Source organism: Parabacteroides caeci, from assembly GCF_023656795.1.
Taxonomy (GTDB): domain Bacteria; phylum Bacteroidota; class Bacteroidia; order Bacteroidales; family Tannerellaceae; genus Parabacteroides; species Parabacteroides segnis.
On the sequence record NZ_JAMOKT010000046.1, the window covers coordinates 1 to 57671 of the forward strand.

The following is a 57671-nucleotide window of genomic DNA, read 5'->3' on the forward strand; positions in this document are numbered from 1 at the left end:
AAAGTAAGAGCTACCAAAGGGCTGTTGGTACACTCCTTTGGAAAATTGGCAATTGCTCTACTTTCTTATGTTAATTTTTAATCTTTGAATCAGGTCGCCAACTCCTGATTCGCATTATTAATTTATAGATAAAAGTTATCTCTATTGTTGCCGGGTTCGGTTGTTTGTTAAACTTAAACCCTCTATATTTGTGAGCATAGTAAAACAAACAGTGTGAGAATATCGATATTGACAATCCGTGGGTTAGTGCAAGGCGTTGGCTTTCGTCCTTTTATCTATCGTATAGCAAATGAGCTGAAGATAAAAGGAGAGGTCGGTAACCGGAATAACGGAGTGTCGATCCGTGCGATCCTGACTCCGGAGCAGCGGGAACTTTTTATTTCCCGGATCAGAAATGAGCATCCGGCAGTTGCTTCGATCCATAGTGTTCAATGGGAAGAAGCCGACGTTACAGATACGGATTATCCGGATTTTATGATTGCACCCAGCCGTTCCGATTCGGAGGAGGTGACGCAGGTGGCGCCCGATATCGCTGTTTGTCCCGAATGCCTTTCCGACCGGATGAGGCAGCCGCATCGCTTGCGTTATCCTTTTATCAACTGTACGCATTGCGGCCCCCGTTTCTCCATCATCCGCGATTTACCTTACGACCGGAAGCAGACCACGATGGCCGCCTTTGCCATGTGTCCCGACTGCCGGAGGGAATACACGACGGTAGGCGACCGCCGTTTCCATGCACAGCCTGTGGCCTGCAATCATTGCGGGCCTTTCTATTATGCCATATATAATAATGTAAAGATAAAGGAGTATGATAAGTTGCTGGACCTGTCCGTCCGCCTGCTTCGTGAAGGCGAAGTGATAGCAGCGAAAGGTATTGGCGGCTATCACCTGATATGTGATGCCCTGAACGGGGAAGCGGTGGCACGTTTGCGGGCGATAAAGCAGCGCGACAGCAAGCCTTTTGCCGTTATGTTCCGCGATATGGAACATTTGCGGCATTATGCGGAGGCGGGCCCGGTCGAAGAAGACTGTCTGTCTTCCTGGCGTCGCCCGATTGTCTTGCTGAAACAAAAGAAAGCACTGGCGGACGATATAAACCGCGGCATGCGGACCTTGGGCTGTATGTTGCCTTATATGCCGTTGCATGAGGACTGGTTTGCCGCCCTCGACACACCGGCCCTGGTGATGACAAGCGGCAACCTGAGCGATTACCCTATCGCCATAACTCCGGACGAAGCCGCGGAGCAGTTGTCCGGAAAAGTCGCTCTCCTGCTTCACCATAACAGGGATATTCATAACCGGGTGGACGATTCAGTCCTTCAGGTTTGCGGCGGGCAACCTTGCCTGGTGCGCCGTTCGCGCGGCTATGTACCGGAACCTTTCTTTGCCGACATTCCCGTGGAAGGTATCCTGGCTTTCGGTGCGGAGAAAGTAAATACGTTTGCCCTGGGAAAAGGGGATACCATTCTGCAAAGCCAGTATATCGGTGACCTGAAGAACTGGGAGACATTCAGCTTCTACACGGAATCGCTGGACCGCTTCCGGCATCTTTTTCGTTTTACCCCTTCTGTACTGGCTTGCGACATGCATCCTGATTATCTCTCATCGCAGGAGGCGGAGCGCGTTGCCGCACGTACCGGATTGCCTCTGCTGAGAATACAACATCATCATGCCCATGCGGCAGCCTGCATGCTGGAATATGGCTTGCATGAGAAAGTGGTTGCCATCGTCCTGGACGGGACGGGGCTGGGTGACGACGGAAAGGTCTGGGGAGGCGAATTCTTCCTCTGCGACCGCAAAGAGTACCGCCGTCTCTCGCATTTTGAATATGTCCCGCTGCCCGGTGGCGATAAGGCGGCTGTGGAACCCTGGCGGATGGCTGTCGCTTATCTGTGGCATTATTGGGGAGATTCCGCCCGTTTCCCGGAAGGCTTTTCCGAACGGGTGGGTGCGGATAAAATCCGCCTGCTGATGACGATGATGGAGAGAGGCGTCAATACGCCCTATACCTCGGGTGCCGGCCGGCTATTTGATGCCGTCGCCTCCCTCTTGGGGTTGTGCGATGTGTCGACCCATCAGGCCGAGGCTCCTGTAAAACTGGAGCAGGCAGCCGGCAGTGAACTGTCGGCGCGTTATCCGGTTATAATAAAGGAAGGTGTTATATCCTTCCGCCCCTTGTTTGAGGGACTGTTGAACGATTGGGCTTCCGGAGTCTCCGTCGGTGACCTGGCTGCCCGGTTCCATAATACGATGGCTTTCCTGCTGCTCGACGAGGCCGCACGCCATCTGCAACAGACCGGAGCGACCCGTGTGGTTATCTCCGGCGGCTGTTTTCAAAATAAAAGGTTGACGGAACAGTTGCAACGTTTATTTGCCGCAAAAGGCATCCCGTTGTATGTCCCGGGCCGTATACCATGTAATGACGGGGGAGTTGCCGTCGGCCAGCTGGCCATTGCCGCTTCCCGGAATAAAAAAGACTGATTATGCACGAAATGTCTATTGCACAGAGTATCGTAGAACTGGCCGAAGAACAGGCACGCAGCCGTCATTCGGAAGCCGTCGAGGAACTGGAACTGGAAATCGGCCGTCTGGCGGGTGTGGAATTGCATACGCTTGATTTCGCACTGGAAAGTGCTGTGAAAGGTTCCCTGCTCGAACATGCTTCGATTGTCCGCCATATCATTGACGGCGAGGGCATGTGTACCGGTTGCGGGCAGACTTTCCCGATGGAGACTCTGTTCACACCTTGCCCGGCATGCGGTTCCTATTGTGTTAAAATCATTAAAGGAAAAGAACTTCGTGTAAAATCTATTGTTATTAAATAATAAATACAAAACGCTTATGTGTGGAACTTGCGGGTGTGGAGAACACCATCATCATCACGAACACGACCATCATCATGAACATGGCCATGAACATCATCATCACCATCACGATGAGGATAAGGTAATAACTCTTGAACAGGATATACTCCGGCGGAACAATCTGCTGGCGGAGCGCAACCGCGGTTATTTTGAGGCAAAGGAAATCTTCTGCCTGAACCTGATGAGTTCGCCCGGTTCCGGAAAGACTACGTTGCTGGAGGAAACCGTGCGCCGCCTGAAAGGCAAGCTCCCTTTGTATGTCATTGAGGGAGACCAGCAGACTTCTAATGATGCCGACCGCATTGCCGCACTGGATATCCCCGTTTTCCAGGTCAACACCGGGACCGGTTGCCATCTGGAAGCTGATATGGTGAATCACGCAGTCAAACATCTGGCGCCGGCCGATCATTCGATACTTTTCATAGAGAACGTCGGCAACCTTGTTTGTCCTGCCATGTTCGACTTGGGAGAAGCAAAGAAAGTAGTTATCGTTAGCACGACCGAAGGTGACGATAAGCCGTTGAAATACCCGCACATCTTTGCAGAAGCCGATGTTTGCGTAATCAATAAGACAGACCTGGCACCCTATCTGAATACCGATATAGAGACCTTGAAGAGTAATGCTTTAAAGGTGAATCATCATTTGCAGGTGTTTGAAGTGTCGGCAACGAAAGGGGACGGCATGGATGCCTGGTGCGACTGGTTGTGCTCAGAATGTGCAAAATGTAAATAAATAACCCCTGTTTCGATGGATAAATGGATAAAAAAGCTATATTTGTTCCAGTTCATTGAATCAAAATAATCAAAATGTTATGATTAACCGAGAATTAATCGACCCGAAGAGCATAGTCGTAGTAGGCGGCTCGAATAATGTACACAAGCCGGGCGGGCGTTTGGTACGAAATCTCCTTGATGGCAAATATAAAGGAGAACTGTATGTCGTGAATGCCAGGGAAGACGACGTGCAAGGTCTGAAATCGTATCATTCCGTGCAGGATATTCCGGATACGGAAATGGCTATCATATCGATTCCCGGTTCTTCGTGTCCCGAAGCAGTTGATATCCTGGCTAAACAGAAGAATGTAAAAGCATTTATCGTGGTTTCCGCCGGCTTTGGCGAAGAGACCCACGAGGGGGCTGTACTCGAAAATCAGATGCTGGATAGTGTGAACGAAGCAGGTGCTTCCATGATTGGCCCGAACTGTATCGGACTGATGAATATGAATTTTCATGGAGTATTTACACAGCCTATCCCCGAATTTCATCCTGACGGAGTCGACTTCGTCTCCAGTTCCGGCGGTACGGCGCTTTTCATCATTGAATCGGCATTGACAAAAGGATTGCGTTTCTCCTCTGTATGGTCGGTTGGCAACTCCAAGCAGATTGGGGTAGAGGAAGTGATTGAGTATATGGACCGTAACTTTGATCCTGTACTCGATTCCAAAATCAAGATGCTTTATATCGAACAGATTAAAAATCCCGATAAATTATTGTATCATGCCGCTTCGCTGATTCGTAAAGGCTGTCATATCGCAGCCATCAAAGCAGGAAGCACCGAATCGGGCAAGCGTGCCGCTTCCTCGCATACCGGTGCGATTGCCAGTTCGGATTCGGCTGTGGAGGCTCTGTTCCGTAAAGCCGGTATCGTACGCTGTTTCAGCCGTGAAGAGCTAACGACAGTTGCCTGTATTTTCACCCTGAAAGAAGTAAAAGGAAAAAACTGTGCAATCATTACACACGCCGGAGGCCCTGCTGTCATGTTGGCGGATGCTCTTTCCAAAGGCCGTCTGAACGTCCCCAATCTGGAAGGTCCGATAGCGACCGAGTTGAAATCCAAGTTATATCCCGGAGCAGCCGTTAGTAATCCGATTGATATTATCGGAACGGGAACACCGGAGCATCTGGCTACGGCAATAGACTTCTGTGAGAATAAGTTTGAGGAAGTCGATTTGATGATGGTTATTTTCGGAAGTCCCGGTCTGGTGAAACTATATGATACATACGAAGTGCTTCATAAAAAAATGGAAGAGTGTAAGAAACCAATCTTCCCGGTATTGCCTTCTATCGTAACTGCCGGCCCGGAAGTGCGCAGCTTTGTGAAAAAGGGGCATGTGAATTTCTCGGACGAGGTGACTTTGGGTACGGCTCTTTCCCGTGTGATCAATACGCCGAAGCCGATGAGTACCGATATACAATTATATGGTGTCAATGTGCCCGAAGTGCGTCGTATCATCGACCAGTTGCCATCCAACGGTTATCTGGCTCCCGAACAGGTTCGTACGCTGCTGGGTGCTGCCAATATCCCATTGATGGAAGAGTTTACATCGACCGACAAAGACGAGTTGATTACTTTTGCCAAACGTGTAAAATTCCCTGTTGTAGCGAAGGTGGTCGGTCCTGTACATAAAAGTGATATTGGCGGTGTTGCCCTGAATATCCGCAGTGAGGAGCACTTGTTGTTTGAGTTTGAACGTATGATGCGCCTGCCGGATGTGACGGCAATTATGGTACAGCCTATGCTGAAAGGGCAGGAGTTGTTCCTCGGGGCGAAGTATGAGGAAGGCTTCGGTCATGTAATCCTTTGCGGTCTGGGAGGTATTTTTGTTGAGGTACTGAAAGATGTTTCTTACGGTCTGGCTCCGTTATCCTATGACGAGACCTTTTCAATGATTCGTTCTTTACGCGGTTACCCGATTATTAAAGGTACACGCGGGCAGAAAGGTATCGACGAGCAACAATATGCAGACATTATAGTCCGTCTTTCAACTTTGCTTCGTTTTGCTTCTGAAATAAAAGAAATGGATATTAACCCGCTGGTTGCAACCGACCGGGGATTATTTGCGGTAGACGCCCGTATCCGGATAGAAAAATAATATCTCTGACAGATATTAATAAAAAGGGGAATTGAAACGTAAGCCTGTCGATTTGTTTCAATTCCCCTTCGTTTATTTGTACTATTCAGCCTGTTTTCTTCCTCTTCTTTTTCGTCCGGGAAGTGACGGCGGAATATTATCTCTGACAAATTTTTTAAAGCTACTGAGCGATACCTGGTAATACTCGGCCAGTTCGGCGTACGTAGCATTTTCTTCGTTGAGTTCCTTTTCTATCTGTTCTTTCTGCGCAAGTAGGTGGTCCATTTTGGGAGTACCTTTCGGGCGTCCGAGGGTTGTACCCCGGCTTCTGGTAATTTCCAGCGATTCTTTTGTCCGTGTCGAGATTAGTTTGCTTTCAATTTCCGAGACGAGCCCAAAAGTAAATGCTAACGTTTTGCTGTCGACATTGTTTTCAAAAGTATACCCTTCTTTGAGACAGTAAAGAGTGATCTTTTTTTCAATACATAATAATATCAAATGCATAATTTCCATCAACCTCCGGCTCAGGCGTGTGACATCGGCTACAATTAATGTATCGCCGGCCTCCATATTTTTTATAATATCTTCAAGCCTGTTCTTATGTCGTGAGGATGTTGTTCGTGTATCTTTATGCCATTTGTCTATAGTCATGTTATTGTTCGCGGCAAACTGTTCAATCGCATTTTTTTGATTGTCACTTTGTTGCTTGTTTGAATATGTTCGTGTATAGGCAATTATCATACTATTTTTAATGTTGATACGTTTATATTATAACATATTGGCTAGCAATATGTTCATGTCTGCTTGTCCTTCTTTCTGCTGTTTCACCTCCTTTCCTTTAAATCTTGTAATTAAACAGATGCGAAAATAATCAATTAAAAAAGAACACGAAATATTTGGTGGATAAAAATAAATACTTACCTTTGCACCGCAATCGACAATAAAGGGGTTGCAAAACGGGGTGTAGCGCAGTCCGGTTAGCGCACCTGCTTTGGGAGCAGGGGGTCCCAGGTTCGAATCCTGGTACCCCGACAAGAAAGAGAATCAACAAAATAGTTGGTTCTCTTTTTATTTTTTATCTATATGATATATTATCCAAACTTTTCTTTCCTGGTTAGTTTTTTACAAATAAACTGTCATACTCTCATTTTTCTTTTATATTGATTGAATCTCAATGTGTATATCTATGATAGTTGTTTGAAATAACTATCATGGCAACTGTCATAATCCTCATTTAACTATCATATCTTCCTGTTTATCGAAAATATAAGGTGCCTGAATGTATTGTCGGTGAGCTATTTTACATTATATATGCTTCTTTTTTTAGTGATGTTATAGCTTTTTTTGCGAAGAATAAGTGGATTATTTCTCTGAGACCCCTATTTGAGTGCCTTTTACACCCGGGTTTGAACTGTGCTGAGACCCGGGTGTAAAGGGAAAACAGACCCGGGTCTCAGCGTAAATGGGTCGTTATGTTGTTGAAAATAAACAATATACTGCATGATAAAATATAGGTGTGTTTATGATAGTATGATGGTTGTGTCGATCCGTATCATCTAAACTATCATACGATGCATGGCTTTGAATATCAATTGATGAGGTTTGTGTTATGATAGTATGACAGTTGTTTTGTGTTGAGCAATTACAAGTATCATTAGTTAGGTTATCCTGTTTTTCTTTTAATTTCAATGAAAATATTATAGTTAATGAATATAGTATTATCTTTGCAGACCGGCTGCGCGTAGAGTACAATAGTATTTTACAGGTACATTGTATGTATACTTTTGATTCATGGAATTAAAACAAATAAATCTTTAAAAAGATGTATAGAACAAGAACATGTGGAAACTTGCGCCTGGCAGACGAAGGTCTGGTGGTTACTTTAGCCGGATGGGTGCAGAGAACTCGTAAGATGGGCGGTATGACGTTTGTCGATCTTCGTGACCGTTATGGTATAACCCAGCTGGTATTCAACCAGGAAGTAGATGCTGATCTTTGTGAAAAAGCAAACAAACTGGGCCGTGAGTATGTGATTCAGGTAACAGGAACTGTCAGAGAACGTTCCAGCAAGAACAAAAATATTCCGACAGGGGATATTGAACTGATTGTTTCGGAACTGAATGTGCTGAATGCAGCAGCAACTCCTCCTTTCACGATCGAAGATGAAACGGATGGTGGAGACGACCTGCGTATGAAATACCGTTACCTGGACTTGCGTCGTAATGCCGTTCGTAAGAATCTGGAACTACGCCACCGCATGGCTTTCGAAGTTCGTAACTATCTGGATAAACAGGGATTCCTGGAAGTGGAAACTCCGGTGTTGGTAAATTCAACTCCTGAAGGTGCCCGCGACTTCGTTGTTCCTTCACGTATGAATCCGGGACAGTTCTATGCATTACCGCAGTCACCGCAGACCTTGAAGCAGTTGCTGATGGTTTCCGGTTTCGACCGTTATTTCCAGATCGTGAAATGTTTCCGCGACGAAGACCTGCGTGCCGACCGTCAACCGGAATTTACACAGATCGACTGCGAAATGAGTTTCGTTGAGCAGGAAGATGTACTGAATATCTTTGAAGGTATGGCAAAGCACCTGTTCAAGGTAATCCGTGGCATCGAAATTAAAGAGCCGTTCCAGCGCATGACCTGGCACGATGCAATGAAATATTATGGTAGCGACAAACCCGACCTGCGTTTCGGCATGAAGTTTGTCGAATTGATGGATATTATGAAAGGTCATGGTTTCTCTGTATTCGATGATGCTGCTTATGTTGGCGGTATCTGTGCAGAAGGGGCAGCAACTTATACACGTAAACAACTGGATGCGCTGACTGAATTCGTTAAACGTCCGCAGGTAGGAGCGAAGGGTATGGTATATGCCCGCGTAGAAGCCGATGGCAGCGTGAAGTCGAGCGTAGACAAATTCTATACACAGGAAACATTGCAACAGATGAAGGAAGCCTTCGGTGCAAAACCGGGCGACCTGATCCTGATCCTTTCAGGCGATAATGCGATGAAGACCCGCAAACAGCTTTGCGAATTGCGTCTTGAAGTGGCAAGTCAGTTGGGATTGCGCGATAAGAACAAGTTTGCTTGCCTGTGGGTGGTTGACTTCCCTCTGTTCGAGTGGAGCGAAGAAGATCAGCGTTTCTATGCTATGCACCATCCGTTCACCTCTCCGAAGCCGGAAGATATTCCGTTGCTGGATAGCGATACGGGTGCCGTACGTGCTAATGCTTACGATATGGTTATCAATGGTGTTGAAGTGGGTGGAGGTTCTATCCGTATCCATGACAGCAAATTGCAGGATAAGATGTTCCAGTTGTTGGGATTCACCGAAGAAAGAGCACAGTCTCAGTTCGGCTTCCTGATGAATGCTTTCAAGTATGGCGCACCCCCTCACGGAGGTCTGGCTTATGGTCTGGACCGTTGGGTGTCTTTATTTGCCGGTCTCGATTCAATCCGCGACTGTATCGCTTTCCCGAAAAACAATTCAGGCCGCGATGTCATGCTCGATGCTCCGTCTGTAATCGACGACGTGCAGCTGGATGAATTGTGTCTGAAGATAAATAATGAGCAAATATGAAAATGTGCCAATGTGCCAATGAAGAAGGTAACCTCATAATTGGCACATTGGCATTTTGGCAAATTGATAAATTATTGTTATGATACGGATAAAGGATGTTCTGAAAGAATTGGAGCAATACGCTCCGTTGCCATTGCAGGAAAGCTTTGATAATGCAGGTGTACAGGTAGGTGATGTGAGCCAGCTTGCCACCGGTGCGCTTCTTTGCCTGGACGTTACCGAGGAGGTGGTCGACGAGGCGATAGAAACGGGGTGTAACCTGATTATTTCACATCATCCTTTAGCCTTTAAAGCATTCAAGTCGTTGACCGGTTCCACTTATATCGAGCGGTGTATGATAAAGGCATGCAAATATGATCTGGTGATCTATGCAGCCCATACCAATCTCGATAATGCTGCCGGAGGCGTTAACTTCCGTTTGGCGGAACTGATCGGACTGGAAAATGTACGTGTGCTGAGTCCTCAGAAGGGAGCCTTGCTGAAACTGGTTACTTTCGTGCCCGAGGTGTATGCGGAGTTGGTACGGACTACCTTGTTCAATGCCGGTGCCGGTACTGTTGGTGCTTACGATTCATGTAGTTTCAATCTGGCAGGTAAGGGAACTTTCCGTGCCGGAGAGGGTACAAATCCGTTTTGTGGTGAAGTGGGAGAGTTGCATGTGGAGCGCGAAATCCGCATCGAAACGATATTACCCGCTTTTCGTAAATCGACGATTACACGCGCCCTGCTTTCGGTTCATCCGTACGAAGAACCAGTGTTCGATTTCTATCCTTTGAATAATACCTGGGACCAGGTTGGTTCGGGGGTAGTGGGAGAGTTGCCCGAAGAAGAGGACGAGTTGGTTTTTCTGCAACGGATAAAAGACCTCTTTCAGGTCGGTTGCGTGAAGCATTCGGCCTTTACAGGCAAGCCGATACGTGAAGTTGCCTTGTGTGGCGGCAGTGGTGCATTCCTGATAAAAGATGCGATAGCCTACGGTGCGGACGTGTTCATTACAGGTGAGGCCAAATACAATGACTTTTATGATGTAGAGGATCGTATTCTGCTGGCTGTAATAGGTCATTATGAATCCGAAGTATGTACAAAAGACATCTTTTATAACATAATATCGAAAAAATTCCCTACCTTTGCCGTACATTTTTCGAATGTTAATTCAAACCCGGTAAAATATTTATAGAATGGCTACAGATAAACAATCAGCTGAAAAAGAGTATACAGTTGAAGAAAAGCTTTCTACGCTTTATCAACTTCAGACGATGATGACTGAAATTGATAAGATCAAAACGCTTCGTGGAGAGCTTCCCCTGGAAGTTCAGGACCTGGAAGATGAGATTGCAGGATTGGAAACCCGTCTTCAGAACTATCAGTCGGAGATCCAGGATTATGAGAGTGCTGTTGTTGAACAGAAACACAGAATTACAGAATCTACCGGACTGATCGAGAGATATAAATCGCAACTGGATAACGTGCGCAACAACCGCGAATTTGATAACCTGTCAAAGGAAATCGAATTCCAGGGACTTGAAATCGAATTTTCTGAAAAGAAGATCCGCGAATTCGGCGAAGCGATTAACCATAAGAAAGAAGAGATTGCCCAGCTTTCCGAAAGACTGGACGGCCGTAAGGCTGACCTGGTTCAGAAAAAAAGCGAACTGGAAGAAATCATTTCTGAAACAAAGCAGGAAGAAGAAAGACTGCGCGAAAAGGCTAAAAAACTGGAAACAACAATCGAACCCCGTTTGCTGACTGCATTCAAGCGTATCCGTAAAGGTGCCCGTAACGGTTTGGCTGTCGTTTATATCCAGCGTGATGCCTGCGGTGGTTGCTTCAACAAGATTCCGCCTCAGAAACAGATGGATATCAAGTTGCGTAAGAAAGTGATCGTTTGCGAATATTGCGGACGTATCATGATCGACCCGGAACTGGCAGGTATAGAAGATTAAAATTACATCTATAATTTTTAAGGCACGGATTACACGGATTAACACGGTTCTTATTTGATTAGACTGTGGAATCTGTGTAATCTGTGCCTGATTTTTTTTGTACCAATGAGAAATATTGTCCGTGCATACATAGAGAAACAACAGTTGCTGTCCGGTGACGGGCCTGTGCTGGTTGGTTTGAGCGGGGGAGCCGATTCGGTTGCCTTGCTTGCTTTGCTTGTGCAGCTCGATTATCCTTGTGTCGCCCTGCATTGTAATTTTCATCTGCGCGGCGACGAGTCTGTCCGCGATGAACAGTTTGCCCGGGAGATGGCACGTACACTGGATGTTCCTTTCTATAAAATAGATTTTGATACAACGGCTTATGGAGCCGAACATCATCTTTCTATCGAGATGGCGGCCCGAGAACTGCGTTATAACTGGTTTGAAGAGATGAGGCTGCGTTTGGGTGCACAAGCGATTGCCGTGGCCCATCATCGCGACGACAGTGTGGAAACCGTATTGATGAACCTGGTCCGTGGCACAGGAATCCGTGGGTTGGGAGGGATCCGGCCTAAAAATGGTTATGTGGTGCGTCCTTTGCTGGCTGTCAGCCGTAGCGAGATACTGGATTGGCTTGTTGAACAGCGGCTATCTTATGTAACCGACAGCACGAACTTGTCGGATGCCTATACACGTAACTTTATCCGTCTGCGTGTACTTCCTTTGCTGGAAGAGTTGAATCCTTCCGTAAAAGCGGCTATTGCGCGTACAGCCGATCATCTGGCCGAAACAGAGGCTATCTATCTGCATGTAGTGGAAAAGGCGCGCCGGGAATTGTTGGAAGAAGATTTCCGTATCCCGATTGCCCGCCTGATGGAGTATCCTTCGCCGGCAACGATCCAGTATGAATTGCTGAAACCTTACGGTTTTACCCGGCAGGTGGCCGACGATGTGTTCCGTTCGCTAACGGGAGAATCGGGCAAAATGTTTTACTCACCCGACTATCGTTTGCTGAAAGACCGTGAATATCTGCTGCTTTCGCCTGTAAAGAAAGAAGAAGAGCAGGAATATACTTTTACTGCGGATGATATCGTAGAAGAGATCTGGCGGGGTCCGGTTGAACTTTCTTTCTTTAAATCTGTTATTACTACTGACTTCTGTTTCCGGAAGGATAAACATATCGCCTATTTTGATTACGACAAACTCTCGTTTCCTCTGACACTTCGTAAATGGAAAGAAGGTGATTGGTTTATTCCCTTTGGAATGAAAGGCCGTAAGAAACTGAGCGATTATTTCTCAGATCATAAATTCAGCCGCATGGACAAAGAGCAGACATGGCTCCTTTGTAGCGGTGAAAACATCCTCTGGATTGTGGGAGAGCGCTCTGACAATCGTTATTGTATCGACAAAACGACTAAGAGTGTGCTGGTTGTGAATTTTTTTTCGACAAAAATAATAGAATAATTAAAAATGTTCTTACATTTGCAAAGATTTGCTCCGCAGATGTGTTACTAATGATTCAAATTAGCTAAACAATCCGGTTTTACATTGAAATTTTTATTATCAAAAACTATTAAGATACAATGATAGCGGAAGGCACGTATTGTACAATCTTTTATCGTGCGCCGTTTTTATTACTCACTTCTCAATATGCAGAAATATAACATTCTAGAACTAAATGAAAAACTCCTTCCTGAATTGCAGAGTATAGCGGAAGAGTTGGGAATTAAGAAAATAAGTTCTTTGAAAAAAGAAGAACTTGTTTATCGCATTCTTGATGAACAGGCTATCTCATACGCAGGTCTACAGGCAGAAAAGGAGAAAGAAAAAGAAGCTAAGAAGGCTGAAAAGCAGACAAAAGCAAAGAAACCTTCTAAAACGGCTGCTGCAAAAGCACCGAAGGCTGAAAGCAAACCGAAAGTTGCAAAAGCAGAAACAACCGAGGTTGTAGCCCCTAAAGCCACACAACCCGTTGAAGAAAAGCAGGCAGCTGTAGTTGCAGAAAAAAAGGAACAACCTGAGCGTAAGAAAAGAGTACGTATTGAAAAGAAGGAAAAAGTAGCTGGTGCAGTTGCTCCGGCTAATCAGACGGACGAAGTGAAAGTTTCGAAAGCCCCTCAGACTGTCACTACGGAAGTAGCTATAGAAAAGCCCTTATTACCTCCGGTTGTAGTTGAAGGCGCTCCCGAAGAGTTGCCGGTAGTCGAAGCGGCTCCCGTAGCTCCGGCGACTCCCGCAGAACCTGTCGTTGAAACGGCTCCTGAAGCACCGGCAGCAGAGGCTCCGGCAGCTAACGAACCTAAAAGGGTTGTGTTCAGACATCCGGACACCAAGTCGGTTCTTGACCAACTCTTCCCGTTCTCCCCTTCACCTGCCAAACAGGAAAAAGCTGCACCGCAGCAGCCTGAACCGCAGGCCGCTTCGCAACCGCAGCAACAGAACACGCCCCGTCAGAATAACAATAACAGACAGAACAACCACAATAATCAGCGCAACAATAACAATAATAATGCATCGCAAGATAAGCAATACGAGTTTGACGGTATCCTGATCGGTACAGGCGTATTGGAAATGATGCAGGATGGTTATGGTTTTCTGCGTTCTTCCGATTATAACTACCTGACTTCACCGGACGATATTTATGTATCGCAGTCGCAGATCAAACTGTTCGGACTGAAGACTGGTGACGTGGTGGAAGGTGCTATCCGTCCGCCGAAGGAAGGTGAAAAATATTTCCCGCTGGTAAAAGTGGACAAGATCAATGGTCGTTCGCCGGAAGAAGTGCGCGACCGCGTTCCTTTCGATCATCTGACACCGCTTTTCCCGGATGAAAAATTCATGCTTACAGCACGCAAGGCTCCGAAAGTATACGACAATATCGCTGTTCGCGTAGTCGACCTGTTCTCGCCGATCGGTAAAGGACAGCGTGGTTTGATCGTAGCACAGCCAAAGACCGGTAAAACCATGTTGCTGAAAGATATCGCCAATGCGATTGCAGCAAACCATCCGGAAGTCTATATGATCATCCTGTTGATCGACGAACGTCCGGAGGAAGTAACCGACATGGCACGTAGCGTTGATGCGGAAGTGATCGCTTCTACTTTCGATGAACCGGCAGAACGCCACGTGAAGATTGCCGAAATCGTTTTGAACAAGGCTAAACGTATGGTTGAATGCGGTCACGATGTAGTGATCCTGTTGGATTCGATTACTCGTCTGGCACGTGCTTATAACACAGTTCAGCCGGCTTCCGGTAAGGTTCTTTCCGGCGGTGTGGATGCGAACGCATTACAGAAACCGAAACGCTTCTTTGGTGCAGCCCGTAATATCGAAAACGGTGGTAGCCTGACGATTCTGGCAACAGCATTGACTGAGACTGGTTCTAAGATGGACGATGTGATTTTTGAGGAATTCAAGGGTACGGGTAATATGGAATTGCAGTTGGATCGCAAGCTGTCTAATAAGCGTATCTATCCGGCTGTCGACATTACTGCTTCAAGTACTCGCCGCGACGATTTGTTGCAGGATGAAAGTACATTGAACCGTATGTGGGTTCTTCGTAAATATCTGTCGGATATGAATTCGATCGAAGCGATGGAGTTTGTGAAGAAACGGATGGAACAGACTTATGACAATATGGAGTTCCTGGCTTCCATGAACGGATAATTCGTCAGGAATCAAAAAAATATACAGAAAGTCCCGTAGGGATTTTAATCGGCCCGGAGTTTATTAACTCCGGGTTTTTTTATGTTTATGTAGAGGAGGTATAAATAAAAACCCCAAGCTTGACTCGGGGTTACTTTCGAAAGTCTCTATAGACTGTTCTATTAGTTTGTATGTGTTTCGATTAAAATATTAAGATTCTTTCCGTGGTCTTCCGCGGCGGTTACCGTTTCTGGAGGGAGTTCCCGGACGTTTGTTTTCGAAGGATCTTCCTCCGGTGCTACCGTCTTTCCGGGGACGTCCACGTCCGCGACGCATGTTTCCGTATTTTTCAGGTTCGTATAGCGGGGTTTCGCCGAACTTCGGGTCGATGGGAATTTTATAAACTTCTTTTTCCAGGAAGTCTTCAATACGTTTGAATTGTGCCTGCTCTTCAATGCTGATGAATGTGATGGCCAATCCTTCGCCTCCGGTACCACGGGCAGTACGGCCGATGCGGTGTACATAATCTTCCGGGTCGTGGGGGATATCGTAGTTTACTACCAGTTTGATGTCGTTGATGTCAATACCGCGCGAAACAACATCGGTTGCCACCAGGATATCGATATGTCCGTTCTTGAACTCTTTCATTACCTCTTCGCGCTGCGACTGCTCCAGGTCGGAGTGCATGGCTGCTACATTGAACTTCATTCGTTTCAGGGTGGAGGCGAGCTCTTTCACTTTCATTTTGGAGGAAGAGAAAATAATGACACGTTGCGGGCGACTTTGCAAGAACAGGTCTTCAAGTATCTTTAGCTTCTGAGGATCATAGCAGATATAGGCTGTCTGCATAATTGTTTCGGGAGGTCGTGAGATGGCAATTTTGACTTCTTCGGGATTCTTCAGGATTGTTTTTGCTAACGTCCGGATTTTGGGTGGCATGGTAGCCGAGAACATGATAGTCTGACAAGTGGGAGGCAGTTGTTTATATACCTGCATGATGTCGTCGTAAAATCCCATATCCAGCATACGGTCTGCTTCATCCAGTACAAAATAGGAAACCTGTGAAAGGTCTACTGTTCCCAGTTTCAGGTGGGACAACAAACGTCCCGGAGTGGCGATAACGATATCGGCCCCCATTTCCATACCACGCTTCTGTTGCTCCCAGGCAACTCCGTCGGTACCACCGTATACGGCCACAGCCGATACCGGAACAAAATATGTAAAACCTTCGATCTGCTGGTCTATCTGCTGGGCCAACTCGCGGGTTGGAGCCATAATAACTGCATTGACCGCATTGTCAGGATGATTGCCTTTGCTTAATTGGTTAATTAATGGCAACACGTAGGCTGCTGTTTTCCCTGTACCGGTTTGTGCACAGGCAATAATATCCTTCCCTTCTAAGATAACAGGAATAGTTAATTCCTGTACAGGAGTTGTTTCCTGAAAATTCATAGCATCGAGTCCGTCCAATACGGCCTCTTCTAAATCCAATTCGTCAAATCTCATCTTTTATCATTAAATTCTCCGTAAAGGTAAATAATATTTGTCAAATTCTACAATAGTAACCCCGGCTCTTGTAATAATTGTCCTGTAAATTTCTGTAAGCGTTGAAAATTGATGTATCTATATAGTGGGGTACCGTAAAAAATTAATATCTTTGCCTACATTGGAAAAATAGCAAGTTATATTATGGGAACAAATGATAGCTGCAACAGCTCTCAAAAGAAAGTAACCTTAAATGAGCCGGATACTGTTCATGAGTTACTGAATACGATATTAGATCATTTGCCTTTGGGTGTGTTTGTGAAAGATCCGGAAGATCATTTCAATTATCTTTACTGGAATAAATTTATGGAAGAGATAACAGGGATTGATACTTCCCAGATCGAGGGGCACGATGACTCTGAAGTGCATTATAATGCCTTAATGTCGGTAGAGGAACGGTTGGGGATAGATAAGAGAGTCATCAGTTCAGGAAAAGAGGCCGAATTTCATGGATGGCTCAAGGCCGCTTCCGGTGAGATGAAATATCTTGAAGTAGAAAAATACCCGATTTCTTTAAGTAACGGGAAACCTCTGTTGCTGGCTTTGTGGCGTGATGCCACAGTTAAGCGGGCAATAGAAAAACGTCTCGAAGATGAGCGTGATAAAGCGGAAATGGCTGATAAGCTGAAATCAAAATATCTGGCAGACATGAGTCATGAGATCCGTACGCCGTTGAATGCAATAACCGGTTTTTCAGAAATGATGGCGTTTGCGGATACAGACGAAGAGCGTATGTCTTATTACGAGATAATCAAGGCGAATAATCAATTACTTATGCAGCTTATCAACGATATTCTGGACTTGTCGAAGATTGAGGCGGATGCGATAAAGATTAGTTATGCTCCGATCGACCTGAACGAGATGATGGATACGACCTATGCTTCTGTAAAGCCCCGTATGCCGAAAGATGTGAAGTTGATTCTGGAAAAAGGATTGGATAGCTGCACCTTTGGAACCGATTATATCCGCTTACTCCAATTAGTAAATAACCTGGTCAATAATGCGATCAAGAATACTAAAAAGGGAAGTATTACGATGGGGTATAAGGCGCTGGAAGATGGCCGGCTGAATTTTTATGTGAAGGATACCGGACAGGGGATAGCCGAGGAGCAGCTGCAAAACCTCTTTAACCGCTTTGTTAAAGTCAATGACTATGTGGAAGGTATCGGCCTGGGACTTGCTATATGCAAAGGGCTTGTTACTAAAATGGGAGGCTCGATCTGTGTAGAATCGCAACTAGGGGAAGGTTCTACTTTTTCGTTTATTCTGCCTTCACGAGAAGAATAATGTGCCAATTGGCACATTATTTATAGTAGCGTTTGTAAATCTGATCGTATAACCCGCTTTCTTTGATTTGTGACAGCCAGCTGTTCAGGCTGTCGAGCAGGATAGGGGAGTCTTTGCGTACCGCCCACGACTGGAGTTGGGTAAAGCTGATATCCGTGTCGATATCTATTTCCGGCAAATTTTCTTTAGATACGCGGGCTATTTGCTGGTCGCATACGGCATAGTCGATATCGCCTTTGGCAACCATGATAGCCAGTTGTTCGCTGGAATAAAGTTCATCTTCCTTCACATAGATTGTATCTCCTATTTCGTGTGCCAGATTTTGCAGGCGCAGTAAGGCGGGGGAGTTTTTCGGAATATACAAGGTCTTTTGTGCCAGATCAAGCTGGTTACGGATCGGTTTGATGCCATTATTGGCTTCTTCCGTGCGTTGCACCAATATTTGTTTATTGAAGACGATCGGATCGGTGAACAGATAGTCTTCTTTGATGTCGCTGGTGATAGGGATATTGCGGGCGATTACGTCGCATTGGTTATCGGATAATTGTTTGAAACTTTCGGCCAGACTCATCTCCAGCTGAGTCTGTACTTCCAGTCCGGATAAAGCGGCGATGGCCTGGCTCAGTTCGTATTGGAAACCTTCGATCGTATCGCCGGCTACATAATAGCCGGACTGGTTATATTCGGTAACCATCCGCAGAATACCTTCTGACTTAATTTCCGGATAATCCCTGGGTGGGACAGGTTCCTGCTTGTACGGCCATAAACGGAACATGGCTATCAGTACGCATGCCAGGAGGACAATATAGACTACCAGTAACTTCCGGGATTTCATACGGCTTAGTTATTGAATGTAACGGCAATACCCATTTTCAACACCATCGGATTCAGCGGATAGTGTGCCAGGGAGAAATAGTCCGGATTGGCAAATTTACTGCTTAGGTTGTAAGCCATAACGAAGAACCGTGCCTGTTTCAGGTGGAAGTTTACGTAGGCGTTAACCAGTGGATAATTACCGACTTTTACTTCATCCTGAACCTGGAACTGCTGTGTTGCCGGTTCGTAGTAAGGTGCATAATAAGCTGCATTATAATATACATTGGCACCTAGCTGTACGGTCAGTACTTTCGCCACCTTGACGGCCAGATACATATTTGAATAGGCACTTAATGACGGAAGCGGGAGTACGCTTTCATCGCTGCTTAACTGCCAGCATGCTTCATTTTCCCAACCGAAAGCACGGAAGCGGAAGTCTTGTTTGATGCGTGCACTGACTACCTGTAAGTTGCTGCTATGCTGTACCGGGAATCCCTGTTTATTGAAATAGATATAATTCTGAATACTCTCCACTCCGGCTTTTAAAGTTGTTTTTGAAGATTCCAGATACACTTCACCGCCCGCATAGATTTGCTGGGTCATGTTAAAGTTGGGGTTATCCCACCAGTAATAACGGGAATGGTTATGGCGCATGTAAAAGGCCGGCGTTACATTCTTTATATAGGCGTCTGCCTTGATCACAGCATCTTTATTGAACAACTTGAAACGGGTTTGTAAATCCCCGGTAACACGGAACTCACCGACATCGCTACCAACCATACAAAGTTCTCCGCGTGCATTATAGGTCAGGATGCTACCCTGGCGTTTGGAAAGTTCGGCTCCAACGTAAGTAGAAAACTCGTCGTAAAGCTTTGCTGTAGGCAGGTTCTTCAGGTCGATATTATCAACAGAGAAGTATGGACCCCGGCCATATTCGCCATAATCGAGCCCTTCTATTCTAGGTTCCAGTTTGAACCGGCGTTTTTCGAGTCTGACGAAAGCTGTCAAACCAAACTTAACCCAGTCCTGGAAACCTTCACGCAGGGAAAGTCCGATCGTATTTTTCAGATTCCACGAAGATGTCTGGTCGTTGAGTGTAGCTCCTAACCCATAAATACGTGGGAAACGCTGGCCGTTGTCGTCGACTATATAGGACGAATCCATCAGCGCCGTATTGTCGGCGATGAACCGGCGACGGTTATCTTCATAATCGATCGTATGGATAATGCTGGATACCGGAACGAACATTTCTTTCGGATTCCCTTCTTCATCCTCTTCCTCCAACTCACGTGTGAAACCGAGGTTATAACGCTGGGTCAGGAAATACCGCTTTCCGCGAACACGGTTCCAGGCATTGGTCAGATAACGTATGTCGTACGACTTTGTGTCGGAGGGACGTCCTTCCGGGAAATATTCGTCGGGATGACTGATGGTTGAGTCGTTTGCCATTCCTCCGTTTTCGTAGTTTACGAAGTTGAAGTTACTCAGGTAGGCATGCATTTCGTACCGATCAGTCTGGTAACTGCCGAAGAAACGGTAGCTTAACAGTTTATTACCGTTGTTTTTATAATGTCCGCGGCCATAAATATAGTCGATATCGGCACCCACATTGATCTTTTTGCCAAAATTCATGGTCATGGTTCCTTTCAACTGTTCTTCTTTGTTCGTACTACCGCCGGCGGTGGTGTACAGAACGTTGGTATAAGGAATCTTTGTGTTGTAGAAATAAGCGTTTTCCGGCGTTGTGATATAGTAATCGTAGGCATCGGCGAAGATAAAATCGCGTGCTTCCTGCCGTTCGGAGAATATTTTCGTCTGTGCCGGTGCTCCCAGGTTAGCCAGATAACCGATGGCGAGCGATTTACTTTCCACCAGTGTCGAGTTGCTGAAATTCAGCTTGTTTGTGTCCAGTGGCGCCACATATGCCTCACCCAGGGAAGGGGTAAGCCGATAGGCGGTTATACGCTTTGAATTTAAGGCGGCACTATCCGCTACCAGCAGACTGTCCGGTATATCTTTCTGAGATGATGTCAGGTTTGACAAGGAGAAGCCGCCACGTTTTCCTCCACCTTTCTGATCTGCCCTGCTGGCTCCACGTTGGGCCTGAACGGTTGTGGCAGATACTATCAGCAATAATAATATGTATAAGCAATGCTTCATGGGTTGCAAAGATAAAACAAAAGGGCATTTCTACGAAAGAAACGCCCTTCTTTATATTCTTTTTGCAAGATTACATTTTCTGTATAATTTCCATCCCCTTCTTAATGGCGGCTTCGTTCATCGGGATTAACTTGTGGTGACGTTCGGGCAGGGACTTCTTCAGACCCAGCAATACGTTTTCAAGTTTCACCATCGGAACGATCTTCAGCAGACCACCCAGGATAAGCATATTGAATGCTTTTTCGTTCTTCATTTCGGTAGCTGCGTCCATAGCATCCACACGATAAACGCTGATATCCGTACGTTTCACCGGAGTATGGATTCCATATCCGTCATAGATCAGGATACCACCCGGTTTTACTTTGCTTTCGAACTTGTCCATGGAAGGTTGGTTCAGGATGATCGCGATATCGTATTCGTTCAGGATCGGAGAACTGATCGGGTCGTCGCTCAGGATAACGGTCACGTTAGCCGTACCGCCACGCTGTTCAGGCCCGTATGAAGGCATCCAGCTAACCTCTTTGCCTTCCATCAGTCCGGAATAAGCAAGTATCTTACCCATCGACAGAACACCTTGTCCACCAAAGCCTGCTATAATTATTTCTTGTTTCATGTCGTTTTTGTATTTACTTATTCTTTATTTTTTAGATCCCCCAGCGGATAGAACGGGAACATGTTTTCCTCCATCCATTTGTTTGCTTTTTCAGGTGTCATCTTCCAGCCGGATGAACAGGTGGAAACGAATTCGACAACTGACGTGCCTTTGCCTGCCATAGAGTTTTCGAAGGCTTTGCGAAGCATTTTCTTGGCTTTACGAACGGCAGCGGCTGTCTGTACGCTCTGGCGGGTAACCAGGCAGGTTCCTTCCAGCTGAGCCAGCAGATCACCGATCTTCAATGGGTAACCGTTCAAGGCGATGTTACGTCCGTACGGGCAAGTGGCTGTCGGCATACCTTCCAGTGTGGTAGGAGCCATCTGTCCACCGGTCATACCGTAGATGGCATTGTTCACGAATACGATCACAATGTTCTCACCGCGGTTGGCTGCATGGATGGTTTCGGCTGTACCGATAGCGGCCAGGTCGCCGTCACCCTGATAGGTGAAGACCATCTTTTCCGGATTCAGACGTTTGATGGCTGTTGCAATCGCCGGAGCACGTCCGTGAGCTGCTTCTTCCCAGTCTATATCCAGATAGTTATATGCGAAAACGGCGCAACCCACCGGGGAGACACCGATTGTTTTTTCTTCCATTCCCATTTCGGCGATCACTTCGGCGATCAGCTTATGTATCACACCGTGGCTGCAACCGGGACAGTAGTGCATGGGATTGTCGTTCATCAATTCCGGTTTTGTATAGACCAGATTCTCCGGTTTAATTATTTCGTTGAGTTCCATAATTGTTACTAAATTAACTAATAAATCTCAGTAGATATTGAACAAGTCTGAAGCATATGGCTGCTCCGCCGCAATAGAGAAATACGTGACGGTCGTCAACGGCAAAGTAGCAGATGATCGCTGCCGCCGCCAATACCATGAACAGGATTGTCAATATGCTATCTATTTTACTTCCGCGTGTCATACGAATCAGAATAATTTCTCTTTCAGCGCGTTCAGTACTTCATCCGGAGTGAACACGATACCACCCAGGCGGCCGAAGTGTTCAACTTTTACTTTTCCGTTTACAGCCAGGCGGATATCTTCCACCATCTGGCCGGCATTCAGTTCGACGGAAAGCATGCCTTTTACCTTCTCGGCATAATCGGCAATGGCTTTTTTCGGGAACGGCCACAGCGTGATCGGGCGCAACAGGCCGAGTTTGATACCTTCAGCACGTGCGATCTCCACAACTTTCTGACAAATACGTGCGGAAGAACCGAAGGCAACCAGCAGATATTCCGCATCGTCGCAATGGAACTCTTCGTAGCGTACTTCGTTTTCTTCAATCTTACGGTATTTAGCCTGGAAGCGGAGGTTGTTCTCTTCCATTTTGGCCGGGTCGAGCTCCAGTGAAGTGATCACGTTTGCTTTGCGGCTTTTCAGTTTGCCTTGTGCGGCCCACGGACATTCGGCGATGATTTCAGCTTCTGTCTTACGCGGACGGAAAGGAGGCATCACCACTTTTTCCATCATCTGGCCGATGATACCGTCGGCAAGGATAATAGCCGGATTGCAATATTTGAAGGCAAGGTCGAAACCCAGTCCGACAAAGTCTGCCATCTCCTGTACGGAAGAAGGGGCCAGGGTGATCAGGCGATAGTCGCCGTGTCCGCCACCTTTCACAGTCTGGAAGTAGTCTGCCTGGCTCGGCTGGATTGTTCCCAGGCCGGGACCGCCACGCATGACGTTTACAATCAGACAAGGAAGTTCCGCACCTGCAATATAGGAAACACCTTCCTGTTTCAGGCTGACGCCGGGGCTGGAAGATGAAGTCAATACACGTTTACCTGTTCCGGCACCGCCATACACCATATTGATCGCTGCTACTTCGCTTTCAGCTTGCAGTACTACCATACCGGTAGTTTCCCAGGGCATTTCAGCCATCAGGGTTTCCAGGATCTCCGATTGCGGAGTGATAGGGTATCCGAAGTATCCGTCGGCACCGTAGCGGATAGCTGCGTGGGCGATGGCTTCGTTCCCTTTCATTAATTTTATCTCTTCTGCCATATCTGTTTTATATTTTTACTTTGTAGATGGTTAAACAGCCGTCGGGACAAACCAATCCGCAACTGGCGCAACCGATGCAAGCATCCGGGTTTTTCATGTACACATAATGGTACCCTTTGTTGTTCACTTCACGCGGGTGTAATTCCAGAACATCGCTGGGGCAGGCAACCACACATAAGTTGCACCCTTTGCAGCGTTCCTGATTTACAACGACCGCTCCTTTTATTTTTGCCATAGTATAACTAATTATGTTTTATGTCGTGTAGGTCGGCAAAGTTAAGAACTAATGTTGTAAAAACAAGGATTGTTTTGTTTTTTAATAGTCGTTAGCCTCTATTGATGACAGATAGCCAATGATAAGCAATGGCTGTCTGTCAAATTTCATCTGTAGACAGTCCGTAACGCTTCATTTTGTTAAACAACGTTTTCCGGCTGATAGCAAGAGCCTCGGCTGTCAGTGTCCGGTTGAAGTTGTGCTTCTTTAGGGCTTCCAGAATCAGTTCCTTTTCCATTTGCGCATTGATTTCGCGGATGCTTCCTCCGCTTCCGGCGATGGTTGCTTCTTCCGTCGAATCATATCCTTTTACCCGGTCGGGCAAATGTTCGGGGCGGATCGTACCGTCCGTGCATAAGATCATCGCGCTTTGCAGGGCATTCTCCAGGTCACGCACATTGCCGGGCCAGTCGTAAGAAGAGAGCAGCTTCACTGCTTCGGGAGTGATAGACTGCACATCGAGGCTCAACGCCTGGTTGTGTTTCCGTATAAAGAAATTAGCCAGTAAGGGAATATCTTCTTTCCTTTCCCTGAGCGGGGGAAGGATCAGGGTAAATACATTCAGACGATACAACAGGTCGAGACGGAAATGTCCGCCTTTTACTTCATCGTCCAGATTACAGTTGGTGGCGGCTACGATACGCACATCTACCGGTATTGCCTTCTTTCCGCCGATTCGGGTGATCTTCCGCTCTTCCAGCACACGGAGCAATTTAACCTGTGCATCCAGGGGAAGTTCTCCCACTTCGTCGAGAAACAATGTCCCGCCGTTTGCCCGTTCGAAAGTGCCCGCCTTTGCTTCTTTGGCATCGGTGAAGGCACCGCGTTCATGGCCGAATAGTTCGCTTTCCATCAATGTCAGGGGAATGGCGCCGCAGTTGATCGCAACGAAAGGGCCGTTCGCCCGCAGGCTGTTGTGGTGGACGGCACGTGCGATCAGTTCTTTTCCCGTACCGCTCTCGCCGTGGATCAGGACGGTCGCATTGGTTTCCGCTACCCTCAGGACCTGTGCCATCACTTGTTTCAGTCCTGTGTTCTCGCCGATCACGTTACTTCGTTTTTCCCCCAGTGTCTTTTTCAGGGTGGAGATTTCACCTTTCATGCGGCTGTGTTCGACGGCACGTTTGACGGTGAGTAATAATTTATCGTTGTCGAAAGGCTTTTCTATAAAGTCGTAAGCCCCTTTCTTCACAGCGTCGACGGCGAGGGAGATGGAACCGAAGGCGGTCACAAAAAGGACAACCTGGGTTGGGGAGATACGCCTGATCTCCTCCAATGCTTCCACACCGGTCAGTACCGGCATCTGCTGGTCCAGCAGAATAACGTCGGGCTGGAAGGAGAGGAGAGTCTCTACCGCCTCCCGTCCGTTTTCGACGAGCATTACATCATATCCTTCATCGGCCAGCAAACGGGCGATCATCTTGCGGATGCGCGGTTCGTCGTCGGCTACTACTATTTTTGCTTTCATATGCGTTGCGGTAATTTTATATTCATACAAGTGCCCTTGTCCGGCACGCTTTTTACTTCGATCTCGCCTTCATGGCGGTTGATGATACCGTAGCAGATGGCGAGCCCGAGTCCGGTTCCTTCTTCCTTGGTCGTGAAGAAGGGGTTGAATACATTCTCGATGTTCTTCTGTTCGATCCCCTTGCCGCTATCCTCGAACGAGATGATCAGGTAACGGGAATGGGTATTGATGGGAGTTCCCTTTTCTATACTTATTATTAATGTACGCGAGCGTTCCGGTGGATTCTTCCCCATCGCTTCGACGGCATTCAGGATGATATTCAGGAAAACCTGTTTCAGCTGTTCCGCATCCCCCTGGATGGTCGTGTTGTCGGTGAAATATTCAAACTCCACCTCTACGTTTTGTTTGCGTAATGTATTGGTCACCAGCAGAAGCGTCTGGTTGATCAGCTGTTCGATATTTATATCGGACGTGTTCAGGTCGGACGGACGGGCGAAAGACAACAGACCTTGTACGATCTTGTTGATACGTTCCACTTCCGAGATCAGTTCCGTCACCATTTCGCTTTTTACTGGGTCGGCGCTGAAGTCTTTGCTCAGATATTGTATCGTGCTCCGGATGGCTGTCAGCGGGTTACGTATCTCATGGGCCGCCCCGGCTGCCAGTTCGCCGAGTGTTGCCAGGCGGTCGGTACGGTACATCTTTTTCAGACGTTCGGTCTGCTGCTCGTAAAGCGAAGCATGTTCGATGGCGAATGTAGCCTGGTTGATCAGGATGGAAAGCAGGTTCAGTTCCTGTTCGGTGAATGGAGCGCCATCGGTTTTCTTCCCTAAAAAGATCGTACCGTTGATCTGGTTCATGATCTTGAGGGGGAAGATCAGTTCGGCACCCAGTTGCCTGATTATTTCCTGTTCTTCGGGAGGGAAATAGGAGACGATATCCGGATGCCTGGAGATGATCAGGTGCTTTTCGTTGACAGACAGCCAGCTGATCAGCCGGCTGCGGTTGGTCAGCGTCACAGGCTTGTTCTTCGCTTCGTTCTGCTGTTTGAATTTGCCTGTGTTTTCATCCAGCAGGAAGATGTAAACACTTTCTACCGGGCATATTTGCTTTACCTTGGCAACGATATTGCCGATCAGCAGTGACTTGTCGACGATCAAAGTGAGCGACCGGTTAAACTCCGAGAGCAGTTGCTCCAGGTTCGGTTGCCTGGGTTGTTCGTCCTTCTTGAATAGTGGCATACTTTTTCTTGATCTTTGTGCAAAAGTACGCAAAATCGTATTAATTGAAACAATCGAACTTCGGTTTATCTCCCATCTCGAGCAACAACGTCCCTCCGGATACGATGGCAGCGAATGGTATTCGGGGTTGTTTCAGTTCTTTCCCGTTCAGGTAAGCCTTTTGGATATAGATGTTTTCTTTTGAGTTGTTGCGGGCTTCGATCGTGAAAGTCTTTCCTTTATAATAAGCGGGGTCCAGACGGATCGTTATTTTGTTGAATAGCGGGCTGCTCAGTTCCAGTTCCGGCTTCAGGGAAACTCCTCCGTTCATTTCAAACAGACCCAGTGCACTCATCACGTACCAACCGCCCATCTGCCCTTCATCCTCGTCGCCTTCCCAACCATGATAAGGGGTTGAGCCGTAGAAACTGTCCAGGATGGCACGCGACCATTTCTGGGCCAGCCAGGGTTTACCGGAATAGTTGAACAGGAACGGGGTACACATATTTACTTCGTTTCCCTGATTGATGTAAAACTCAGCCGACTGTCCTGTGGTACGGTCGAATACATGGGCGGCAAACTTATGCTTTTCCGATTTGATAAATCCCTCTTCCAGCCGGCTGTTGAAGAGGTCTTTCCCCAGGAAGTCTACCAGTCCGGGAATATCGTGCGGCACGTACCAGGAGTATTGCCAGCTGTTGCCTTCTATGAATCCCTTATTGGAGAACACATCGAAATCCGGGTCCCAGTTACCCAGGCTGTCACGCCGCATGACGAACTTTTTCTCCGGGTGGAATACGTTCTTATAATTCATCGAACGTGCCAGCAGCGCTTTTCCTTCTTTTTTCTTTCCGAGTGCCAGGGCCAGTTGGGAGACGCACCAGTCGTCGTACGCATAATCGAGTGTTTTGGAAACCACTCCCTTTTCCATCGGCATATAACCTTGTTTGATATAAACGTCCAGCAGAGGGTTGCCGCAGCTGCCTCCGCAGGGATGGTCGATACCTGTTTCCGTGACGTTTTTCAGCACGGCTTCATAGATTGCTTCACCGTCTTTGCGTATGCCTTTTTGATAGGCAGCAACCATCAGGGCTGTTTCGTGCGAACCTTCCATGATGCCGGAGTATTCCAGTCCGGCCGGCCCTTTGCTTGTCCATCCGGTATGTTTGAACATCTCCAGCTGGGTGGTTACCCAATCGTCCACGATGCGGGGGGAGATGATCGACCAGAGGCCGTTTAGATTCCAGAAACTGTTCCAGAAGGCATCGCCGCCATACATATTCCCGTGATCCAGTTGCTGTATGTTTTCACAAGCGTCTCTATATTGGCCGTTCACATCGTTCCATGTTTGTTTGCCGGCATAGGCACGATACAAGTTGGTGTAGAATTTTGTTTTGTCCACCTCGTTCGTTCCTTCTACTTCTATCCTGCCGAGCAGTTCGTTCCATTTGTTGCGGGTTTGGGCGACTACCCGGTCGAAGTCATACTGCAAGGGGGCGAGTTCGGTGTCCATATTCAGCCGTGCCTGTTTGATACTTACCAGCGATAAACCGGTTGAGACGGTTATGCTTTCTCCTTCGGTTGTGGAATAGATTGCGTAGGCTCCGATATCGTTCTTGCCGGCAATGGATTGTATGTCGTCTTTTTCTATCCCTTCGTTCCATCCGTTCAGTTGCGAGAAAGGTTTGCTGAAACGGATGACGAAATGCAGTTTGTTGTTGTTCCAGTTACTCCACGGACCGGACTGGCAGTCGGCATATCCTTCGAGTTCGGTATTGCTGACTTTGGTGATGCAGGCATCTTTCACATTGAAGCCATAGTCCCATTCGGTCGGGAATAGGAGGTCTATCAGTATCCTGGATTCTTTTCTTTCGGGAAAAGTGTACCGGTGAATGCCGCAACGGGTGGTGGCCGATAGTTCCGCTTTTACCTCATGATCGTATAAATAGACGGAATAGTAACCGGGTGAGGCCTTTTCCGTTTCTTTCAGTATGCGTGAATGATAACCGGCGTTTGCTCCTTTATAGGGAGAATCGGCCGAAGGGTTTGTCAGGGCCAGGTCGGCTGTGGTCGGCATGATCATCAGGCCACCCATCGTCCAGGCATGCAGATGGCTGAAACCGGAAACGCTATTGATGGCGTATTCGTATCCTCCCATCCAGACATTCCCCTGGTTATCCGGTCCGAGTTGCACCATGCCGAACGGTTCTTGTGCATAAGGCCCCAGCATCCACCGGGAGTTGGAAGTACCGATAAACATATCCACATAATCGACGGGTTCTTTCGGTTTTGCCGAAATGAGGGTGAAAGGGAGAGTCAGGAGAATTAAGATGTAACTGCTTATTTGTCTGCTATTCATGGTGTTGATCTATTAATTATTGTAAGGCAAAGGTATGTGTTTTCTTGTGTATAGGTATATAACTTTCTGCTGATTCGGTTGCATTATCTTATGATGGCGTGCAATTGGGTAAAATATTACCCACTTTGGGTAACGGCTTTCCCTTTTACCCAAGAGGGAAATAATTACCCATCCGGGTAACCGGTGGAAATACAACCGGTTGCAGTTTTGGCACGCCATTTGCCTTATTATAGGCAGGTAAAACAATAAATAATGACAATTGGGTAACCTGTTACCCGAAAGAACTTAATTCGATATAGTATGAAAAGAAATTTACTGGTATCACTGTTGATGGGATTCGCTTTGGCAGGGCATGCGGAGACGGAGAATCTCCGGCAGATCACCTATGATGAAGCGATTCACATTGCTTTGGGGGAAAGCTATACGGTGAAATATTACAAGGAAGATATGGACGCAACCCGTTACTCTTACCTTTACACAAAAGCACAATTCAAGCCGTTGCTGAACTTTGACTTCTTTACTCCTTCATGGACGGAAAGCCTGACGGAGATTTCGCAGGCCGACGGTCTGCCGGTCTACAACTCTACCGGTTCGTTGCAAGTGGGCGGTAACCTGAACTTTACATATGTCTTGCCTACCGGCGGTAATTTCGCCCTGAGCTCCAAAATGTACTGGGAGAATTACCGGACTACACTTTCGCAGCGGGATTATGAAGAGCTGGAACGCGACCAGGTGTACAGCCGTTTCGCCCTCTCTTTCAACCAACCCATCTTTACCGCTAATAAACTGAAGGAAAACATGAAAGTGGCCGAACTCGATTATAAGAAGAGTACCTGCTATTTCACCCGTATCCAGATGGATATTGTCTATAATGTAACGGAGAGTTTCTATACTGTATATAAACTGGCCTACGAACATAAAATCAATCAGGACCGCCTTGTCAACTCCCGCGAAGCCTACCGTATCACCAAATTGAAGCAGGAGACGGGCAACCTTCCCGAAGGTGAAATGCTGATCGCCGAGATTACCGTCGCACAAGACGAAGCCCGTGTGATGGAAAGCGAAGGCAAGCTCGCCGCCGCCAAAGACCAGTTCAAGCTACTTATCGGCCTTGACCTCAAAGAAGAGATCGACCTGAAAGCGGATATGGAGTTCGAGGCCTTCATCGTCGACATGCAACTGGCCATCGACGAGGCTTTGCGTAACCGTATGGAAATAAAGGAAGACAACCTCGATATCGAGCTTCAGGCCATCGAAGTGAAGCGTGCCAAACGGGAACGGGAATTTAAAGGAAACATTTCCGCCTATTATGATTTCACCGGATTGAGTACACGCGGAGATGGAACAGTCGGTCAACTGGTCGGCTCATCCTTTGATAACATGCGCGACCGTCCGGCTAACCGGGGTATCGCCCTGACCGTCTCTTATCCGCTTCTGGACTGGGGACGTGCCAAAAACCAGGTACGCCGCGAGCAAGTCCGCCTGAAACAGCGCGAATTGAATCTCGACAATACCAAGCGGACTATCGAACAGGAGATTCGCGAGATCGTCCGTAGCGTGTATGAAGCGGAGAAGCGTTACCGCATCAACCGCCGGAACCAGGAAGTGGCGATACAGAGTTACCGTATCAGCCAGATGCGTTTTGAGAACGGCGATATGACGAGCCAGGAACTTTCTATCGAACAGGAGCGCCTTTCGCAGGTGCAACTTGCCTATATCGACAGTTATATCACCTATCGTCTCTCGGTGGCCGACCTGAACCGGAAGACCATGTATGACTTCGAACATAACCGCAGTTTTCTGCCGGAGAAAGGATAGAAACCAGATTCGCTTAGTATTCTGGTTCATAGCAGATTGCAGTTTCATTGCTGTTCCTGCTTGTGAAACAAAAGTTTCTCCTGCATGAAACTTTAGTTTCTTCGGCACAAAACTTTAGTTTCCTCCTGACAAAACTAAAGTTTTCATAGCGGGAAACTGAAACGCCTTCGGGAGCAAATTAGAATGATAACATAATAAATAAGAACAGATGAACAAACACATGAAAAGTTTTATTGCGGTATTGCTGGCCATCCTTCTGATGCCCTTTACCGTCCGGGCACAGGAAGACAGCGAGGCTGCCTTGTTGCTCGACCTGAAAAAGACCCGTGCCGATTACGAAGTGGCCAAACAGAAGTATGAGAACGACACGAAGCTGTATAATGAAAAAGCCATTTCAGCCAACGATTTCAACCGTTCGAAGAATGAGCTGCTGAGTAAGGAAGTCGATTATCAGAAACTGATCCTGAAGCTGATCTCCCAGCAGAGTTACATAACGGTGGAACGTGCGGTGAAGTATCAGGACCAGCGGGGCGAACGCAAGGTGAAGATCACCCTGAAAAGTGCCCTCGAAGGGAACGAAGAGTATCTGAGCCAGTTCAAGGAACACTTCGATGTGTTCACGCCTGAGATGCGTTCCGGTAAGATATATAATATATATGTATCTTTGGTGGATAATGAGTCGAAAACGATCATCGGTTCGCCGTATGAGTTTCGTGTCCCTTCCATCGAGTTGGGGAAGGTGGCGACGGCTGATTTCGAGTTGCTGAAAGATGCGGAGAACCTGACTGTCTCGCTAAACTACAACAACCGGAAGGATGAAAAGAATATCTATCTGAAAAAAGATGCCAGTGTGAACGTGATCGACATATCCTCCATGCAGTTCAGCCAGGAAGCTGATCTGAGCAGCAAAGCGACTTACGATCTGACACTTGAGCGTTTCTCCACTTCGGATGATGTCTACCGCCTGGAAGTGCTTGACCTGCCGCGCCAGATTAGTTACGACTTTACCGATGGAGAAAGTAAGGTGACACAGATCAAATTTGCACAGGGCGTAAACATAAAGAAGTTATCTTTGCAGGTCTATTTGCCGGATCGCGACGACCAGCAGGTAGTGATCGATAAGCCGATAAAGTTCCAGGTGCAGACCGTAACGGCGTCGAACGGCGAGAAGGCCGGAAGCGAGAACCTGGAGATTATCCCTCGCGGAAAAGGAAAGATCGAAGTGCGTGCAAACAACCTCTACCACGAAACGACCGTCGGCAAAGAAGTGGTTATGGACGTAACAGTCCGCAACGGTGGAACCCGCCGCCTGGATAACATCAAGCTGACAACAGAGAAGCCTCTCGGATGGGATACCCGTATCGAACCGGATGTAATCAGCAGCCTGGAACCGGAAAAGGAATTAACGGTAAAAGTAACCATCATCCCGCCATCAGACGGTGGAGTAGGTGCCCAGGAAGTGAAGATCAAAACGGAAGCAATGGCCGACAACCGCAAGGTAGATACGGAAGACAAGACAGTCCGCATCCAGGTAAATGCTTCGACTTCTGTCTTCGGTACCATCTTCCTGATCCTGTTGCTGGTCGGCTTTATCGGGGGAATCGTTTGGTTCGGAATGAAGCTTAGCAAAAGATAGTTACTTTTCCCTTGATGGAAAAGTAACCAAAAGATCAAGGCTGCACCGGCTTCACTGCTACGGAAGAAGACTACGCTGTCGCATCTGAACTCGCTTCGCTCAAACAGCAGATGCTCCTGAAGCTTCGTCTTCTTCCTTCGCGGACGTTCATCCGCTGATGCCTTTCATAGAACGCGTTGCGTTCTTTGGGGATTGCCGACACCGACACCTATATAACAGGCAGTGTCGGCCATCCCCGGAGGAAGTGAAACTTCCTAAAAAGGCATCAGCTGGCGAGCGTAAAGCGCAGCAGCCGGAGTGAGCGTTCGGAGCATCCGCTGTTTGAGCGAAGCGAGTTCGGAGGCGACAGCGAACGTAGGATGCGGAGTAGCGAGGCAGATGTAGCCTTGAACTTTTGATTACTTTTCTTTCAAGAGAAAAGTAATAACGAAAATAAGAATAATAACAATTGAAATTAAAACATAAACACCATGTTACAAGCAATCGATTTGACAAAGAGATATGAAGACGGCAATCTGGCCCTTGATGCCTTGAACCTAGAGATCAAACCGGGCGAAATATTTTTCCTGCTGGGAGCAAACGGGGCAGGGAAGACCACTTCTATCAATATCTTCCTCAACTTCATCGAACCCACTTCGGGCCATGCCCTGATCGACGGTATCGACGTTATGGAAAAACCGTTGGAAACCAAGAAGCATGTCGCTTTCGTTTCCGAGAATGTAATGCTCTACGGCAACTTCACCGCCCGTCAGAACCTCGACTTCTTTGCCCGCCTGGGCGGTAAGACGAACCTGACGAAAGACGATTACTATAACGTCATGCGCCGTGTCGGCCTGCAGGAAGAAGCCTTCGAACGCAAGCTGAAAACCTTCTCCAAAGGTATGCGTCAGAAGGTCGGACTGGCCATCGCCATCATCAAAGATGCCGACAACATCGTCATGGACGAGCCGACCACCGGACTCGACCCTAAGAGTGCCGCCGAACTGATGCAGATACTGATTAACCTCCGTAACGCCGGCAAGAGTATCCTGATGTGTACCCATGATCTGTTCCGTGCTAAGGCAGTGGCCGACCGTGTCGGTATCATGAAGGAAGGACGCCTGGTGATGCTCCGTAGTCGTGAAGAGTTCCTCCAGGACGACCTCGAGCGTATCTATCTGGATTATATGCAGGAAGCTATTTTGGAATAAGAGTATAAACCATTAATAATAAGTAATATGATTTGGTTAATAGCAAAGAAAGATTTCCTGCTGAACTTGTTGTCGGTCAGGTTTATTATAGGGTTTGTACTGTGCCTGCTGGTGATACCGTTCACGGTGATCGTCAGTGTGGAGAATTATCAGAACCAGGTGCGTGTCTTTAAGATCGAACAGGCAAAGGCGGATAAGGAAATGAAAGAGAGCCGCGTATGGTCACATGTTCGTCCTACTGTTATACAGGTGCCGGAGCCGCTGAGTATCTTTAGTACGGGTATTATCGGTGATGTCGGCAATAAGGTGAAGGTTTCTTTCTGGGAATATCCGCTGTTTCCCGAAGGGCATACTCTTACCCGCGACAACCCTTCGTTGAATGCCTTCTTCTCGATAGACTTTTCGAAAGTGGTCGCTATTCTTATCTCGTTGCTGGCACTCGTCTTTTCGTATGATGCCATTACCCGTGAACGGGAAGACGGGACGATGAAGCTGACCTTTACCGGACAGGTGAGCCGTATCTCCTTCCTGATGGGTAAGTTATTGGGATTGTTGCTGACGTTACTGCCTATTTTGCTGTTCTGTTATCTGCTGGCCTGCCTGATCATTGTGGTTAATCCGGCAATTTCCTTTTCAGCATCCGACTGGGGCGGCTTGTCGCTGCTTTTCCTGACTTCCGTCATTTATATGATGGTATTCCTGTTGTTGGGAATGTTTATTTCCAGCCGGGTGACGCATTCGTCTTCGTCCATTATTATCAGCTTGCTGTGCTGGATATGGTTCCTTTTCCTGATGCCTAATATTGCGACTTATCTGGCACAAAGTATTTCGAAAGCGCCTTTATATGATAATGTACAGGCAACCATGAGAAATTATGACGAGGCTTTTCATAAAGAATATATGGAGGAATGGCCGCGTGCGTCCCAAAGGGTCAATATGAAATATTTGAGTTATAATAATTGTACCGGTGACGGACCTGAATATCTTGAATTGGCCGGAGGCCCGAAAGAGACACCTTTATTCCACCAGCAGATGCAGATTTGGGCAACTCCTGTCATGCTGAATAATGCGGATAAGAAATGGGCCTTGCAGCGGAACTATCTGGACGGACTGGTGCGTCAGCAACGGTTGCAACAAGCCATCGCCTGGTTGTCGCCCTCCGAATTGTTCGATCAGACGACGGATGCTTTATGCCGTACCGATGCGGGCAGCTTCCTTAAATATATGGAAAGTTTGCGTAAATACCGGGAGAACGTCATTACCTATTTCAAGGATCATAAGCTGTTTGAGTCTACTGCTTATTTTACCGCCCAGCCTTTGGACGAATTTCCTACACAGGCAGAAGTTGACTTGGGAGGAGAAGAAGTATGGAAGAAATATGGCAGAAGTAATTCTGAATTTCCGTATCTGGATACCAGCGGTGTTCCCTGCTATGTTCCTCAACCGATCACACTTTCGGCTACGTTGGGTGCTGCACTGGGACGCTTATGTGCTCTGTTGGGATTGGTGATCGTATTGTTGGTCGGGACAATCGTGTCGTTTATGAAATATGATGTCAGATAATAAATAATTACAGTTATGTTTACAACTTTATATATACGTGAATTGCAGAACTATCTGTATAGCCTGCGCTTTCAGGTTTCTTTTGTAATTGTTGTGCTGGTGTTTACGTTGGGTAGTGTTTCATTCGCTTCTTCTTTTAAGGATATGCATGATAACTACACCAAATATAGCGTAGCACAGCAGGAAGCAATAGGCAAACAAGCCGAAAATATCTCAAAAGTAGCGACAGCAAGGAATAGCTTTATCATCTCTCCGCGTGAAAACAGTGTGATTGCGGATTGCAAGGAAAGCTATTTGCCTAACCGTATTACCTACAGTGCTTATAATGTGTTTGATTATTCGGTACGCCATGATAGCAATAATCCTCTTCTGATCCGTACGGATAGTTTGAGTTGGTCGTTTATCGTTTCCATGTTCCTTAGTTTTATTACGCTGCTTTTTGCTTTTGATGCCATTTCAGGGGAAAAGGAGGAGAGGACGCTGGCTTTGGTCTTTTCAAATGCCGTGCCCCGGCGCACCTTCTTGTGCAGTAAGCTTTTGAGTATTATAACAGTGATAGGAGTCATGGAGCTGGTCGGTATCATAATCAGTCTGATTATCCTGGCTGTTTCCGGTCAGGTGCAGTTGAACAGTAGCTTTCTGATAGAGACTGCCGGGTTTATACTGATCAGCCTTTTGTTCATCACTACGTTTGCCGTATTCGGTTTGCTGTCGTCGGTGGTGACGCGCTACTCCAATATCAGTTTGCTTATCTCGCTTTGTTTCTGGTTGTTTGCTGCGGTGGTCATTCCTAATACGTCTGTATTCTGGGCAAAGACGCTGTTCAGCATACCGACATCGGACGAAGTGGCTCAGAAGCGCCAGGAGGCATCCAATGATATTAACCGGAATGCACCGGAAGGAAGCTGGTCGTCCAATGGTATGGATGCATTTTATCCCCGGCATGAGTTGCGTGCACGAAACTAGAGCAATCTGATGAATAGCGATAAGAAGTATAATGATGCCTATTACCTGCAACAGTTCCGTCAGTTTGAGCAGACTCGTAATTTCACGCTGTTGTCACCGATCGCGCAGTTCGATTATATGAATGAAGCGTTTCTGGGAGGTGGTTACCTGCGTTTTCAGAAGAACTGGAATGACCTGCATGCTTTCCAGGAACAGTTCTTACAGTGGTTCAAAGACGTCGATGCCAAGGATGACGGTAGCCCTCACTGGTATAATCCTTATGAAGATTATTCCACCAGTAAGAAACCTGTAGCCGTCGATCAGATTCCGCAATACCAGGAACAGATCGCCTCTTTCGGGCAACGCATCGAATTCATCGGCGGTTATATGATTGCTATGATACTCACGATTGCTGTCCTGTTTATGGCTTGCTTTTATTTCTTTACAAGATACGATGTACGGTAATAATTGTCTAAATTTTGTACACCACTGTCTAATTATTGGACAGAATGGGATTTTAGTGATAAATATATATGTTTGATAAATAGATGTTTGTGTGTTTTGGCACGCTGTTTGCACTATAAACGGCGTTGCCGGACATACTGTAAAGTAAAACCGGGCAGCTGTCCGTTATTGGACAGGTTATTATTTATAAAATAGGTAGTTATCAGATAGATACACTTATGGCATGCTATTTGCCATGAATTAGGTAAAAAGATAAACAATACTAATAAGATGTGTGTTTTCAACATGAAGGGAGCAACTCTGGCGAACTGCTCCCTTTTATAACCTAAAAAGGTTAACATAATTGATGAGGTTCTCTTTGGCGAGAGAACAAGCTCTTCCTTGTGCGTGAGCATAGGGGAGAGATTTTTTTATGCTTTAGCTCCTTTCATGGATAACTTTTCAAGGAAATATACGATAGCGAAGCCAAATATCATTAATCCTACGGCTTCCCACAACAACTGGTCCGGCAAAATATTTGCTTCAACCAACGGCTTGATCACTCCATGGCTGTCGGTATATGTCTCGATCGCTTCTTTCCAGGGCCATACTTTGTTGAGCGAACCCAGCATAAAACCGGCCAATACTGCGATTGTCGTATCATGGAACCGGCGCAGGGCATAAGAGAGTACTCGTGAAAATGAAGTGATACCTATTGCCGCGCCACAGATAAATACGAGCATGACCGGGATATTGAGTGTCTTTACCGCTTCCATGATATAGAAATATTTTCCGAGCAATACCAGAATGAAACTACCCGAAATACCCGGCAAGATCATCGCGCAGATCGCAATGGCTCCGCAAAGGAAGATAAAGAACAGATTTGTCGGTGTCTCCGCCGGTGTGGCAACGGTAATGTAATAAGCAATGATAGCCCCGATGATAAAACTCAGTATCGATTTCCAGTTCCATTGTTTGATATCTTTCGATACGAACCAGGTGGAAGCCAGTACCAACCCGAAAAAGAAGGCCCACACCAGGATCGGATGGGTAACCAACAGCCAGGTAATGAGCTTTGCCAGCGAGAAAATACTGATCCCGATGCCGGCAACGATAGCCAGCAGGAAGTTGGCATTTATCGCTTTCCAGAAAGCGGCGATCTTACCGGTGAAGAGTAGCTTCAGGCTTGCTCCGTTAATACTCTTGATCGAATCGATCAGTTCTTCATAAATACCAACAATAAAGGCAATTGTGCCGCCCGATACGCCGGGAACAACATCGGCTGCGCCCATACCCATGCCTTTCAAAAGTAGGAGACCGTAGTCTTTTAGATTTCTGTCCATTATTAGTTATTATTGTCCTTATTATTGAGGAATTCCTTTGTCAGATCTTCCGGCGGGATATGTTTGCCCAGCAACTGCTGCTCCACATCGCTGAAGTCGATACCTGAGTTTTCCAGGTACTCGATCAGTTCTTTCGGGGTAGTCTTGCTGAAGTGCTCGCCGAAATGCTTCATATCTCCTTTAGCCAGATAAGCCATAGCCATATGGAGATGGATAAAAGGCAGATTCGGATTAACGGCATATACCTTATTATAATATTTGATCGCCTTGTCGATATCGCCTTTCATGTAGAGATACTGTCCGGCATGGAAAAGGCTTTCAAAATCCTCCGGTTGATAGTAGTCTCCTTTATCCAATACTTCGAACAGACGTTCGGTGGTCTCGACTGCCTGCTTGTCTTCTCCGTTTTCTACGTAGGTCAAAGCCAGCAGAGAGAGTATCCTGACATTGTTGGGGAATAGTTCGACCGCCTTTGTCAACGTCTTGGAAGCCTCCCGGTGACGTTCCGTTTCTGCACAGCAACGGATGAAGTTGATGTATGCAGCCGGTTCGTTGTCAGTCACCTTTTTACCGATAATATCTTTCAGCAGATTATAGGCTCCTTCAAAATTCTCAAGTTTGATATAACACTCAGCCATGAGCGGTTTGATGCGCTCCGCCATCTCAAAGTCGCCATTGATATCCTGATATACTTCCAGTGCCTTTTCATAATTTTCGTTCATGTAGAGGCAGTAGGCTTTCAGTATCTTCAACTCCGGGTCCGAATCATCGCAGGTCAGTGCAAAGTCGAATGCTTCGATTGCCTTTTCGAACTCCAGTTTAATCGAATATAACCGTCCGAGTGTGAACCAGTATTCGTGGGAGTAAGGGTTTTTGTCGATCAGTTCGTTGCAGATGCTGATCGCCCCGTCGATGTCTCCTTCTATTTCCCGGTTGTAGCATAACTCATCTTTCAATACCAGATTCTGAGGGAATAAATCAATGCCGCGGTTTATGAAATCGCGGGCTTCATTGTTCATTTCCATATCACTTAAAAGGGGAGCGGTATATTCGAAAACGGTTTCCAGATAATCGCAATCCTCTTCGATCAATTTTTCTGTGTACTCGATCAGTTTATCATACCGGTCGAGCATGCAATAACATTCTAACCGTAATAAGTCAAGGTCCTGGTTGTCTGTTTCAGCGATTGAATCGATCAGAGCCAGTGCACTGTTATAATCTTCATTATAAACGAAGAGTTTGCATTGTCTGATCTGTAAGTCTGTATTACCCGGATGAAGTTTTAGTCCTAAAGCTAAAACTTCATCAAAGTAGTCATAATTATCCGATTCTTCAAAGCTGCCCAACAGTTCATCTACTTCATCTGCATCGAAATAGGGTTCTTTTCCCATTTCGCGGGCAGACAGATAACGTTGTAGCAGGCGTGAAATATCATCTTTTTTCATAGGGAATAATTTTAATGTGCCAATATGCCAATTTGTTAATATGCCAATAACCGGAATGATTAGTATATCCTGTCTGGTACATTATTAAAATCGGCGCATTGGCATATTGTTTAATTGGCAAATTATCAAGCCTTGTCCTTCACCTTGCTCCACGTATCTTTCAGGGATACGGTGCGGTTGAAGACGAGCTTTTCGGGCGTAGAGTCTTTGTCTACGTTAAAATAACCGATACGCTGGAATTGTAAATAATCTAACGGCTTGGCGTTTGCCAGATATTTTTCCACGTAACAGTTCGTTAATATTTTCAGAGAATCCGGATTGATGATCTCTTTCATCGCATCCAGCACGGAGCAATTCTTGGCTTCGCGGATAGCGGCCAGTTCATCACGCGGATTTTCTACTTTCCAGAGTCGGTCGTACAAGCGGACTTCTGCCGGTAGACTATGCGCACAACTCAGCCAATGTAGCGTTCCTTTTACTTTGCGGTTGCTGTCCGGCATGCCGCTCTTGGTATTCGGATCGTACTCGCAATAGACTTCCACCACTTCGCCTGCATCGTTTTTCTTGCAACCGGTACACTTCACGATGTAAGCATTCTTCAGACGTACTTCCTGTCCGGGAGTCATACGGAAGAACTTCTTCGGTGCATCTTCCATAAAGTCGTCTCTTTCCATCCACAGTTCGCGGCTGAATTCGATCAGGTGGCTGCCTGCTTCCGGGTCTTCCGGGTTGTTTATAGCTTCCATCTCTTCCACCTGTCCTTCCGGATAATTGGTGATGATCAGTTTGACCGGATCGAGAACGGCCGATACACGGGTGGCACGGGCATTCAGGTCTTCACGAACGGCACTTTCCAACAAGGCGAATTCGTTCAGGGCGTCGTAAGTGGTATATCCGATCTTATCGACGAACTTGCGGATAGACTCGGGAGAATAACCACGGCGGCGGAATGCACAGATAGTCGGCATACGGGGATCGTCCCAACCGTCGACCAGCTTTTCTTTTACCAGTGTAAGCAGGTTGCGTTTGCTCATCAGCGTATAACTCAGGTTCAGTTTGTTGAACTCAGTCTGACGCGGACGGTTGTCGTCGAGGTCTTTACCCTCTTTCAACCAGTCGATGAACAGGTCGTATAACGGACGGTGTACCACAAACTCGAGTGTACAAAGCGAGTGTGTAACGCCTTCAAAGAAGTCGCTCTGTCCGTGGGCAAAGTCGTACATCGGATACACTTTCCATGTATCGCCGGTGCGGTGATGGTGTGCCGACGTCACTACGCGGTAGATGATCGGGTCGCGGAAGTGCATGTTCGAGTTTGCCATATCTATTTTGGCACGCAATACCATAGCACCTTCTTCCACTTCGCCGTCGCTCATCTTTTGGAACAACGCCAGGTTTTCTTCGATAGGACGGTCGCGATACGGACTATTGATACCCGGTTGGGTAGGGGTTCCTTTCTGCTGGGCGATAACTTCCGAACTTTGTTCGTCGATATAGGCTTTTCCTTCTTTGATCAGACGGATGGCAAAATCCCACAATTGCTGGAAATAGTCGGATGCGTAATAGATGTTACCCCAATGGAATCCGAGCCATTCTATATCTTCTTTGATTGCATCGACGTACTCTACATCTTCTTTTACAGGGTTCGTGTCGTCGAAACGAAGGTTACAAACTCCGTTGTAACGTTCTGCAATACCGAAATCCAGACAGATTGCTTTGGCGTGTCCTATATGCAGATAGCCGTTTGGTTCGGGTGGGAAACGGGTTTGTATACGTCCGCCATTTTTACCTTCTGCCAGGTCTTTTTCAACATTTGCTTCAATAAAATTCAGGCTTTTTTTGCCTTCTTCTTCGTTCGTTCTGATATCGCTCATATCTGTTATAAATATGTTATTTCTTTATTAACGGAACAAAGGTAGCGATTTCTTTATTTGCTGCATAGCAATACAAGTTTTTTCCTGTATTTGTGGCTTAATTTTATCGAACAGAGTATAATACATGGATAAGGAAAAAGTTGTTTTACCGGCTTTTCTTAATTGGGTTACTATAGTCTCACTATAGCACACAGGTGACGTAGAACTGGCGGATTTACACAGAGAAGATGTTTATTTTATTAAATAAGAATCTGTGCCCATCCGTTCAATCTGTGTCACCTGTGTGCTATGGTGAAACGTAGAATGTAATGCGTCAGAACAAGCTGATTAACAGAGCTATGTTCAATACCGTAACCATGGTTCCCAATAATACGAGAAGGATGGTGGTTGAACGGGAGTTGACATATTGTCCCATTACTTTCTTGCTGGAGGTTAGATATACCTGGGTAAAGACCGTGATAGGAAGCTGCACGCTCAGCAGCATCTGCGAGAGGATCAGTCCTTTGAACGGGTCGCCGATCAGGAAGATGATGAGCAAGGCCGGAACGAATGAAAGAATGACTCCCAGCTTGGAGTGTAAGTCTTTATGATTGTAGGCTTCCCCATAGAAACCGGCAAAGATGGAGGCTCCCGCAATACCCGATGTGATCGTTGATGAAATACCGGCCAGCAGCAGTGCGGCGGCAAAGATCACGCCGGCGTTGTTTCCAACCAGGGGAACCAGTAATTGTTGCGCCTGGTCCAGTTCGTCTACGGTAATCTTTTCTTTAAAGAATGTTGCTGCCGCCAGGATAATCATGGCTGAGTTGATCGCCCAGCCGATAACCATCGACAGGAGCGTATCATAGAATTCGTATTTCAGCTGCTTCTTGATGACGGATTCATCTTCCAGGTTCCATTCGCGGCTTTGTATCACTTCCGAGTGGAGGAAGAGGTTGTGGGGCATCACTACGGCACCGAGTACGCTCATGATGATCAGCATAGAGTTGGGAGGAAACGACGGTTTTACCCATCCGGTGACGGCCTGTCCCCAATTGACATCGACCAAAGCCAGTTCATACAGGAAAGAGAGGCCGATAATGGAAACGAACATGATGATCCAGCGTTCTATCTTGCTGTAGGTATTGCTGAGAAGCATGATCAGGCAGGCAATCGTAACGATTACGGCACCAATCTTTATCGGTATGCTGAACAGCATCCGTAGCGCAATGGCTCCACCTAATATCTCGGCAAGCGAAGTCGAAATGCTGGCAAGCATGGCCGAACCCAGAATAGGACGGCTAAGCATCCGGGGCATATATTTATTGGTCGCTTCCGATAAGCACAAACCGGTTACGATTCCGAGGTGGGCAACGTTGTGCTGGATAATGATCAACATGATGGAAGAGAAAGTAACCACCCATAGCAGTGCATATCCGAATTCGGAACCGGCTGCCAGGTTGGTTGCCCAGTTTCCGGGGTCGATGAATCCAACGGTGACTAATAATCCAGGGCCTATGTATTTTAAAAGGTCTAATCCTCCGGAACGAGGTTTGTGATTGATCTTGAGTTTGTCTAGCAGTTTCATGTTTTTATTACTTGTTATATCCAAATGTTAGTTACTTTCTTTTTGTTCTTTCCTGTAGTCTTTTGAAACAGACCTACCTCTAAATTCATTTAGACGTACGTGTAAATCGATTTAGACCTAGGTGTAAATAAAATTAGACGTACCTCTAATAGAAATAACAAAGGGAACGTTTTATTGTTTTCTACGGGAACGTCAGAATAAACGACGTTTTGTTTATCGCCGGATTGCTCTTTAAGGCAATGCTACCCCCCGAGAGCCGCATGATCTGCCGCGAGATGGACAACCCGATGCCGCTTCCGCCTTCTTTGGTCGTGAAGAACGGCACAAAAATATGTTCCGCTTCTTCCGGTGGAATGGTAGGACCATTGTTGCTCACCTCGATAATCACGGACTCGTCCGGATTACAATAGGCTTTCAGCTCGATTAGCCCGTCCGGTTGTCCGCTGCCGATGGCCTGCATGGCGTTTTTCAGCAGGTTCAGTACAACCTGGGTGATCAGTTTTTCATCCGCATAAACGATCAGGTCGGCCGGTTCTATATTTATATTAATCGTTATATTGGGGAAATTGTTGTGGTGACGGGCCAGGTTTGTCATCCGCTCCGCAAACTTTTGCACATAGAATAACGAAGGTTCCGGTGTCGGGATATGGGTGAACTTGCGGTATGACTCGACAAATGAGATCAGGCTCTTTCCCGTTGTACTGATCACTTCCAGGCCATTACGTATTTCGCTGTTGGCGTCTTCGTGGATGGAAAGCAACGTATCGCTCAGTGAGGTGATCGGGGTGACGGAGTTCATGATTTCGTGTGTCAGCACACGGGTCAGGCGTATCCAGGAGTCGATTTCCTTATCGTCCAGTTCGCTGTTGATATCGTTGATAGCCAGGATACGCACATGTTTTTCCTGCAAGGTCATTTCGGATACGCGGATGGAAAGGTTTACCGTTCCGCGTTCGTTTACGAATGATATCTGATGTTTGTCGCCCGGGAGGATATTGGCAATCGTAGTCTGTAGTTTTTCATCGATGCGCGCCAGCTGTTTGACATGGGTGAAAACGGAAAGGCCCAACAGACGAAGGGCTTCGTTGTTGGTCTGGTAGATGTTGCCTATGTCATCCAATACGATTATGCCGGTATTGACCGAGTTCATGATCAGCTCGTAATATTTTTCTTTCTGCACGGCTTCTGCTTTCGCCTGGAAAAGTATCTGGGTGATGCGGTTTAATGATTCGCTCACCAGTTTGTCGTTGGATGAACGTCCTCGGGTGGCATATTGGAATGCATAGTCGCTGTTGTCGATGGCATCGAACATGAAGGCTACCTTCTGGGCGTTGCGTTTGAATAACAGGCTCATCATCCGTATGGAATACAGCCAGCCTATGAAAACGAGGATAAACCATTCCCATTGCCGCGTCATGGCGAAATAGGTTCCTGCAACGGTTAATACTCCGAATAACCCCAGCCGGAAAGTCAGACTATGATAGATACCTTTTAACATAAGAATAATGTGTCAATGTGCTAATCTGCCAATGTGCCAATTATGGATACAACCTACGCTGTGTTGTGCTGTGCCTTTCATTGGCATATCAGCACATTATAATTCATAACGTTTGATTTTATTGTACAGCGTCTGACGTGAAATACCCAATTGGCTGGCGACGAGCGAGAGATTGCCGTTGTACTTGTCCATGGCATTCTTAATCATGTTGTACTCCATCTCTTCCAGCGTGGTTGCCTCTTTCAGCGGCGATTCTTTCTTGCGGGGGAAGTCGAAGTCGGAGCTGTCGAGGGTTTCGCCTTCGGAAATAATCACGGCCTTTTCGATGGTATGTTCCAGTTCGCGGATATTACCGAACCAGGGTTGCTGCTTCAATTTATCCTTTGCATCCGCGCTGAGGCGCATGGAGGATTTACCGTAGATATTGCAATATTTTGCCAGGAATATTTCAGTCAGCGGAACAATGTCTTCCGGACGTTCGCGGAGGGACGGTATTTCCACGTGTATCGTGTTGATACGGTATAAAAGGTCCTCACGGAACTGCTCTTTCTGTACCATCTCCTGCAAATCGCGGTTGGTGGCACAGACCAGGCGGATATTTACCGGGATAGGGGTGTTGCTTCCTACCCGGACGATGCTGCGGCGCTGGATAGCCGTCAGTAGCTTTGCCTGTAAATGATAGGAGAGGTTCCCGATTTCGTCCAGGAACAGGGTTCCGTTGTTGGCTGCCTCGAACTTACCGGGGCGGTCGGCGCGTGCATCGGTAAAGGCACCTTTCATATGGCCGAACAGTTCGCTTTCAAACAATGTCTCGGTGATGGCGCCCATATCTACAGGGACCATAGCCTCTTTTTTGCGGTTCGACAACATATGTATTTCCCTTGCCAGCATTTCCTTACCAGTTCCGTTCTCTCCGGTGATCAGGATATTGGCGTCTGTTTTGGCAACCTTTTCGATCAGGTTGCGGAGTTGCTGCATGGCGTTGCTTTCGCCCCAGAACATACCGCTTTCCTTGGAGATAACCTGCTTGCTGCTTTCATGCGGAACTCCTTTCCGGTTTGCCATCCGGATATCGTAAGCCGTTTTCAGTGTTTCCAGCAGCTTCGCATTATTCCACGGTTTGACAACGAAGTCGGTGGCGCCTTCCTTGATGCCCCTTACTGCCAGGTCTATATCTGCATAGGCGGTGAAGAGTACGACCTGTACGGCCGGGTCTTCCTTCTTTATTTCGGACAGCCAGAAAAGTCCCTCGTTACCGGTGTTGATTCCGGCACTGAAATTCATATCCAGCAGGACTACGTCCACATTCTCGTTATGTAGTGTCGTCTTTATTTTGTTTGGAGTAGAGATGGTTATCACTTTCTCGAAGCAGGTGCCTAACAGCATCTGTACTGCGGTGAGAATCCCCTTGTTATCGTCTACGACCAGTATGGTGCCTTGTTTAGCCATTGTGATATTTAATGTATTTATAATGCAAAGATAGGGCTTCGGTTTTATACTACCTAACCTGTGTCTAAAATTTAGACAGATAAAATATGCGTACAAAACGGATAAATGCAGGTTGTCTAATAATTATACACCACTGTCTAATTTCTTTACACTTCTGAAAAAGAACGGTTTTTACAATTTATTGATAAATAGTGTTTTATCAGGTTTGGCACGCTCTTTGCCCTTTTGTTGGCAGAAAATAACACAAAAATGAAACAGATAATAGTTACATCGATTCTTTCGCTTAGCCTGGCAACAGTTGCCATGGCCCAGGAAAAACGCTGGACAATGGACGAGTGCATGCATTATGCCGTTGAAAACAGTCCGAAAGTCAAGAAACAAACCCATACGAGCGATTCTTATAAAGCAGAGTTGAATTCAGCAGTAGCTTCTTTCTTCCCTTCCATGAGTGCAAGTGTGGGAGCACAGTATAGTTTCGGACGTTCCATTGACCCGGAAACCAACGTCTATAACAATACATCTACATTTAATAACGGATATGGCCTGAGTGTTTCCATACCTATATTTAATGGGGGACAACTGATCAACCAATGGCGTATGGCAAAAGCGAACCGTCAATTGGGTATGAATGATATCCAGAAGGAAAAGGATGATCTGGCAATCAATACGATGCAGGCTTTTATGGATGTCGTATATTATCAGGGAACAGTAAAACTGGCTGCCGAGCAACTGGAAGAGAACAGCCGCATCCTGTATAAGACCCGTCGCCAAGAAGAGCTGGGACTGAAAGGTAAAGCCGATGTCGCCCAGATCGAAGCGCAGGTCGCTGCCAACGACTATAACCTGACGCATCAGCAGAATCTGCTGAATACAGCCATATTGACTTTGAAACAAAATATGAACTTCCCGTCGGATATGGAGTTGGACGTAGATACCATGCTCCTGGATAAATCGTATGCAACCATGTTGGAATCGGTGGAGGAAATTTACGATTATGCATCCGATAATAACCCGACAGCTTTGCAGGCACAACTTCAACTGAAGTCATCTAAAATGCAATATCTGATGGCTAAAGGACGCATGTTGCCCTCCATCTCTTTCTCAGCCGGTGTTTCTACCAATTATTATGAGAACCTGAAAGGAGAACAGGCTCCTGCTGCATTCGGAAGCCAGTTTAAGAACAACCGGGGGGAATACATTTCCTTTAACCTGAGTTTCCCGCTTTTTAATGGCCTGGACCGTCTGACAAATCTGCGCAAGGCCCGCAACAATATGCGTATCGCCCAGGAACAGCAGACCGAGGTGCTCCGCCAGTTGCAGACGGCTATCGAACAGGCTATCCTCGATCGTGAAGGGTACGCCAAGGAAACGATCCAGATGGAAAAGAAAGCCCAGGCGGACGAAATAGCTTACCAGGTGACTCTTCGCAAATTCGAAGAAGGCCTGATGAGCCCGATCGACTTACAGACCAGCGCCAACACTTTACTGCTGTCGAAAGCTGATTTGCTGCAACGGAAGCTGATGTATCTGCTGAAATGCAAGTTGGTTGATTACTATAAAGGTAAACCGTTGATTGAAGGTATAAACTGAGAATAAACAGAAACTGATAATAAAGAAATAAAAACATACAACAATGGATATACAATTAGAAAAGAAAAGAGGCATTCAGAAGAAACATTTACCTTATGTAGGTGGCGGTGTTTTATTCCTGGCATTGGTCGGATGGATCATTTTCGGCGATCATGCATCGACATTGAAAGTGGACGCCCGCGGTATCAGTATCGGTGAGGTTACGAAGGAGCAGTTCAATGATTTCGTTCGTGTAAACGGACAGGTGCAGCCGATAACTGTGGTACAGTTGAGCCCGGAAGAAGGCGGTATCGTTCAGGAGAAAGTGGTGGAAGAAGGTGCCCAGGTAAAGAAGGGCGACGTTATTATCCGCCTTTCCAATTCAAGCCTCGATTTGCAGATATTGGATGCCGAAGCTCAGCTGGCGGAAAAACAAAACTTCCTGCGTAACACACAGGTGGCCATGGAACAGGACAAACTGAACAATCAGTTGGAAAAGGCGCAGCTCGATGTCGACATTGCCCGTTCACGCCGTGCTTATTCACAACAGAAGAAATTGTATGATGAAAACCTGATTGCCAAGGAAGATTATCTGAAAGCTAAAGAAGATTATGAACTGGCAACAAAGAAATATGATCTTGTTGTCGAGCGCTTGCGTCAGGATTCAATTTCCCGTACGATCCAGATGGACGAAATGGAAACCAGTCTGGCCAATATGCGCCGTAACATCCAATTGGTTCATGAACGTAAGGAACATCTGAATGTCCGTTCACAGATTGACGGCGAACTGGGTTTGCTGGATGTCGTGTTGGGACAGAATGTTTCTGCCGGCTTTAAGATCGGCCAGATCAACGACCTTTCCGACTATAAGGTGGAAGCGATGATCGACGAACATTATATCGACCGTGTTAAGCCGGGACTGGATGCTGACTTCGACCGTCAGGGAACAAGTTTCGCACTGGCCGTGCGCAAGGTGTATCCGGAAGTTCGCGACGGTAAATTCCGTACGGACCTGGTGTTTACAGGTGAACGTCCTGACAATATCCGTAGTGGTCAGACCTATTATATCAATCTGGAACTGGGACAGCCGACGGAGAGTATCATCATCCCACGCGGAACATTCTTCCAGAGTACCGGTGGCAGTTGGATCTTCGTACTTGACAAAGATGGTAAGAAAGCCTATCGCCGTAAGATCAAGATCGGCCGTCAGAACCCGCAGTATTATGAAGTAACAGAAGGCCTGGAAGCAGGAGAAAAGGTAATCGTTTCCAGCTATGAAAGCTATAAGGATAACGAGGTGCTGGTTTTGGAATGATATATAGAATAAATGAATCATGTATAGAAATAATTGAATCATCTGTTTATTGACTGGTTGTAACTGGCTCCCCTCTTGAGAGGGGGTAGGGGGTGTGTTAAAGCCAGTCAATAAAACAAGCCTTGTAACAGGTTTATTTGCCGTCTGCTTCAGCTGACGGATTAGTAAAGGATCTATCTCATTGGACTTTAGTCCCATCTCTTACAGGTTTCTATCTAGGAGAAATGTGGCTGAAGCCAAAAGAGAGAAACAACTTGTAAACCGTCAGCTGAAGCAGACGGCAAATGAACCTGTAATAGTCAAGTGACTCTGATTATGGTGGTTGTATGGCGGGGATATGACACACCCCCTTCCCCCTCTCCAGAGGGGAGCCAGTTACAACCAGTTGCTATAAACAAACATTCACATCTGATAATAATTGAAATATGTATATCCTAATAATAACTGAATATAAAACATACCACTATGATGAAGAACTTTTACATAGCTATCCGGTCCCTTTCTAAGAAAGGGCGGCACAGTGGCATTAAGATATTGTCGTTAGGTGTAGGCCTGGCAATGGGGTTGGTCCTTATCGCGAAAGTATGCTTCGAACTGTCCTATGATGGCTTCTATCCGGCTTCGGACAGGATATATGCCATCCAGGAAAACGTATCGTTCAAAGATAATCCGCTCGATACCTATCCCCATGTCAGCGGAGGTATAGCTCCCGGTATGAAAGCCGAAATTCCCGGAGTAGAGGCCGCCACCCGTGCCCTTAAATTTGGCGACGTTATGATCCGTACTCCTGACAAACGGAAATACGATGCTACCCTGATGCTGGCCGATGATTGCTTTTTTGATGTTCTTCCGCGTGATATGATAGCCGGCAAAGCAAAAGAAACGCTTGGCCGTCCCCTGTATGCACTTGTTTCGGAAAGTGTGGCGAAAAATATCGGTGCCGGTAAAACGGATATCGTCGGTCAGACTTTCGAGATCGAAGCCTATCCCGGTGTCAGCCTGACGATCGGTGGCGTTTTCAAAGACGTTCCGAAGAATACCCATCTTTTCTATGATATGCTGGTTTCGATGACCTCTTATAAAGAAATCGCCGGATGGTCGAACGAAGACGGATGGTTTGGTGGCGACAGCTACAATGCCTATGCCCTTCTGCGACCGGGTGTCAGCATGGAAGATATGGTCAAGCCGATGGACGATATGCTCGACCGCCATGTCGACCCCGATAAACTGAAAGAACAGGGTATTAACTATAAACTGAAACTCTGCCCGCTGGAAGAGGTCTACGGCAAGTCGCCTGAAACGAAGAAGATGGCTGTCATGCTGGTCGCCATCGCTTCCGCCATCCTTTTTGCGGCCCTGATGAATTACATACTGCTGGTGATCTCTTCGCTGGTAGTCCGCTCGAAAGATATAGCCATACATAAATGTTACGGAGCATCCGGCTGGAATATCTCCGACATGATATTCTCCGAGACATTCCTTAACCTGCTCATATCCCTGGGTGTTTCAGCCCTGTTGATACTGGCTTTCCGCGAGATGGTGGAGGAACTGCTCAACGCTTCCCTGCTGTCGCTCATCTCTTTGGATACGATTCCGATGCTGGTAGCTATTTGCCTTGTTGTCTTCCTGCTGGCGGGATTACTGCCGTCGCGCCTCTTTGCCGGCGTACCGGTGGCATCCGTGTTCAGGTCGTATAATGAGTCGAGGCGGTCGTGGAAGAAAGTGCTGTTGTTCATCCAGTTTATCGCTGTCGGTTTTTTGATCTGCCTGCTGGTTGTGATCGGGTTGCAATACCAACGACTGGTGACGGATGATCCCGGCTACTCGTTCGACCGCCTGGCCTATTGTTCTCCGAGCGGTGTGAAAAGCTCGCAACGCCGTGCCCTGATGGACGAACTGGCCAAGCTGCCCGAAGTGGAAGGAGTAGCGTCGTGCGCCAACCTGCCTATTTACAGTGGCTCCGGCGATATGGCTTACCGTCCGGGAACGAATGAAACGATCGTCCATTTCAACGATCTTTACGAAGCGGATGCCGATTATGTTCCCCTGATGGAAATGTCGGTGATCGAAGGAAAGGCTTTCGACCGTTCTTATTCCGATTCTGCGCAGGTGATGATGGTCAGCCGCATGATGGCGGACCAGTTGGCGAAAGCCTTGGACTGGAAAGACGGGGTAGTAGGAAAGTTCGTGCCGGTAAGCGGCCATGGTGGAAATTCACAAGATTTTAGGATCGTGGGTGTTTACGATGATATCCGTATTGGTCAGATCGGTCAGGATCTGATGTATCCTTCCGCATTATTCTATGGAAACAGGGCACATCAGAATATCGTCATCAAATTCCATAAGCTGACAGCCGAGAATATGGCAAACGTACACGACGTCATCCAAAAATTCCTGCCGGACAATGAATTTACACTCGCTTCCTACAGCGTCAGCGTGACGAATCTATATAACGCTTCACGTCTCTTCCGCAATTCGGTTATGTGGGGTGGCATCGTGACCCTTATCATCACCCTGATCGGACTGATCGGTTATATCAATGACGAGACCAACCGTCGCGGCAAGGAAATCGCCGTACGGAAAATTAACGGTGCTACCGAGATGAATATCCTCTCACTGATGACACGCGATGTGGCCTGGATGGCTTTTCCCGCCATCCTGATCGGAGCTGCCGGCTCTTATTATACGGGCGAGAAATGGTTACAACAATTCTCTGAAAAGATACCGATGCATGCCGGCCTGTTCATTTTCTGCTCTGTCTGTATACTGACGGTCATCCTGGCTACGGTTGTCTACCGTTCGTGGATGGTTGCCGTATCGAACCCGGTGGAAAGTTTGAAGTCTGAATAGTAATACATATATAATATGGTAAAGAATTTTAGTATGGCATTCCGTTCCCTGTTCAAGAAGGGGAGGAACAATGGAATTAAAATCATCGCCCTGGCTGTCGGATTGGCAATGGGACTGGTTCTGATTGCGAAAGTCTGTTTCGAACGGTCGTATGATAACTTTTATCCGGACAACGACCGCATCTATCTGGTCAAGTCGGGCATCAATCGCGAGGGGAAAAAAGATACCTGGGGACAGGTGAGCGGCGCGATCGCTCCCGGGATGAAAGCGGAAATACCCGAAGTGGAAGCAGCCACCCGCTACACCCGTATCGGCTCGGACAATGAACTGATAATGACCCCCGAAAAACAGTTCTACACGGCAACCCTTTTGTTGACCGATACCAGTTTTTTCGATGTTTTCCCGCGTCCGATACTTATCGGTGACCCGAAAGATGTGCTGGCGCGTCCGAATTATGTCATGATCTCCCGCTCGCTGGCCGAAAAGATGGGCGGCGTGGAAAGCGCAGTCGGCAAAACCTTTGTGCGCGATGTGAACCGCAATTCCGTTCAAACGATTGGCGGCGTGTTTGAAGATATACCTGAAAACAGCCATCTGCAATACGACATCTTAGGTTCGCTGGCCGGTTATTCCGTACAAAGCACAACCAATTGGATCGGTAACGACCGTTATATAGCCTATGTGAAACTACTCCCGGGAACAACTCCCGAGTCGCTCGCCCCCTCCATCCGCCGCATGCAGGAACGCAATCAGGACCTGGAAGGCCTCAAGAAAGCCGGTGTCGATCTGTTTTATACTATATCCCCCTTGCAGGATATCCATAACAACAACGAAGATGTAAAAGATATGAACGCGATGTTGCTTTTCCTGGCTACGATCCTGATCGTCATCGCCGTCTTGAACTATATCCTCGTTGTCATCTCCACCCTGATCGGACGGACAAAAGAGGTGGCGGTACATAAATGCTACGGAGCCTCCGGAAAAGATATTCTCGGAATGATACTTTCCGAATCGCTGCTGCATCTCTTGCTTGCCCTGTTGCTGGGTGCCTTCCTGATCCTTATTTTTAGAGGTAAGGTGGAAGATTTGCTGTCGGCATCCTTGTCGGCTTTGTTTACGCTGCCCACCGTGACGCTTCTGGCGGGTATCTGTCTGGTTGTATTCGGGGTGACATGCCTTGTTCCGACATGGCTTTTCCTGCGCATACCGGTTGCTTCGGCTTTCCGCAGCGTGAAGGAGTCGAAAAGGTATTGGAAACTTTGCCTGCTTTTCGTGCAGTTTGTCGCCACGGCTTATCTGGTGGCACTTCTGATCACGATCAGCCGCCAATATGACAAGATGATCACGAGCGATCCGGGGTATGCCTACGAAAACCTGATCTATTGCAATACCACTGGAGTGGGAGTACAGGAACGTGAGCGTGCTATGGCCGAACTGCGCCGCCTGCCACAGGTCGATCAGGTCGGGTGCAGTACTGAACTGCCTTTCTATTATGCTTCCGGAAATAATGTTTCCCTGCCGGGTGAAGACCGTGAGTTGTTCAATATTGCCGATATGTATTTCGTTTCCGACAATTATTTCAAGATAATGGAAATACCCGTCGTTGAGGGCACTGCCTTCCAGCCGGGCGAAGCGAATGACGATAAGGTAATGGTCAGCCGCCAGTTTATCGACCTTATGGAGAAGACGGCCGGCTGGAAAGGAAGCCCTCTCGGCAAAGGCGTCATGATTTCCGAACATAGCAACGGCACGAAGGTGTTCACTATCAGCGGTGTCTACGAAGATTTCCGTATCGGTTCGCTGAAAGGGCCGGATACCCGTGCTTCTGTTCTCTTCTACAACACGCCCGACAGTTATAATCCGGCTAAGGTCATCCTGATAAAGATGCATACCATGTCGTCTGAAAACCTGGCTCAGATAAATGACATACTGGCCAGCGCCATGCCCGATAAAGTGGTCGAAGCCTCCGTCTATAAGATGGATATTCTCAACCAATACCAGGACGACCGCGACTTCCGCGACTCCATCATGATCAGCGGCCTTGTCACCTTGATTATCGCCCTGATCGGATTGCTGGGATATACAGCCGACGAGACCAACCGCCGTGGTCGCGAGATCGCCATCCGTAAGGTAAACGGTGCGACAGCCATCGATATTCTCCGGATGATCTCAAAGGATATTTCCTATATTGCGGTTCCCGCCCTGGCGATAGGAGCCGCCATCGCCTATGTCAGCGCATCCGGTTGGCTGGAAAAATTCGCGGAACGCATCCACCTTAGTGCCTTTATCTTTATCGGCGCCGCCTTGTTCGTCTATGTGATCATCATCAGCTGCGTTTTATTCCGTGCCTGGAGAACGGCCGACGAGAATCCGGTGGAAAGCCTGAAAGCGGATTAAAAAACGTAGGAAATGGCAGAAGTAAAACTTCCGGCATCCTGAAAGCAATTCAAGTTGCCGGAAGTTTTACATTCGATATATATATACTTTTCCAATTGCAAAAAAAGAAGCAAAAAGATAACTCCGTTTGATTATTAATCCTTATATTGCGTGCGTTTTATACAAGCAATCATTTATTAAACATAAAATCATGGGTACATTAACTAAGATTCAGGAGTTTTTTCTTGGCAATCTGAATAATTCGGAATATGCTAACCATATGAATCGTTTCAGAGCTCTCTTCCAAAAGGCCGGAAGTGGAGGTGGCGATCGTCCGGAAATCGAATAATATATTGTAGGTGACAGAGACTCTTTATAGTCACCGATATTAGTTTAAGTTTTAATTAAACATGTGCATCCGGCCTGTGAAGGTCGGATGTTTTTCTGCCGCAAAGTGTCTAATAAATAGACATGACTGTCTAAATATTAGACACAGCTGTAAAAAAGATAAAACAGTATAATGTTGAAAACTAGCTTTTTATTAAGTTTGGCACGTAATTTGAATTATATAGAGCAAAGAGAGTGGATTTTAAAGAGGAATATAAAGTATAAATGTAGAATTAAATAAATAACATTATGATTAAGATTGAAGGATTAAGTAAGCATTTCCGTACAGAAGAGGTAGAAACAATCGCATTGAACAATGTGTCATTGGAGGTGAAGGATGGAGAATTTGTTGCCATCATGGGACCTTCCGGTTGCGGTAAATCAACTTTATTAAATATTTTGGGTTTGTTGGATAACCCGACTTCGGGTGATTATTACCTGGCTGATAAAGAAGTGGGCCACCTGAAAGAAAAAGAACGTACACAGGTTCGTAAAGGGAATATCGGTTTCGTATTCCAGAGCTTTAATCTGATCGACGAACTCAATGTATACGAAAATGTGGAACTGCCGCTGACCTACCTGAAAGTAAAGGCTGCCGAACGTAAACAGATGGTAAACGATATTCTGAAACGTATGAACATCAGCCACCGTGCCGCTCACTTCCCACAGCAGTTATCCGGAGGTCAGCAACAACGTGTTGCCATTGCCCGTGCCGTTGTCTCCAACCCGAAGATCATTCTTGCCGATGAGCCGACTGGTAACCTGGATTCAAAGAACGGTGCCGAAGTAATGCAATTGCTTACCGAACTGAACAAAGAGGGAACAACCATTATCATGGTAACCCACTCCAAGCATGATGCCAGTTTTGCACACCGCATCATCAACCTGTTCGACGGTAGCATCGTATCATCGGTGAGCGAATTTATTTGATGAATTAGATTTTACACATGAACATATAGCTAAATTAAGAATGTAAGAACAAACACGAACATATCCTACCTGTGAAGGCGGGATATGTTTTTATTCTCGCCAACTGTAGAATCACTAAACTATTAAGAAGATGAACAACTTATTAAATATAAAGTCATTCCTGAAATTCCTGAGCAGGAATAAGGCATACACGGCAATCGATGTGTTCGGACTGTCTGTTTCATTGATGTTCGTTATACTGATTGCTGTTTATACGGTACAGGAATTATCTGTCGATAAGTTCCATGCGGACAAAGACCGTATTTATGTACTGTGTAATGACAGGGGACCGACTTCGGCTTTGCCGATAGCTTACCGGTTGCAGGAACGTTATCCGGAGATTGAACAGGTTTGTCCGGTCATTACGAACAATGTGGGTAACCAGATTGTAAAAAGAAACGAAAAGAAACTGACTGCCAAACCTATCCTTGTCGATTCCTGTTTCTTCAATTTCTTTTCCTTCAAACTGCTGGAAGGTGATAAGAACCGGGTGTTGGAAGACCGAAACAATATTGTTCTCTCAAAGACTTTTGCCAATAAACTGTTTGGAACAGACAACCCCGTCGGACAAAGCATCACCATTGGCGATTCGACCTCTTATTTGGTGAGTGGCATTATGGAAGATATTAAAAACTCGACCCTGCCTTATGCCGATATTATATTCCGTGTAGAACGGGCCCATGAATATAACTGGTCTATCAGTATGGATAATCCCGGAAATGCCGGATCGACAGTCCCTTTCCTGAAGATGAAACCGGGAGCCGACCTGCGTCCGAAAGTTCCGGATATACTCAGTTATTTTAAAGAGATGTTCTGGATTTACAAACAGGGAATGTCCAAAACGGTCACTTTGCTTCCGTTGAATGAATTATATTTTTCCGATCTGAACGAGTTCGGTGCCGTTAATTCCGGTAACAAACGTTTTGTAATCGTTCTGCTGTCTGTCGGTATCCTGATTTTGATCTTTGCCATTTTCAACTATATAAACCTGACAGTGGCTCAGGCCGGCCAGCGAGCCAAAGAAATGGCAACAAGGCGTCTGTTGGGATCGTCGCGCGGAGAACTGTTCATGCGTCTGATGGTGGAATCTACCTTACTGACAGTTATATCTTTTGGGGTAGGGTGGTTGCTGGCTCATGCGGCAGTTCCGTTTGTAAACAACCTGTTGCAGACACAGGTCGATCTGGGGGCTACTTTCACATTAGTCTGGGTTATTGCTGCTATTGCTCTTATCTTATTGATCGGTGTCCTTTCCGGATTGTTGCCGGCCGTATTGATCTCTTCGGTTAAGCCGATCGATATTGTGCGCGGAACATTCCGCCGGCAGACAAAAATGGTGTTCAGCAAAGTCTTTATCACTTTCCAGAATACGATTACGATCGCTATGATTGCCGCTGCCATTGTAATGATTTTGCAATCTTACCATCTGATCGGTGCACCACTTGGGTATCATACTAAAAATATCCTGGAGGTTTCGAATGGTTTTTCGAATAACTCCGACCGGAATGCAGCTATCGACGAGTTCGGACGCCAGTCATTCGTTAAGCGTGTCGGCCTGGTTGCCGGAATGCCTCTTAGCGGAAGTAATAACATGTCTTCCGACTATGAAGGTAAATTCCTGGGTTTCCAGCAGTTCCTTATGGATAGTGTCGCATTCAATATGTTGGGATACGAAATTATACGTGAGAACCATTTGGCGGAAAAGAGTTGGTATCTGACAGAAAAGGCTATGAGGGATATGGAGTTGCCTTTGGACGCTCCCAGCTTCAGCTGGAATAAGAATGCGACTCCGATAGCCGGTATTGTACGCGACTTTCAGCAGGGTAATATTACGGATGAAACTCGTCCGGCCATGCTCCGCATCGATAACCGGAGCGATTTATACCCTTGGAGTATACTGGTTGAAGTGGAAGGAAATCCATATACTGCTTACCAGAAAATACGTGAGATTTATAGTAAGGCTTCCGGCGGATTAGATTTCGAGGCAAAATTTTTGGAAGAGCAGGTGCAGAAATCATTCGAATCGGAAATACGTACCACCAAGATCGTTTCCATCTTTGCCGGTATTGCTATTCTGATCTCCATGTTGGGGTTATTGGCTATGTCGACCTATTTTATCCAGCAGCGTTCACAGGAAGTAGCTATCCGTAAAGTCTTTGGATCGGATAACCGGAGTGTTTTATTCCGCCTGATCAGTTCGTTCCTGGTTTATGTGGGCTTCGCCTTTATTATTGCAACGCCTATCATCTGGTATTTTATGAATCAGTGGTTATCCGATTATTCTTACCGGATCTCTTTAAATCCGCTGATCTTCATAGCTGCCGGAGTTTTCTGCCTGTTGATCTCGTTTGTAACGGTCTTTTTCCAGAGTTACAAAGCAGCCAATGCCAATCCGGTAAATAGTATTGCTAATAAATAAGGAATAAATGATGAAAAAAAGCATATAAATTTATAATTTAGCGCTAGGATAGCCGCTTAAGGATAGCCGGAGATTAACTTTCCGGCTATTTTTTTGTTTTGTTATCTGTAATTGTTTAACTATCAGATGGGGATGCATTCCTGTTTTCGGTGGCTTTTTAATGGGGTAAATATTGATAGAAAGTATGATTGTCATGACAGAAAGATGTATTGTGTTAAAATAGTAATAAAGAACGTTTGATAATTTGTTAGTTTGAAATATAAATGATTCCTTTGTAAAAAATATAATCATGAATAAGAATAGAGTACAGACAATTAAGCAATCAGAAGAGAAAAAGTGTAGCTTTTTCCAA

The 57671-nt window shown here is 46.6% G+C and carries 41 protein-coding genes, 1 tRNA gene and 3 pseudogenes (1 of these 45 running past the window's edge); 28 read left to right on the forward strand and 17 right to left on the reverse strand.

The window, feature by feature from the left end:
• The first annotated feature begins 213 nt into the window (after positions 1-213).
• The 4 genes from hypF to NBH15_RS20115 all read left to right on the forward strand — a co-directional run bounded on the left by hypF (position 214) and on the right by NBH15_RS20115 (position 5737).
• The gene (hypF, locus tag NBH15_RS20100) at positions 214-2481 is read left to right on the forward strand and encodes a carbamoyltransferase HypF (protein ID WP_250823396.1); all 2268 of its coding nucleotides are present in this window, start codon (positions 214-216) and stop codon (positions 2479-2481) included.
• 2 nt (positions 2482-2483) lie between these two features.
• Complete coding sequence (locus NBH15_RS20105; protein WP_007653250.1) at positions 2484-2825, forward strand: hydrogenase maturation nickel metallochaperone HypA/HybF; 342 nt, start codon at positions 2484-2486, stop codon at positions 2823-2825.
• A gap of 16 nt (positions 2826-2841) precedes the next feature.
• On the forward strand, positions 2842-3597 hold the full coding sequence (gene hypB / locus NBH15_RS20110; protein WP_048314694.1) for a hydrogenase nickel incorporation protein HypB: 756 nt from the start codon (positions 2842-2844) through the stop codon (positions 3595-3597).
• 79 nt (positions 3598-3676) lie between these two features.
• A complete protein-coding gene (locus NBH15_RS20115) occupies positions 3677-5737 on the forward strand; it encodes an acetate--CoA ligase family protein (RefSeq protein ID WP_250823397.1) in 2061 nt (686 codons plus the stop codon).
• An 81-nt stretch (positions 5738-5818) separates the two neighbouring features.
• Here NBH15_RS20115 and NBH15_RS20120 read toward each other — a convergent pair whose 3' ends face one another.
• A complete protein-coding gene (locus NBH15_RS20120; RefSeq protein ID WP_007653257.1) occupies positions 5819-6457 on the reverse strand; it encodes a recombinase family protein in 639 nt (212 codons plus the stop codon).
• Positions 6458-6673: 216 nt separating this feature from the next.
• Here NBH15_RS20120 and NBH15_RS20125 point away from each other — a divergent pair.
• The 6 genes from NBH15_RS20125 (at position 6674) to rho (ending at position 14890) form a co-directional block, all read left to right on the forward strand.
• A tRNA-Pro gene (locus tag NBH15_RS20125) sits at positions 6674-6748 on the forward strand.
• Positions 6749-7538: 790 nt separating this feature from the next.
• Positions 7539-9299 carry an aspartate--tRNA ligase gene (gene aspS, locus NBH15_RS20130; protein WP_250823398.1) on the forward strand — a complete coding sequence of 587 codons (1761 nt, stop codon included), beginning with the start codon at positions 7539-7541 and terminating at the stop codon, positions 9297-9299.
• Positions 9300-9378: 79 nt separating this feature from the next.
• Positions 9379-10476 (forward strand): Nif3-like dinuclear metal center hexameric protein, encoded by a 1098-nt coding sequence (locus NBH15_RS20135; protein ID WP_250823399.1) that lies wholly within the window; start codon positions 9379-9381, stop codon positions 10474-10476.
• 1 nt (position 10477) lies between these two features.
• The gene (locus NBH15_RS20140) at positions 10478-11242 is read left to right on the forward strand and encodes a zinc ribbon domain-containing protein (RefSeq protein WP_128134750.1); all 765 of its coding nucleotides are present in this window, start codon (positions 10478-10480) and stop codon (positions 11240-11242) included.
• Between the two features lie 105 nt (positions 11243-11347).
• On the forward strand, positions 11348-12688 hold the full coding sequence (gene tilS, locus NBH15_RS20145) for a tRNA lysidine(34) synthetase TilS (RefSeq protein WP_250823400.1): 1341 nt from the start codon (positions 11348-11350) through the stop codon (positions 12686-12688).
• A gap of 186 nt (positions 12689-12874) precedes the next feature.
• Positions 12875-14890 (forward strand): transcription termination factor Rho, encoded by a 2016-nt coding sequence (gene rho, locus NBH15_RS20150; protein ID WP_250823401.1) that lies wholly within the window; start codon positions 12875-12877, stop codon positions 14888-14890.
• 189 nt (positions 14891-15079) lie between these two features.
• Here rho and NBH15_RS20155 read toward each other — a convergent pair whose 3' ends face one another.
• The gene (locus NBH15_RS20155) at positions 15080-16375 is read right to left on the reverse strand and encodes a DEAD/DEAH box helicase (RefSeq protein ID WP_128134753.1); all 1296 of its coding nucleotides are present in this window, start codon (positions 16373-16375) and stop codon (positions 15080-15082) included.
• Between the two features lie 183 nt (positions 16376-16558).
• Between NBH15_RS20155 and NBH15_RS20160 the strand changes: the two genes are divergently transcribed.
• On the forward strand, positions 16559-17701 hold the full coding sequence (locus NBH15_RS20160; RefSeq protein WP_128134754.1) for a PAS domain-containing sensor histidine kinase: 1143 nt from the start codon (positions 16559-16561) through the stop codon (positions 17699-17701).
• A gap of 16 nt (positions 17702-17717) precedes the next feature.
• Here the strand turns inward: NBH15_RS20160 and NBH15_RS20165 are convergent, their stop codons facing one another.
• The 9 genes from NBH15_RS20165 to NBH15_RS20205 form a co-directional block, all read right to left on the reverse strand.
• Positions 17718-18536 carry a transporter substrate-binding domain-containing protein gene (locus NBH15_RS20165; RefSeq protein WP_128134755.1) on the reverse strand — a complete coding sequence of 273 codons (819 nt, stop codon included), beginning with the start codon at positions 18534-18536 and terminating at the stop codon, positions 17718-17720.
• A gap of 5 nt (positions 18537-18541) precedes the next feature.
• Complete coding sequence (locus NBH15_RS20170; RefSeq protein WP_250823402.1) at positions 18542-20677, reverse strand: putative porin; 2136 nt, start codon at positions 20675-20677, stop codon at positions 18542-18544.
• Positions 20678-20747: 70 nt separating this feature from the next.
• A complete protein-coding gene (locus NBH15_RS20175; protein ID WP_007653275.1) occupies positions 20748-21290 on the reverse strand; it encodes a 2-oxoacid:ferredoxin oxidoreductase subunit gamma family protein in 543 nt (180 codons plus the stop codon).
• A gap of 17 nt (positions 21291-21307) precedes the next feature.
• On the reverse strand, positions 21308-22072 hold the full coding sequence (locus NBH15_RS20180; protein WP_007653276.1) for a thiamine pyrophosphate-dependent enzyme: 765 nt from the start codon (positions 22070-22072) through the stop codon (positions 21308-21310).
• Between the two features lie 189 nt (positions 22073-22261).
• Positions 22262-23341 (reverse strand): 3-methyl-2-oxobutanoate dehydrogenase subunit VorB, encoded by a 1080-nt coding sequence (locus NBH15_RS20185; protein WP_186961517.1) that lies wholly within the window; start codon positions 23339-23341, stop codon positions 22262-22264.
• A gap of 7 nt (positions 23342-23348) precedes the next feature.
• Positions 23349-23576, reverse strand: a complete 228-nt coding sequence (locus tag NBH15_RS20190) for a 4Fe-4S dicluster domain-containing protein (RefSeq protein WP_007653280.1) — start codon at positions 23574-23576, stop codon at positions 23349-23351.
• A 139-nt stretch (positions 23577-23715) separates the two neighbouring features.
• Entirely contained in the window at positions 23716-25083 is a 1368-nt protein-coding gene (locus NBH15_RS20195; protein WP_250823403.1) for a sigma-54-dependent transcriptional regulator, read from the reverse strand.
• The gene (locus NBH15_RS20200; RefSeq protein WP_128134759.1) at positions 25080-26324 is read right to left on the reverse strand and encodes a GAF domain-containing sensor histidine kinase; all 1245 of its coding nucleotides are present in this window, start codon (positions 26322-26324) and stop codon (positions 25080-25082) included. Before NBH15_RS20200 ends, NBH15_RS20195 begins: the two co-directional genes overlap by 4 nt.
• Positions 26325-26364: 40 nt before the next feature.
• On the reverse strand, positions 26365-28662 hold the full coding sequence (locus tag NBH15_RS20205) for a GH92 family glycosyl hydrolase (RefSeq protein ID WP_250823404.1): 2298 nt from the start codon (positions 28660-28662) through the stop codon (positions 26365-26367).
• A gap of 300 nt (positions 28663-28962) precedes the next feature.
• Between NBH15_RS20205 and NBH15_RS20210 the strand changes: the two genes are divergently transcribed.
• The 6 genes from NBH15_RS20210 (at position 28963) to NBH15_RS20235 (ending at position 36279) form a co-directional block, all read left to right on the forward strand.
• Positions 28963-30480, forward strand: coding sequence for a TolC family protein (locus NBH15_RS20210; RefSeq protein WP_007653296.1), 1518 nt, complete (start codon positions 28963-28965; stop codon positions 30478-30480).
• A 220-nt stretch (positions 30481-30700) separates the two neighbouring features.
• A complete protein-coding gene (locus NBH15_RS20215) occupies positions 30701-32116 on the forward strand; it encodes an NEW3 domain-containing protein (protein WP_224264898.1) in 1416 nt (471 codons plus the stop codon).
• 470 nt (positions 32117-32586) lie between these two features.
• Positions 32587-33306, forward strand: a complete 720-nt coding sequence (locus tag NBH15_RS20220; protein ID WP_007653298.1) for an ABC transporter ATP-binding protein — start codon at positions 32587-32589, stop codon at positions 33304-33306.
• Between the two features lie 27 nt (positions 33307-33333).
• Positions 33334-34869: a DUF2705 family protein gene (locus NBH15_RS20225; protein ID WP_250823405.1), complete on the forward strand. Its 1536-nt coding sequence runs from the start codon at positions 33334-33336 to the stop codon at positions 34867-34869.
• A 15-nt stretch (positions 34870-34884) separates the two neighbouring features.
• Positions 34885-35835 (forward strand): DUF2705 family protein, encoded by a 951-nt coding sequence (locus tag NBH15_RS20230; protein ID WP_250823406.1) that lies wholly within the window; start codon positions 34885-34887, stop codon positions 35833-35835.
• Positions 35836-35844: 9 nt separating this feature from the next.
• Positions 35845-36279, forward strand: a complete 435-nt coding sequence (locus NBH15_RS20235; protein WP_250823407.1) for a hypothetical protein — start codon at positions 35845-35847, stop codon at positions 36277-36279.
• Between the two features lie 410 nt (positions 36280-36689).
• Here the strand turns inward: NBH15_RS20235 and NBH15_RS20240 are convergent, their stop codons facing one another.
• The 6 genes from NBH15_RS20240 to NBH15_RS20265 form a co-directional block, all read right to left on the reverse strand.
• Positions 36690-37601: a DUF368 domain-containing protein gene (locus NBH15_RS20240; RefSeq protein WP_250823408.1), complete on the reverse strand. Its 912-nt coding sequence runs from the start codon at positions 37599-37601 to the stop codon at positions 36690-36692.
• Positions 37602-37603: 2 nt separating this feature from the next.
• Entirely contained in the window at positions 37604-39046 is a 1443-nt protein-coding gene (locus NBH15_RS20245; protein ID WP_048314702.1) for a tetratricopeptide repeat protein, read from the reverse strand.
• 125 nt (positions 39047-39171) lie between these two features.
• The gene (locus NBH15_RS20250; protein WP_010803554.1) at positions 39172-40920 is read right to left on the reverse strand and encodes a glutamine--tRNA ligase/YqeY domain fusion protein; all 1749 of its coding nucleotides are present in this window, start codon (positions 40918-40920) and stop codon (positions 39172-39174) included.
• A gap of 313 nt (positions 40921-41233) precedes the next feature.
• Entirely contained in the window at positions 41234-42487 is a 1254-nt protein-coding gene (locus NBH15_RS20255) for an Nramp family divalent metal transporter (RefSeq protein WP_007653312.1), read from the reverse strand.
• 181 nt (positions 42488-42668) lie between these two features.
• Positions 42669-43985, reverse strand: coding sequence for a sensor histidine kinase (locus NBH15_RS20260; RefSeq protein ID WP_250823409.1), 1317 nt, complete (start codon positions 43983-43985; stop codon positions 42669-42671).
• A gap of 96 nt (positions 43986-44081) precedes the next feature.
• Positions 44082-45434 carry a sigma-54-dependent transcriptional regulator gene (locus NBH15_RS20265; protein ID WP_010803552.1) on the reverse strand — a complete coding sequence of 451 codons (1353 nt, stop codon included), beginning with the start codon at positions 45432-45434 and terminating at the stop codon, positions 44082-44084.
• A 249-nt stretch (positions 45435-45683) separates the two neighbouring features.
• Between NBH15_RS20265 and NBH15_RS20270 the strand changes: the two genes are divergently transcribed.
• The 11 genes and pseudogenes from NBH15_RS20270 to NBH15_RS20305 all read left to right on the forward strand — a co-directional run.
• Positions 45684-47024, forward strand: coding sequence for a TolC family protein (locus tag NBH15_RS20270; RefSeq protein ID WP_048314704.1), 1341 nt, complete (start codon positions 45684-45686; stop codon positions 47022-47024).
• Positions 47025-47067: 43 nt separating this feature from the next.
• Positions 47068-48318, forward strand: a complete 1251-nt coding sequence (locus NBH15_RS20275) for an efflux RND transporter periplasmic adaptor subunit (protein WP_186960411.1) — start codon at positions 47068-47070, stop codon at positions 48316-48318.
• A gap of 465 nt (positions 48319-48783) precedes the next feature.
• Entirely contained in the window at positions 48784-51168 is a 2385-nt protein-coding gene (locus tag NBH15_RS20280; RefSeq protein ID WP_244051125.1) for an ABC transporter permease, read from the forward strand.
• Positions 51169-51201: 33 nt separating this feature from the next.
• Positions 51202-51891: pseudogene (locus NBH15_RS29545) on the forward strand (ABC transporter permease); the annotation flags it as partial.
• 132 nt (positions 51892-52023) lie between these two features.
• Positions 52024-52365 (forward strand): annotated as a pseudogene (locus tag NBH15_RS29550) (FtsX-like permease family protein); the annotation flags it as partial.
• 246 nt (positions 52366-52611) lie between these two features.
• Positions 52612-52974 (forward strand): annotated as a pseudogene (locus NBH15_RS29555) (ABC transporter permease); the annotation flags it as partial.
• 222 nt (positions 52975-53196) lie between these two features.
• On the forward strand, positions 53197-53565 hold the full coding sequence (locus NBH15_RS29560) for an ABC transporter permease (protein ID WP_443146952.1): 369 nt from the start codon (positions 53197-53199) through the stop codon (positions 53563-53565).
• A gap of 190 nt (positions 53566-53755) precedes the next feature.
• Complete coding sequence (locus tag NBH15_RS20290) at positions 53756-53893, forward strand: hypothetical protein (protein ID WP_158579706.1); 138 nt, start codon at positions 53756-53758, stop codon at positions 53891-53893.
• A 287-nt stretch (positions 53894-54180) separates the two neighbouring features.
• Entirely contained in the window at positions 54181-54861 is a 681-nt protein-coding gene (locus NBH15_RS20295) for an ABC transporter ATP-binding protein (RefSeq protein ID WP_250823411.1), read from the forward strand.
• Between the two features lie 130 nt (positions 54862-54991).
• A complete protein-coding gene (locus NBH15_RS20300; RefSeq protein ID WP_250823412.1) occupies positions 54992-57319 on the forward strand; it encodes an ABC transporter permease in 2328 nt (775 codons plus the stop codon).
• A gap of 289 nt (positions 57320-57608) precedes the next feature.
• A protein-coding gene (locus NBH15_RS20305) for a hypothetical protein (protein WP_186960406.1) crosses the window boundary here: on the forward strand, positions 57609-57671 show its beginning. It continues 102 nt past the right edge of the window; only the first 63 of its 165 coding nucleotides appear in the window; the start codon lies at positions 57609-57611; the stop codon falls past the right edge of the window.

Excerpts from the sequence above, each read along its gene's own strand:
- NBH15_RS20215 (WP_224264898.1), top strand. The coding sequence starts at position 30,701 with ATGAAAAGTTTTATTGCGGTATTGCTGGCCATCCTTCTGATGCCCTTT.
- NBH15_RS20190 (WP_007653280.1), bottom strand. The coding sequence starts at position 23,576 with ATGGCAAAAATAAAAGGAGCGGTCGTTGTAAATCAGGAACGCTGCAAA.
- NBH15_RS20245 (WP_048314702.1), bottom strand. The coding sequence starts at position 39,046 with ATGAAAAAAGATGATATTTCACGCCTGCTACAACGTTATCTGTCTGCC.
- NBH15_RS20295 (WP_250823411.1), top strand. The coding sequence starts at position 54,181 with ATGATTAAGATTGAAGGATTAAGTAAGCATTTCCGTACAGAAGAGGTA.
- aspS (WP_250823398.1), top strand. The coding sequence starts at position 7,539 with ATGTATAGAACAAGAACATGTGGAAACTTGCGCCTGGCAGACGAAGGT.
- NBH15_RS20235 (WP_250823407.1), top strand. The coding sequence starts at position 35,845 with ATGAATAGCGATAAGAAGTATAATGATGCCTATTACCTGCAACAGTTC.
- NBH15_RS20260 (WP_250823409.1), bottom strand. The coding sequence starts at position 43,985 with ATGTTAAAAGGTATCTATCATAGTCTGACTTTCCGGCTGGGGTTATTC.
- NBH15_RS20275 (WP_186960411.1), top strand. The coding sequence starts at position 47,068 with ATGGATATACAATTAGAAAAGAAAAGAGGCATTCAGAAGAAACATTTA.
- NBH15_RS20140 (WP_128134750.1), top strand. The coding sequence starts at position 10,478 with ATGGCTACAGATAAACAATCAGCTGAAAAAGAGTATACAGTTGAAGAA.
- NBH15_RS20165 (WP_128134755.1), bottom strand. The coding sequence starts at position 18,536 with ATGAAATCCCGGAAGTTACTGGTAGTCTATATTGTCCTCCTGGCATGC.
- NBH15_RS20300 (WP_250823412.1), top strand. The coding sequence starts at position 54,992 with ATGAACAACTTATTAAATATAAAGTCATTCCTGAAATTCCTGAGCAGG.
- rho (WP_250823401.1), top strand. The coding sequence starts at position 12,875 with ATGCAGAAATATAACATTCTAGAACTAAATGAAAAACTCCTTCCTGAA.
- NBH15_RS20265 (WP_010803552.1), bottom strand. The coding sequence starts at position 45,434 with ATGGCTAAACAAGGCACCATACTGGTCGTAGACGATAACAAGGGGATT.
- NBH15_RS20195 (WP_250823403.1), bottom strand. The coding sequence starts at position 25,083 with ATGAAAGCAAAAATAGTAGTAGCCGACGACGAACCGCGCATCCGCAAG.
- NBH15_RS20180 (WP_007653276.1), bottom strand. The coding sequence starts at position 22,072 with ATGGAACTCAACGAAATAATTAAACCGGAGAATCTGGTCTATACAAAA.
- NBH15_RS20120 (WP_007653257.1), bottom strand. The coding sequence starts at position 6,457 with ATGATAATTGCCTATACACGAACATATTCAAACAAGCAACAAAGTGAC.
- hypB (WP_048314694.1), top strand. The coding sequence starts at position 2,842 with ATGTGTGGAACTTGCGGGTGTGGAGAACACCATCATCATCACGAACAC.
- NBH15_RS20225 (WP_250823405.1), top strand. The coding sequence starts at position 33,334 with ATGATTTGGTTAATAGCAAAGAAAGATTTCCTGCTGAACTTGTTGTCG.
- NBH15_RS20270 (WP_048314704.1), top strand. The coding sequence starts at position 45,684 with ATGAAACAGATAATAGTTACATCGATTCTTTCGCTTAGCCTGGCAACA.
- NBH15_RS20280 (WP_244051125.1), top strand. The coding sequence starts at position 48,784 with ATGATGAAGAACTTTTACATAGCTATCCGGTCCCTTTCTAAGAAAGGG.
- NBH15_RS20240 (WP_250823408.1), bottom strand. The coding sequence starts at position 37,601 with ATGGACAGAAATCTAAAAGACTACGGTCTCCTACTTTTGAAAGGCATG.
- NBH15_RS20155 (WP_128134753.1), bottom strand. The coding sequence starts at position 16,375 with ATGAGATTTGACGAATTGGATTTAGAAGAGGCCGTATTGGACGGACTC.
- NBH15_RS20200 (WP_128134759.1), bottom strand. The coding sequence starts at position 26,324 with ATGCCACTATTCAAGAAGGACGAACAACCCAGGCAACCGAACCTGGAG.
- NBH15_RS29560 (WP_443146952.1), top strand. The coding sequence starts at position 53,197 with ATGATCAGCGGCCTTGTCACCTTGATTATCGCCCTGATCGGATTGCTG.
- NBH15_RS20175 (WP_007653275.1), bottom strand. The coding sequence starts at position 21,290 with ATGAAACAAGAAATAATTATAGCAGGCTTTGGTGGACAAGGTGTTCTG.
- NBH15_RS20160 (WP_128134754.1), top strand. The coding sequence starts at position 16,559 with ATGGGAACAAATGATAGCTGCAACAGCTCTCAAAAGAAAGTAACCTTA.
- NBH15_RS20135 (WP_250823399.1), top strand. The coding sequence starts at position 9,379 with ATGATACGGATAAAGGATGTTCTGAAAGAATTGGAGCAATACGCTCCG.
- NBH15_RS20105 (WP_007653250.1), top strand. The coding sequence starts at position 2,484 with ATGCACGAAATGTCTATTGCACAGAGTATCGTAGAACTGGCCGAAGAA.
- NBH15_RS20290 (WP_158579706.1), top strand. The coding sequence starts at position 53,756 with ATGGGTACATTAACTAAGATTCAGGAGTTTTTTCTTGGCAATCTGAAT.
- tilS (WP_250823400.1), top strand. The coding sequence starts at position 11,348 with ATGAGAAATATTGTCCGTGCATACATAGAGAAACAACAGTTGCTGTCC.
- NBH15_RS20250 (WP_010803554.1), bottom strand. The coding sequence starts at position 40,920 with ATGAGCGATATCAGAACGAACGAAGAAGAAGGCAAAAAAAGCCTGAAT.
- NBH15_RS20115 (WP_250823397.1), top strand. The coding sequence starts at position 3,677 with ATGATTAACCGAGAATTAATCGACCCGAAGAGCATAGTCGTAGTAGGC.
- NBH15_RS20255 (WP_007653312.1), bottom strand. The coding sequence starts at position 42,487 with ATGAAACTGCTAGACAAACTCAAGATCAATCACAAACCTCGTTCCGGA.
- NBH15_RS20220 (WP_007653298.1), top strand. The coding sequence starts at position 32,587 with ATGTTACAAGCAATCGATTTGACAAAGAGATATGAAGACGGCAATCTG.
- NBH15_RS20185 (WP_186961517.1), bottom strand. The coding sequence starts at position 23,341 with ATGGCAGAAGAGATAAAATTAATGAAAGGGAACGAAGCCATCGCCCAC.
- NBH15_RS20230 (WP_250823406.1), top strand. The coding sequence starts at position 34,885 with ATGTTTACAACTTTATATATACGTGAATTGCAGAACTATCTGTATAGC.
- NBH15_RS20210 (WP_007653296.1), top strand. The coding sequence starts at position 28,963 with ATGAAAAGAAATTTACTGGTATCACTGTTGATGGGATTCGCTTTGGCA.
- NBH15_RS20170 (WP_250823402.1), bottom strand. The coding sequence starts at position 20,677 with ATGAAGCATTGCTTATACATATTATTATTGCTGATAGTATCTGCCACA.
- NBH15_RS20205 (WP_250823404.1), bottom strand. The coding sequence starts at position 28,662 with ATGAATAGCAGACAAATAAGCAGTTACATCTTAATTCTCCTGACTCTC.